Raw genomic sequence first — 53,657 nt, 5'->3', positions numbered from 1 at the left:
AGATAACCCCTTTTTCGCATTCAGCATTAATGAAATAGCCAAAAACCATTGCGGCAAAGGAAGTTTGGTGCCCTCGAAAACAGTGCCGACCAAAACGCTATAGCTGCGGTTACAGCTATTGCAAATATGCCGTTGGCTTTCCTGGCGCTTGCTGCTCCGTTTGCTGTTGCAATACGGGCATTCTGGCAATCCTTGCCATCTTAATCCTTCAAGATAGTCTATGCAACTGGACTGATCTGGAAAACGCTTAATCGTCTCTATGATATTCATTATCATAAATATACAAATTATTCCTGCCTTTTCATGGGCTATTACTCTTTAGGGGGCCGGGGGGCTAAAAAGCCATCCTTGCCATCGGGGCAACGTCCTGCCCTATAAACTCGCCTTTAAGGTATTTATGATAGCCTGCTATGGCAATCATGGCGGCGTTATCAGTACAGTATTCCATTTTAGGGATAAAGCTGTTCCACCCATTTTGTTCGGCCATGGCCTGCAGTCCTAACCTTAAGCCTGTATTGGCCGATACGCCACCCGCCAAAGCTATATCTTTAATGCCATATGCCTGCGCCGCTTTTTGCAGTTTGTTAAGCAAGATGGTAGCGATCCGTTTTTCTACAGATGCGCAAATATCGGCCATGTTCTGGCTAACAAAATCAGGGTTTTGAGCTACGTTATCGCGGATAAAATACAGAATGGAAGTTTTCAGGCCACTAAAGCTAAAATCATACCCCGGGATCTGCGGCTCTGGGAACTTATAAGCATCAGGGTTCCCCTGGCGTGCATATTTATCAATGAGCGGTCCGCCGGGATAAGGCAGGCCTAAAATTTTACTGGTCTTATCCATGGCTTCGCCGGCGGCATCGTCAAGGGTTTGCCCTATGATCTCCATATCAAAATAATCTTTCACCAGCACAATTTGCGTATGGCCGCCGGATACGGTGAGGCAAAGGAAAGGGAACGACGGGTTTTTATCGCCGATAAAATGGGCCAGAATATGGGCCTGCATGTGGTTAATATCAATAAGCGGGATGCCTTTTGCCAGTGCGAAAGCTTTGGCAAATGATACGCCCACTAAAAGAGAACCTAAAAGTCCGGGACCGCGTGTAAAAGCTACCGCATCAATATCATTTTTGCTTACTTTTGCGTTTAATAATGCCTGCTGAACAGCCGGAACAATATTTTGCTGATGAACCCTTGAGGCTAACTCCGGGACTACGCCTCCATAGGCCTCATGTATGGTTTGATTGGCAATAACATTGCTCATGATCACACCATCAACACAAACCGAAGCTGAGGTTTCATCACATGATGATTCGATTCCTAAAATTACGGGCACGTGTTTATTAATTATTGATTTACTGATTTAGTGAATTAGTGATTTATTAATGAGAAGCAAACCAATCCCTCTTACTAATTGTATAGGGATAGAGGAAAATTCACCAACTCATTATTTCGCTAACTCACTAATTAAAGGTGCAAAGTTATTAAAAAAGTACTCAAAATATTCCTGGGCCTGGTATTGTTCATTTTATTGACATTGAGCATACTTTTGCTCACATTTCAGTTTAAGCCGGTACAAACCTGGGCTGCCAAAAAAGCAGCAGCTTACCTTGCCGGCGAATTGAAAACCAAGGTTGGGATTAAAAGCCTTTACCTCAGGCCATTTCGCTCGGTGGTAATTGAGGGGCTTTATATTTTGGATAAAAAGCGGGATACCTTACTAAGCACACCCCGATTAGCTGTTGATATTGAGGATTTTTATCTTTTCAGCAGTATTAAACGCCGCACCATCAACTTTTCCAATATCGAACTGGATAATGGCTCCTTCTATCTCAAAAAACAAAAAGACAGTACTACCAACCTGCAATTTGTTATAGATTATTTTAATTCGGCGGATACCACCAAAAAAAACCAAAACCAACCCTGGACGCTAAATTTTGGAACCATTGCTATCAATAACTTTCATTTCAGGTACAAGAACAGCCTGCGCGATACGGTAATAGCCGGGGTTAACTTTAACGACCTGGATGTTCAGCATTTCAGCACGTTGATACAGGGTATGGATTTAAAGAACCACCTGTTTAAAGCCAATATAAAAAGCCTAAGCCTGCATGAAAAAAGCGGGTTCACCGTAAAACACTTCGCATCGGATGCTACAATAGATACCAATCAAATTTTACTAAGGCACCTGGCCATTCAAACACCCCGATCAGACCTGAAGGATTATTTCAGGATGAAGTTTAAATCGTTTGATGATTTTGATGATTTTGAAAACAAGGTGCACATGGATGCCAGCTTTAAATCGTCACGCATTTCGTCATCAGATATTTCCTACTTTACCAGTTCATTAGAAAAAGTGAGTTTTGATTTGGGTATTGACGGGCAGGCCAAGGGCTATGTGAACAACCTCAAAGCAAAAAAAGTGACCATTACCGGCGGGCAGGCCACTTTTGTTAAAGGCGATTTTAACCTGCACAACCTTACTGATTGGGATAATGCATTCCTGGAGCTAAAATTTGACCAGGTTGCCTCCAACAAAAAAGACCTTGATTACCTGATCAGCCATTTTTCGGGAACGCCTACAGAAAAGGCCCCAGCCATACTTTCCAAATTCGGCAACTTTAATTTTACCGGCAGGTTTACCGGCTCGCAGAATGATTTTGTTGCCTATGGTGTTTTTAAAACTGCGCTCGGTCGTTTTGATTCAGACATCAACCTTAAAATTGATAAAAATGGCCGTCCAAGCTACAGCGGCAGGGTTAACGCCTATGCTTTTGACCTGGGCACCCTGCTTGATCAAAGCGATTTGGGCAGGGCCACCTTTACTTCAAACATACAGGGCAGCGGCGACGCGCTGAAAAGCCTTACTGAAAAAGTGGATGCAAAAATCGCATCCATCACTTATAATAACTACACCTATAACAGGCTTACGCTTAACGGCAGTTTTATAAACAGGCTGGCCAACGCTCATATTACCATAAACGACAGGAACGTAAAGCTTGATCTTAAAGGCAAGGTTAACCTTAACCCCGCTTTGCCAACTTATGATTTGACTGCCGATATCAGGGACGCTAACCTGAACAAGCTTGGTTTTACCAAAGATACTTTAACTGTAAGCACGCTGCTTAAAACCCAGTTTAAAGGCGATGACCTGGCCAATTTGCAGGGGAACATCCTGTTTTCGCCGGCAAGGGTGGTCAATCCGCGAAATAATTATGCCGTTGACTCTTTGTATCTATCAGCCGACGGCATAGGTAATAACCGCACCATCGCTTTAAAATCTGACTTTGCCGATGGCAGCATCAAGGGCAAATATGATCTTGCAACCCTGCCTTCGTATTTTAAAACCATCGTTAAAAAGTATATCCCTTCCATAAAAACAACTATAGTGCCGCCTAAGCCTGAGGAGTTTGATTTTTCGCTGAACCTTAAAAACCTCGATCCGCTTACAGCGATTTTCCTGCCCGATCTGAAAATCCCTGAGCAAGGAACTTTTGTTGGGCAGTTTAACTCGGAAAAGAAAACAGCTACGCTATCGGGCTATATCAAAACGCTTAAATACGGCAAAACCGTTTTCCATGATTTTATTATTGACGAAAACACTACCGATAGCTTGCTGGGCCTTAACGTATCGCTGAGGCGGGTTGACTTAACGGACAGTCTTTTTATCAAGGATATCAACATTACCAACTTCCTGAAAAACGACAGCCTTAACTTTAACGTTAAGCTCTCGGATAAAAACGCTGTTAACCAGCTGGATCTTTATGGCCTGGTTGAATTTGGCCGCGATACTACGGCCAAACTTAAACTGCTGCCATCAGACATCATACTGGAAAAAGAGAAATGGAAGATCCAGGAGCAGGTGCGCATCCGTTTACTGGACGGCAAAACACAGGTATCGGGCTTTGAACTTTCAAACGGGCCGCAAAAAGTATTTATCGATGGTTTTATATCCGATAACCCCGCCGATCAGTTAAAGCTCTCGTTCCAGAAATTTAACATGCGTACGTTTAACCAGCTCACGCGCACTTCGGGGGTAAACTTAAAAGGCTACCTGGATGGCGACGTTAAACTGACCTCGGTGCTCAAATCCCCGGGGATTGATTCGCATTTAACTGTTGATTCGCTTGTCATGAACAAGACATTGGTGGGCAATGTAAAACTGGTTACCACACTTGGTAACGACCGCAAGCAAGCCGATGTTAATATGAATATCATTAACCGCGGCCTGGAAACCATGAACATTGGCGGCACCTACTCGTTTGGCAAAGAGACTGATGATAACCTTGATTTTGATATCAAGATGAACCAAACCGAAGCTATTATATTTGAGCCTTTTGTTAAAGACCTTGTTTCGGATATAAAAGGCCATGTTTCAACCGACCTCAAACTTACCGGCAAGCCCTCAAACCCGCAACTTAACGGCACAGTTACACTTGTTAACACCGGCCTTACCGTTAATTATTTAAAAACAGCTTATACGGTTAATAACAAGCTGGATGTCAACAACAGCATTATCAGCATTAAGGATATGGTTTTGAAAGACATTCACAAAGGTACCGGAACCGCCAATGGAACCGTAAACCTCAATAACCTATCCAACCCGGATATTAATGTAAGCCTTAAAGCCGATAACCTGATGGCCCTGAATACCACATTTAAAGATAACCACCTTTATTATGGTACGGCTTATGGTACAGGCACATTTAACTTCAACGGCCCGGTTGATAACATGAAGATTGATATTACCGCCAGCACCAATGCAGGTACCGTTTTCAATATCCCCCTTAATACCTCGTCAACCGCCAATGATTACGATTTCATTAAATTTGTAAGCCATAGTGACACCGCTAAAGTTGTTGCCAAAGAGCGTGCTTTTAACGGTGTTACCCTAAACTTTGATTTAAGCGCCGATGAAAAAACTATTGTAAAAATAGCTACTGATTATGGCCAGCTGGAAGGCAGCGGCGTTGCCCGTAATTTAAAATTGAATATTAACAGCCTGGGCGATTTTGAGATGTACGGTGACTTTTTAATATCATCAGGTAAGTTTGAATTTACTGCCAAAAACTTTATCAGTAAAAACTTTACTGTAAGCCAGGGTGGTACCATAAGGTGGACGGGCAACCCTTCAAACGCGGAAATAAACCTTAAAGCCTTGTATGAAGTCCGTACCAGTAAAGCGCCGCTGTATACTGCCGCAGGCCTGCAAACTCCTACCTCGGGGCAGCAAACTTTGGTACAGGCCGAACTGATCCTGACCAAATCACTGTTACAACCTAATATTGATTTCGACTTTAACTTTCCTACCGATCCATCTGTTAAGGACGACTTGGCGACTTACCTCGCTGATGCCAATAACCGGAGCCAGCAGGCTATCAGTATTATTGTTCGCCGTAACTTTACCTCAAACAGTAATAACTTAACCAACCAGGTGCTGGGTACAGCCGGCGAGGCGGTGAGCGAATTTGCATTTAACAAGCTTAACAGCCTGATTTCGCAATCGAACATTAAATATTTTGATTTGAACATTCGCTCATTAAATGAAGCAAGTGCATCGTTTAGGTTTTATGGCGACAGACTTACATTTAACGGAAGCTTATTTAGTAATAATGGCTCAAATGATATTTTTAATAATAACAACAGTAACCTGTTTAACCAACGGTTTAACAGCCTTACCAAAGACTTTGAGGCCTTATACAAAATACGCCGAGATGGCAACCTAACGGCGCGATACTCTTACAGGGCGTTAAACAACGTAACACTAAGCAGCCTTACAGATGTGTTGGCACCACAGTATGTAAACGGATTAGGTTTGGTTTACCAGCGTGACTTTGATACCTTCGGCGAGTTTATCCGGAACATATTCAGACAGGGCCGCCGCAAAAACGCACCGGTTAACCCCGCTCCTATCCCATCATCAATTACTACACCGGCAACCAGGCCCGATGAAGATGAGGACCAGTAGAGCTGAAGGCTTAAAGCCAAAAGCTTTTCTGCACAAATACATTGAATAGTAAAAGGCTTAAAGCAGATCGCTTTCAGCCTTTCGCTTTTAGCTTATAACGATCAATGATCCCGCATAATGGCATGGTCCATCTTGTCGCGTTTGGTGCGCAGGTAAGCTTCGTTATGAGGGTTTGACGCTATTTCGATAGGTACGTTTTCAACAACTTCCAAACCGTAGCCGATAAGGCCTGCACGTTTTTTGGGGTTGTTGCTCATTAAACGCATTTTGGTAATACCCAGGCTGCGCAGGATCTGCGCACCGATACCATAATCGCGCTGATCCATTTTAAAACCCAGTTTAAGGTTGGCATCAACAGTATCATAACCGTTTTCCTGCAAATGATAGGCCCTTAATTTATTGATCAGGCCAATGCCGCGGCCTTCCTGGTTCATGTAAACAATAGCGCCCTTACCTTCCCTGCTGATCATCTCCATCGCTTTATGCAACTGCGGACCGCAATCGCAACGGCATGAACCAAAAATATCTCCGGTCATACATGAGCTATGCACGCGGACTAAAATAGGCTCACCGGGCTCCCAGGTTCCTTTTACCAGGGCAAGATGATTTTCGCCGGTATCAACCTGGGTATAAGCTATCATATCAAAATCGCCCCATTCGGTAGGCATTTTAACAGCAACTTCACGCTTTACCATCGACTCATGCTCCAGGCGATAAGCGATCAAATCTCTGATAGATACTATTTTAAGGTTAAATTCTTTGGCTATCTCCAGCAAATCGGGCAGGCGGGCCATATCGCCGTCTTCCTTCATAATTTCGCAGATAACGCCGGCAGGCTCAAAACCGGCTAAAACTGCCAGGTCAATAGCAGCCTCTGTATGCCCGGTGCGGCGCAGTACACCGCCATCCTTGGCTATCAGCGGGAAAATATGCCCCGGGCGACCAAGATCTTCGGGTTTAGTAGCCGGATCGATCAGCGCAAGTGTGGTTTTTGACCTGTCGCTCGCAGAAATGCCTGTAGTGCAGCCATGCCCAAGTAAATCGACAGAAACCGTAAAATTAGTTTCGTGCGATGTGGTGTTATGGCTTACCATAGGCATCAAGTCAAGTTCGCGCGCCCTTTGCGCCGTAATTGGGGCGCAAACCAGGCCGCGGCCATGGCGTACCATAAAATTAATTGTTTCGGGGGTGGCATTGCGGGCGGCCGTTAAAAAGTCGCCCTCGTTTTCACGATCTTCGTCATCAACTACGATAATTGTTTTACCTGCTTTGATTTCTTCAATCGCTTCCTGTATGGTGTTTAACATTCTATACTTACTTGTTGGGTAGCGCCTAAACGCTTGTTTAATCTAAATCAAATTTAACGCATATTACCATGACTTGGGTCGGCCTTGTGTAAAATGATAATGCTTTTATAATATGGCGTTTATTAAATATACCGTTAATGACCGTGGCGGGTTGCCTTGGGCTTAAACTTTGCTGCCACGCGGTTTACAAAGCGTTTATAAATCTCCATATCAAACAAGGCGGAGTCTGTAGCCGCTTTATAAGAAAGGAACAAACCGATAGGCAGCAGCGTGATAATAGAAATCCACATGCCCAAATACTTGTTAATATCGCCGCCCTTAACCGATTTTTCGCCAATAGTGGTAATGATATAGTAGATGAGAAAAAATACCACCGAAACTACAACCGGCAGGCCCAAACCACCTTTGCGGATGATGGAGCCCAGCGGCGCACCGATTAAAAACAATACCAAACAAGCTACCGAAAGGTTATATTTTTTTTGATATTCTACAAAATACCTGCGGATACCTTCCGAGTCACCTTTATACCTGTCGCTCCGGTTTTTGATCACATCCTTGATCGACCTTATTTCGGAAGCCGCACTGTTGAGGCTCATTTGCTGTTCGGATAAGGTAAGGCCCTGAAAAACATCTTTTTTAGGATCAAACTCTTTATATTTTTTAATAACCTTTGATTGCGCAGGTATTGAATAGTATTTAATGTATGGTGTAACCAGTTTATAATTCACCATCACATTGCTATCTACTGAACGCTGCGACGAATCGAGATAATGCCTCAGCTGTTTAATGTTCATCATTTGAGATGCCGATTTAAATTCGCTTTCACTGGTGCGGGTGAGCTTAAATGCCGACAGATCAAACTTGGTTTCGGTTTCCTTAAAACGCTCCCGCAGCAGGCGCTGCCTCGTATTATATGTGGCATTTTCGGAAGCGGTTTCTTCATATGTCACCCCATCCTTTAAACGTAATACCAGGTATTTATCGCCCATGGTACGAAACATGGTGCCCTCGCGGGCCAGGATCACCGAATTGTTGTTATCACCTTTCTCACTTTTTTTATAGATCATGATATCGTACAACCGCTGTCCGTCCGGATCCTTACGTTTTACTCGGATTGTGTAGCCAGGAAAACTGGTACTGAACACCCCCTCGGGCAGCAAATCGGCCGATTTTTGTTTCCGGGCATCATACAACAGTGAATAATATTTAAGGTTGGCCACCGGCAGCATATAATCAGAAAAAAAGAACGCTGCGATACTAAGTATGGAAATGATCACGATCATTGGGTACATGGCCCGGCGCAACGAAATGCCTGCCGCTTTGATGGCAACGAGCTCGTAATTTTCGCCAAGGGAGCCATAGGTCATGATGGTAGAGAGCAGGATGGATAACGGGAGGGCCATTTGAACATTGGTGGCCGAATTATACATCATGAGCTCCAGGATGGTGTACCAGGCAAAGCCCTTGCCAATAAGGTCGTCAATGTATTTAAACAAAAACAACATTAGCAACACAAACATCACGATGAAAAGCGTAACCAAAAAAGGCCTTATAAATGATTTAAGGAGTAAAAGGTGGATCTTCTTCATCAGTGCTATTTGCAATTAACAGGGGCAAAACCAGTTAGCCGCACAGTTAAAACCCTTTAACGTGCAAAACCAGTTCAGCGTACAAAATTAGCTAAAATAAAGTTTTATCAGGCGCCCAATACACTTATGAGGTAATCGATAGAGTTATCCCAGATCTGCTTTCGTTCTGTAATGGCATCTTCCGTTGCAAAATCAGTAATGGCCAGGGCTACATCATTGGTAAGCTCATCCTGCATTATTTCCATTTCAAAATAATACTGGGCATCATCATCGAGCCATTTAAAACGTACAGACCTGTTTTCCTTAACTGAACAAAGTTTGGCTTTTTGCGATTCGTCATCCCATGTAAAAGTATAAACATGGTCACGAATATTAACCTCATCGGCAAACCATTGAGACAAGCCATTAGGCTCGCTTAAGAAGCTGAACAGGATACGCGGAGATGACTTAATCTCGTACTCAATGGTAAATTTTTTCTTTTCGGACATTCGGTTTACACTTAAAAAAACAGAAACAAAAGTAAATGTGAAACATTTTTTCTAAAGAAAACGAATTTCTACTATATTTGCAAACCTTTTTAGGAACGGCCACTTGTTTTAACGCAAGGCCACTCTTTTTATTAACCAGAAAAAGAGCCATAAAAATAAAAACGGCGGGGTAGCTCAGATGGTTAGAGCGTAGGATTCATAACCCTAAGGTCGGCAGTTCGATCCTGCTCCCCGCTACTTGAAGATGAAGCAGTTACAGTAAAACGTAGCTGCTTTCGTTTTTTCTGGTCATACAATGTTCATGCCACCCCTTAATAATGGAGTTAACGCAATGAATTTACCTGCTTGGGCGAAAACCCGAAATGCCGTGAAAAACTTGCTGAAAAACTTGCCGGGCTGCTGAAACCTACCTGGTAAGCTACTTCGGCAATGGTGGCTGTGCGGCGCGCCAGGAGATCGTGTGCATGTTGTAACCGTATTTCGCGTACCAGTTCGCCAGGGGCCCGGCCAGTTATTGCCTTTAATTTTCGATGCAGTTGAATTCTGCTCATACCAATATCTCCAGCCATCTGATCAGTCCCATAGCTGTTGTCATCCAGGTTATTTTCAACCGCGGCTTTTATCTTATTTAAAAAAGCCTGCTCTATCGTCGGCATATTGGGCAACTCTATCAGCCATCTCTTGTGCATTGCAACATGTTGTTTCAAAATATTGCGCGTCCCGATCAGGTTTCCGATCAGGGCCAGCAGTTCGCGCTTCTCAAAAGGTTTGGCAAGATAAGCATCAGCTCCTGTTTGAATACCTTTTACACGGCTATCTACGTCAGCCTTTGCTGTCAGCATGATGACCGGGATATGGCTTGTCCGTTCGTCTTTTTTCAATGTCCCGCACAACTCATAACCATCTGTATCGGGCATCATCACATCGGTAATAATGAGTGCCGGAATTTGTTCTATACCCATTGTGATTCCTGCCTTGCCGTCCGAAGCGGTAATTACCCGGTATTGCTCCGCAAGCTGGCGTTCAATAAAGTCACGGAGCTCCCGGTGATCCTCTACCAGCAAAATCAAGTCCATATCGGCCTCTGTTTTATCAGGTTTTGCTTCTTCGCTTTCAGCGGCTGCTTTCATAGCCTTAAACTCCACTACACCCTCATGAGCGCCCGCCGCTTCGTCTAAAGGCAACTGGATCACCACCTCGGTAAATGCCCCCTCCCAGCTATTTGCAGCGATACTGCCGCCCATTAGCTCAATCAGTTCTTTACAAAGTGCCAAACCGATACCGCTTCCTTCTGCAGCCTGGCTGCCCGGCGAATTGGCCTGGTAAAAACGACTGAAAATATAGGGAAGCTTTGATCTGGGTATCCCTTTACCTGTATCGCGAACGCGAACTACATATTGATTCCCGGGCATCCCATCATCGTGATAAAGAAAAATCTCCACCCTGCCTATCGCCGTGAATTTTACCGCATTCCCGATAACGTTCAGCATGACCTTGTCCAATTTATCCCGGTCTGCCATTACCCAAAGTTCGCGATAGCTTGACCGAAAATGCAGTGTGATGCCCTTTTGCAATGCAAGCGGCTCAAAACTTTGGACATGGCCTAATAATAATGCGTTTAAATCGAGCGGTTCGTACAACAATTCCATTAATCCCTGCTCCAGTTTACTCAGATCAAGCAACTGGTTGATGAGCCTCAGCAAGCGCTCAGCATTATTCAGGATCATCCTGTAATCCCGCAGCAATGATGGATCGGTGGTCTGGCCGGCAAGTTCCTTAACCGGATTGAGGATGAGCGTTAACGGCGTCCGGAATTCGTGCGCAATATTGCCGAAAAACCTTGATTTAACAGCGTCCAGTTCACGCAGCTTATCCGCCTTTTCTTCTAGTTCGGCTGTGCGTTGCTGTACAATAGCTTCTAATTTTCGAGCTTCGGCCGCAACCTGTTCGGTTCTTTCAGCTTCTTTTAACAGTGCAGAAGCCGACAATGCTTCAACCTCGGCCAGTTGCGCGGCCAATTGCTGGTTTGTGCCGGCATAATCGAGCGCGAGATAAAGGGACAGGCACACGGGTAAAACAAGTTCGCCCGCGCTCATCACAAATACCCGCATTGAATTATAACCGTAAGGCCATACGCCGAACGTATCATCCCAGCAAAAAATATAAACCAGGAAAACTGCCATTACACCCGTTGTAACTAACCACGCCTTGCGCCTGCCTTTACGTATAAGGTGATATACACAGATAAAGCCATCCACATTGCAAACAAGGAACACTAACGAAAAAAAATCAGGAAAATCAGTTTCTTTTAAAATATAAAATTTATAAAAGTAAAAAAGTAAATAGGCTGAGCATACGCACGCCAGGGTAACCTGGCGCCATCGATGTACCTGGCCATAATCTAACTTATACAGCAAAATGAGGCCCCACCACAACAGCAACACCTTCAGGTTATAGGTCATGTAATGAGCAATATATTGTAGCTGCGGATGGGCGGTTAAATAAAAAAGGTATATACCCCCGCTGGTGATGCCTGTTAGCATAACAAACAATGCGTAATAAAAATTCAGCTTCTGCTTCGGATAAAACAGAAAAAGCAAAAAGTGCAGCAAGCCAAGAATGAACGCAGCGGCGGCACACATTGGCACAAAATTATATAGCGTCCGGGCGCGCATTATCCGCTTGCTATACAAATCGTAATTGGTAAGTAACACTTCAAAGCCTACAAAATTACGGTATACACCAAAAGGGTTGGCGTAGTGAATAGTTACCAGATGCGGCGCATTGTCCTTTAACCAAAAAGGTATCATCTCTAATGGTGCCCGGTTGGCTTCCGTTGCTTCAACCGGATGGCCTATTTTGCCATAGCCGCCTATTGGCTCACCATCAATAAATATTTCTGACGCGCCGTCATGATTAATGCGCAGGCCAAATTTTTGGCCCGCCACATCCTTACCTGCTTTTACCCAAATATTAAACCAGCCAATACCTTTCCACCCGGCGGGTAGCTTATCTGTGCCAAATGCCGTGTACTGTACAGCCTCCCAGCCGCCGGAACGGGCATCAGGCGGTGTATTTGCGTTATTTATTTCAGGATGAAAGAACCAGTGTTTATCACGCAGCGATATTTCATTGTAGGCGCCGAAATCTTTGTGATGCAGGGTTACCGTGTCCTGTGCATCGGCCGCACCATACAAACCCAATAGCAAAAGCAGTAAAACAATGGAGCATTTAGCCAGATGCATAATATGTAGATTATGTTTGCGTAAAATCGCAGGGCCTTTTATAATCAAAAATAATATTTTATTTATTATAATATACAGATACTACAGGGCTTTATTCATCACCAGAGCGGCTTTAATATTAGTTAATGCCTTTTTCCAGCCTGGCGTTTTGACCCGCAAATATCTTCCATTCACCGTCCCGTTTTACCACGACGATCATCCGGCGAAACTCAAACGTTTGACCCGGATATCGTTCGTCGCCGGCAAGGCCTGTTCGTACATGTACAACCGCAAGGTCCTGATTCAGATAGGTAATATCTTCAACAGCCCGGGTATAGTACCGGGTGTTTTTAAAATAAGTATTATGAACCTGCTTATAATGCCTAAAAATATCATCCCGACCTTTATAGTAGGCGCCAAACCAGTTTACCCAGGTAGCATCAGAGGTGTAGTTGGCCGCCAGTTTTTCGGGGCTATGGCTATTCCATGCATCTTCATAATTTTTGATCATCTGCCGTATAGCAGCGTTATTCGATGCTGTGTCAGGCTGCTGGGCCAGTACGCTGGCACTGCATAGCCATATCAGAAGTATCAGGCTTGTTATCTTTTTCATGGGTATTTTATACAGGTGGACAAACATCCATAGCGGATACTACAAATAAAGGTGATACTTCATGATGTTACTTATGTTTATGTTACAAATCCTTTATCTTTTGTTACATAAAGCTAAACCTGCACTATTCATGAAACGATTTTTTACGGCATGAATATTGAAATTAACAGCGTTATGAAATACACACACGTTATTTTAGGAGGAACCGGCCATATCGGTGCCGCGCTTTCGACCTCTTTGCTGCAAAGCCAGCAAAAGGTCATGATCATTGGCCACGATCCGGCTAAAGCTGCCGAATGGACTGTTAAGGGGGCAGCCTATGAGGTTGCAGACATCCGGGACACAGCCCGTTTAAAAGAACTGTTCGGACAGGCGGAACGCCTGTTTGTGCTGAACCCGAATGCGGCTCCCGATAAAGATATCGATGCGGTGGAAAGGGAACAGATCGGCAGTATCCTAAACGCGCTTGAAGGGACGAAACTGAAAAAGATCGTCGCCGCTTCTACCTATGGCGCACAGCCCGGAGATCATATTTTTGACCTCGGTGCACTGTATGAATTAGAGCAGGGCTTAGCCAAATTGAACATCCCGCTGGCAGTGATCCGCAGCGCTTATTACATGAGCAATTTTGACCAGGCAATACCAGCCGTCCGGGAAAAGGGAGAATTGACCACTTTGTTTCCGGCGGACTTTAAGTTGCCCATGGTTGCGCCGGCAGATATCGGTGCGTTCGCAGCCAAATTAATGCTGGACGACCGGACCGGGCTGTTCTTCCTGGAAGGGCCTGAAACCTATTCTAATCAGGATGTGGCCGAAACATTCGGTAAGCTATTGCACAAAACGGTAAACGTGGTGACTGTGCCGGAAGCTGGATGGAAAGACTTTATGATAAAGGGCGGCTTTTCCGAAAAAGCGGCGGCATCTTTCGCTAATATGACGAAACTTACCATTAGCCAGCAATCGGAAATACCAACCGCCCAACACGGGCCTACTACCTTGTTTCACTACCTGGAAAAGCAATTGCAGGTTAATGATGCTTAAAATACTGTATCTCTTTTTCGTGTTTCATCGCGGCTTCTTGTTTTACCGCAAGGTCAATCTTTTTACTAACCACAAAAAGAGCTATAAAAATAAAAAGCCTAAGGTCGGCGGTTCGATTCTGCTCCCGCTACTAAATGCGCAATTGAGGCATATTTACAGAAAGGGTTCGCTGATTGTGCGTTTCTCGAACCACTTATTGACAGGGACTGATCGATGAATTATTTAGTGAAAGAACTCCAATGCTTAGTCCAATAACGGCCTAAATCAAAATCGATATGCGGCCCTGTTGTAACCGGCGTATCACCATTTATGCGCACGTTCCATTTTTTTAGCAATATCTTTTTACCATTAAGTTTAAAAAAAGATAGTCCGTAACCATCCCGATATTTAATGTGCCCAATATTAATAATTTTCGAGTCAGCAATATAAAAGAGGTTACTACTCCAATTTCTTCCCATGCAACAATCTTCATATGAATAATAATATTTTGTCCTGGGTATTTCTCGAGCATTCGAACAATTGCCAGCTAACTTAAACCGTTTTGATTTTGGGTCATAAATAATCAGGTCTTGCTGGCCAGAATCCACAGCTATTAATTCTAATACTATATCCTTATATCCATCACTATTAAAATCCAGGAATTTAAAGCTTACAACTCCGCCATCTTTATAGGTGTAAACAATTTTACCGCTCTCATCTTTTATATAGAATTTAACTCCCCAATTGTCAATAATATTAACGGCAGTATATTTATTGCCATCTATAATTTCCGTTCCACGTTGTAAAACTGAATCTTTCTTTAAAACAGCTGAATTAAGGCTTTCCTCAGTTTTTGCACAGAGTTGTTGATAAGAATAATTTAGAGGTAAAGACAATAGCAAAAATTTACAGAGAAAGTTCATTAATGCAATTTAATCTAAAAGATCGGGGCATGACAGATATGAGCAAAAAAACCTCAATATTATTAATTACTACGGGAGTTCATTTGTCACAATAGACTAAACTTTTAAGAATCTCAAGGAACCAGTTCAAAAATTGCCCGGTAAAAGCTACTAAAGCCGCCATTTGTATACCAATGGCGGCTTTTTACTGATTTTCTTTGAAGGGTCTGGGCAGAACTTTAGATCGCACAGGCCTTTACTCCAATTCGTAGTTGTTTCCTTATTGTTTCTCCACGTGATTAAAAAATTCAGCCATTTGCGCCAAACCAGTTTTTGAAAACATTCTCTCCGAATTTTCCAGCGTGTCTTTTGTGGCTTTAGCTCCTCTTTCAACCATTTCTTTTTCAAAATGGGCAATCGCTTCTTTGATATCAGTAAATTGATTCCCGGTTAAACATTCGGCCAGTTCAAACGAATCCTGCAATGCCACATTAGCACCTTCGCCTGCATATGGTGGCATCCGGTGCGCGGCATCCCCAATCATTGTAAGGCTCTCATCCGTTTCCCAGCTTTGATTTAATGGAAAATAATATTGCGGGCGGGGAATGAAACAAACTGCATCATTTGTAAAAAACTCATGCCATTCATCGCTCCAGCTGGCAAAATCTTTCTTAAACCATTCAAAAACTTCCTCTCTGTTATTGAAATTAATGCCGCTTTGTTCCAGCCAGTTTTCGGGCGTTTTAAAATTCACCACAAACATAATTGAGCCATCAGCTTTTGTGCCATAACCTACAAATTGTCCGTCATCAAACGCCATTACTTTACCTCCCCTTGCAAAGGAAAAAAGTTTTGGGGTGTATTTTTCAGCATTGTAAATATTGCCTTCAATCAGCGTGATACCTGAGTAAACCGGTTCAACATCACTTAAATAAGGCCGCACTTTTGAATTGGCCCCGTCAGCCGCAATTACCAGATCGGCATAGGCATTCGATCCGTTTTTAAAAAACAAACGCCAGCCTTTTCTTTCTCTTTCCATTGAAATGAAATGGCTGTCCCATACCACGGTATCCTGCCGCAATGAGTTCAATAAAATATCCCGCAAAGGCGCACGGTCTATTTCGGGGCGGGTTTCTGCGGTAATAGTCGCAAAGTTGTGGTCATCAAAAGCAATATCGAGCATTCTGTCTACAAGCAGCATCTTACTTGCTACAGGACGGTGGTATTTATAAAATTTATCCAGCAAACCGCTCCGTTTCAGCGCTTCCAGTCCTGTGCCTTCGTGCAGGTCGAGCGTGGCACCCTGCACCCGTACATTTCTGTCTATATCCCGTTCATATACTTTTACATCTGCACCTTTAAGTTGTAAAAGCCTTGCTAAGGCCAACCCCGCCGGTCCGCCACCTACTATGGCAACCTGTTTATTATCTAATAACATAATTTTTCATCGTTTAATTACGATGCAAAATTATTTCTGCCTTATGGCTGATAATAGTATAAATCGGTCGTTTTTGTTTTTAGATAATTCTTTGGGCACAACGCCCGAAAACTTCTTCACTTCTTTGATAAAGTGGTTCTGGTCAAAAAAGTTCTCCTCCGGAAACAGCCGGCCGTCTGCAATATGCTCCAACGAGGCGCGGAAACGAAGAATATTGCAATAGGCTTTAAGTGAGATCCCGAATTGCTGATTAAAGTAGCGATTTATCTGCCTGCTGCTCCAAAACACTTTTCCGGAAAGCTCTTTAACCGTGATCGTCCCTTTCGTTACATAAATCAGTTCAAACAATTTCCGTTTACGTTCATCTATATCTTCCGGCATGAGCGATTTGATTTTTTGCGTTGCTTTTTCTACAAAGCAGTCAAAATCCAGCAGGTCGTTTTCGGTAAACCCCCAATAGCCATCTGGTAAGAACCTGCCACCGTTTACTATATTGGCAATGGCCTCTCCAAAAATATACTCAACGGCAAGCAATTTGAAGCTAATGCAGAATATTACGCTATTGGCCGAAACTTTGGCCTGTTCAAACTGGGTTAACCCTCCAAGCTGTGCAATACTAAAAGGCTGTGTAGCGGATTTAAAAAGCAATATATCAATAAGTCCGTCGGGTAACCCTGTTGTATCTTTATCGGCGTCAGATAGGTTACGTAAAAACCAAAAGCTATCAACAAAATCCGAAAGTGGTTTACCGGGCCTAACAATTCTGTATTCCAGGTTATTGCTCATAGCTTTTGTTAATTTGCTTTGTTGTATTGTAAATCCGCAGTTGATCAGTGATTTACCGGCGGTTTAACTATTAAGCAGCAGGTAAACTTAAATAAAATGTGGTTCCTGTACCCATAGTTGTTTCAAACCAAATTTTGCCGTTGGCATTTTCAATAGAGTTTTTGATGAATGCAAGGCCTAAACCCGTTCCGGAGCTTTTGGTGGTAAAGTTTGGCTCAAAGATCTTTTCACGCATCTCTTCCGGAATCCCGTTACCGTTATCTTTGATGGTAAGCAGGATGTTTTTGCTGGTTACCAGGTAATTGATATCTATGATGCACTTCCTGTCTTGAGGGGTGGCTTCAATAGCATTTTTCAACAGGTTATTAAAACAGCGCAATAGCTGGTCGCGATCGGCATTAATAATGAATGCACTTTCTGGTTGCAGATAGGTGATCTGCACGTTATCCATCTGTTTAAAAATGGTAACTGCCTGGTTTAACATATCAAAAATATTGATCTGCTCAATACGGGTATCCGGCATCTTGGCAAATGCCGAAAACTCCGACGCTATCGACGACAGGCTTTCAATCTGCTCTACAAATGACTTGCTGAAACGTTCAAATTTTTGATCAAACCTGGGATCTTTGTCCTTCCATGATTTATCAAGCAGTTGTAAGCCCAGTTTTAGCGGCGTTAGCGGGTTTTTGATTTCATGCGCAACCTGCTTGGCCATTTCGCGCCAGGCACTTTCGCGTTCGGATTGTGCCAGCCGCTGGGCACTGTTTTCAAGGGCCGATATCATTTTGTTATACTCCTTAACCAATGCGCCGATCTCGTCATCGCGCGACCATTTGATATGTTCGTTCTTTTTACCGTAGATGGTTTTGCTGAGGCTTTGTTGTATAAAGTTTAAGGGCGCGGTTATTTGCCTTGCTATAATAATGGCAAATAAGCCAATTGCTATAAAAACTATGGCGTAAACGTTTATCATCACATTAAGCAATGAGCTTATTCGCTCTCGGTAATCGGCTTCATTACTAAAATAAGGCAGCTGAATATAGGCAACCGTTTTGTTTGATGCAGTAAGGGTTACCGGGGCATAGGCCGCTTTATAGCTCAGTTCGCCAATTTTTTCATCGTTTACAAACTCGGTTTTTTGCAATTTGCTCAAAAAGATGAATGCACGGGCGTTCATCCGTTTTGCCACGAGGCCGTTTTCATAAATTTTAGGCTGAGTGGTTAATAAGGGAACACCATTGGTATCAAACAAAGTGAGATCGGTTGCGTAAGTATTGGCCAATTCATTGAAATGAACCTGGCTCTCCTCATTGAGATGCTCAACATACTGGGTAAAAAGGCCGTTTTCAAATGCCGATGCTATACGGGTTATTTTATCCCTGATCATTTTTTCCTGCTGGGTATAGTACTGGTTACTGATGGATAAAAAAGTAATAAAACCAACAAGCACCAAGGTAACCACTACGGCCAATATCATCGAGATCTGGATGCGGGTTTTATACAATACCTTATCAAAATTTATCCTGAAGTTTATCTTCAGTCCGTCTTCTGCTATGTTAAAGATTTTGATGCGGGCCCACGACCATTTTAAAGTGATGATAACCGCGCTGAATATCAGTATAACCACCAAAAAGAAGGTGAGCGAAGTAACCGCATAGTAAAGTGAGTTTTCCTCCCTGCTAACAACAATCAGGTTTCTTTCGCTGGGCCTGTATATCAGGTGATTGTATGTTGTAAAGCTTTCGTACCAGGCAGTGCTGCGGTTTTTCGTGGTTTTTTCGGTGTATTTTTTCAGGTCGCCTTTAAACTCCCTGTTATCAAGCGAGTAAACATAGGTGCCGCGCTGGCTCAGCAATTTGTTATCGCTATAAAAGGCGTATGAATAATCTTTAAAGTCATTTTCCGGGCTTATGTTGCCGTCAATCAATAACTCAGGGAAAGCACCTGATAATTGCAGCGGTTTTGATTTAAGTTCAATTACAATAGTGCCCAATTGCTTATTACTGGTATTTACAGGCAGTATGGCAAAGTAATTCTGATATCCGAATGATTCGTTTTCGCGGTAAAAATAGTCGGATACCTTAAATGAGCTATATAGTACGAGGTCTTTAAACACACTCAGCGAGTAGTTTTTATCTGCCGAGGTAGGTTCTTCATTGGCATCAAATTCATGAACTTTAAACTCGTACTTTGACAGGTAGCCATCAAAATACAGTTTTTGGAAACGGGTTTTAAGATAATCGCCGTTGTGCAGGCCGTTGGTAAAATAGCGTACTATGGCCGTATCCGTTATAATTTGGTTTTCTATCCTTTTAAAAATATAATCGGCCGTAGCATCATCCGGGATCTCCAGTTTTTGTACCAGGGCCCTCCGGGTTTCGTGCTCTTTCTGATCTTCAAAATGATTAAGCTTAATTGCTGCTATCAGGGCACAAACAAACACGATACCTAAAAACGATGTGGCAAAAAGCTGCTCTTTATAGTAAATAAAATTATAAGCCCTTATCAGTACCAACAGTGCCCACAATATGTAAAACAAAGTAAATTCATTATAATAGGTAAACACGGCGGTAGCTATGATAATTCCAGTCAAAAACAGGAATAACTGGTGCGTTCGGGGTACGTTAAGCTTCAGACATATAGTTAAAATGATTTCATTGAGCAGGTAAAATATCAAAAAGCTAAAACAGAGCATTAATACCCCCAATATGCTGAACCCCGTTAAGCTGAGTACATTGTTTACATCAAAATTGATTTTTGAGTTGATAACCAGGCCATGAAACAAACGCAATAATGATGTTGACACCCCTACAAGTGTTAAAATAGCAATAACCACAATAACATAGCCGGCAGTTTTGCTTTGCACATTGGTTAAAAACCTGCGGCGCTGCCTGTACACAAAGGCTACGAACCAAAAAATGACCAGAATATTGATACAAAAATCGCCCAGCGAAGGATAAACCAGGCTTGAGCCATAAAATGCCGGATTGAAAATGCTAAGCTTATAAGTAAAATCGGGCAGGTTATAATGCAGGTTAACAAACCTGAACAGCACAATATATAAAGCAAGGAATATGATAGATAATACCACATACCCTTTTGATGCCACGTAATTGCAAATATTATGCATCAGTACACAAAGCGTAATGGCGGTGAGTATCCAAAATGAAAGTTCATAGTAAACAAAATCATTATTGGCGTCATTATTTTTAAGCTTTACCGAAAACAGGTAATCATTATCGCTGCTATGAACTTCATAAACGTTGACATCTGTAAAATCGGCTATGTCAATATTATCATCGTCGAGCAGATCCCTGGCAAATTTGTTTTGAAGGTATTTATTCTGGAACGCATAATTGATCTTAACCGGAATAAAGAAGATAACCGAAAAATTCCCTTCCGTTTTCCGGAACGTTTCATAATACCCATTGGGCTGCTTAATAAAGGAATAACCATCTTTAATGGTATTGGTACTATCCGGCAATACCTTTATGCCGCTCCAAAAGCTTAATTTATTATTGGTTAAGGTTATAAACCAAATGCTGTTTTGGGTGGTGAAATTTTCAATAGCATTAATAGCGTCCTGCTCATTATTGCGCAGGTTCATCATCTTTTTAAAACGTTCGGTGCCGTTAAGCTGCTTATTTATAAACGCTTCTTTGTTATGGAGATTGTCTTCAAGTATCCGGGCAGACTGCACAAGGCTATTTACGGGCGTATATGTTTTTTGAACAATAACGGCCGTAAGCAGCAAACTAAGCCCTAAAAGGGCAAGCAATAGGCGTATTTTTCCGGAAGTAGTCAAGATGTTGCTATACTATGGATTTTTTGTTTAATACAAGCCTATAACAAAAATAAAAGCCACATGTTGTATGTGGCTTTTAAAAATTATTGCGGTAACGCGGCGCTTGCAGTTTCAACGGTTTTATCAACCTTTTTAACAAGGCCCTGCAGTACGTTACCCGGCCCTACTTCGGTAAATGAAGTGGCACCATCTTCAAGCATATGCATTACGGTTTGTGTCCACCTAACGGCACCGGTAAGCTGAGCTATCAGGTTGTGTTTAATCCGTTCAGGATCGGTATATGGCTTGGCATCTATGTTTTGATAGATGGGGCAAATGGGGGCTTTGATCTCGGTAGCCACAATCGCGGCCTCCAGTTCAACCCTCGCGGCCTCCATTAACGGCGAATGGAACGCTCCGCCTACTTTGAGCTTCAGGGCACGTTTTGCACCGGCTTCGGTCATCTTAATACAAGCCTCGTCAATACCGGCAATGGAGCCCGATATCACCAGCTGGCCAGGGCAGTTGTAATTTGCAGGCACAACAACCTCGCTTATGCGCTGGCAAATATCTTCTACAGTAAAATCATCCAGGCCTAAAATAGCGGCCATGGTTGATGGTTGTATTTCACAAGCTTTTTGCATAGCGTTGGCACGTGCTGCTACCAAACGCAAGCCATCTTCAAATGATAAAGCGCCTGCGGCTACCAGGGCCGAAAATTCACCCAGTGAGTGGCCCGCAACCATTTCGGGCTTAAAATCATCACCCAAAACTGTGGCCAAAATGGTTGAATGTAAGTAAATAGCAGGCTGGGTAACGTTGGTTTGCACCAGGTCATCGGCTGTGCCTTCAAACATTACATCAGTAATGCGGAAACCCAGGATTTCGTTGGCTTTTTCAAACAGCTCACGTGCTTTTTCTGATTGATTGTACAGGTCCTTGCCCATACCCGGAAACTGGGCGCCCTGGCCCGGGAAAATATATGCTTTCATTTTAGAGATTAGAGGTTAGTTAATTAGAGATTGGTTGTATACGATTAAAGGCGGGAATCTGATTAGGTTTTTAAAAACTAATCTCTGATCTCCAACCTCTAATCTCTCCCCAACGGGGCTTAACTTAACTTCGAACTTATCAAATTCAAAAACTCAGTCCTGGTTTTTTCTTTCAGGAACTCGCCGGTAAAGGCCGACGTGGTGGTTACCGAGTTTTGTTTTTGTACGCCGCGCATGCTCATGCACAGGTGGCGGCATTCAATTACCACACCAACGCCTACAGGGTTCAGTGTTTGCTGAATACAATCGCGGATCTCGTTTGTTAAACGTTCCTGCACCTGCAAACGGCGGGCGAAAACATCAACCACGCGTGGGATCTTGCTTAAACCAACCACATGTCCGTTAGGAATGTAGGCTACGTGCGCCTTGCCAAAAAAGGGTAGCATATGGTGCTCGCACATCGAATAAACTTCAATGTCTTTTACTACCACCATCTGGCTGTAATCTTCCTTGAATTTGGCCGAGTTCAGGATTTCTTCGGCATTAAGCTCGTAACCGTGGGTTAAATAAAGCATGGCTTTTGCAACGCGTTCGGGGGTTTTTAACAAACCCTCGCGTGCGGCATCTTCGCCTAATTGCTTTAGTACGTCTCGGTAGTTATCTTTCAAACTATCAATCCGGTCCTGGTTATAACGATCTATTTTAATGTATCCGCCGAAATCGTCATCGTCGGTATCCTGGCTAAATTGTGAGTCGCTCATTTTATAAAATTAACCGCCAAAATACTCGGCAGAATTATTTTCAGTTTCGTAAAGCTTAACCGAATGTAAAAACACACCCTCATAAGCTTCTATAGGTCCTTTTAACTGGTTAAAGATCTCAATGCAGAGCAACTCGGTCGATGCCATTTTGCCCGCCATAAAATCAACATCCTTGTTGATGTTTTTATGGTCAAGTTTTTCAATAACATACTCGTTGATTATAATTTTAAGCTCTTTTAAATCGATAAGATAACCGGTAGCGTGCGTGACTTCGCCCTTTACAGTTACAAACAGGTTGTAATTGTGACCATGCCAGTTGGGGTTGGCGCATTTGCCAAACACCTCAAAGTTTTTTTCAGCGCTCCATTCCTCACGGTACATCCGGTGAGCGGCATTAAAATGTTCCTTGCGCGTTATATGTATCATCATAACAAAAGTGGGTGCAAATATACAAAACAAAAACAGGGTAGTTGTTTTATATTAGCCGTCAAAATAATGCAATATGCTTATACTCATTGTTGCAGCTACCAAATTTGAGGTTGCCCCCCTCGTAAATCAATTGGGCAATAAGGTTGATGTACTGATAACCGGTGCAGGCATGGTACCAACAGCCTTTGGCATGGCCCGGCAATTAAGCAACCATACCTATGATCTTGTACTCAATCTTGGCATAGCAGGCAGTTTCGACCGTAATTTCAATTTAGGCGATGTGCTGGAAGTAACCGAAGATACCTTTGCTGAGCTTGGCGCACAGGATGACGAAGCTTTTATCCCCATTGATACGCTTGGCTTTGGCGAGAGTGTTTTTTTGCCCACAACATCGCTTGAGCAGGTTTATCCAAACTTTTTTCTGAAAAAGGCAAAGGCTATAACCGTTAATACGGTGCACGGCCACGAGCCATCCATCCAAAAAGTACAGCAACGGTTACACCCGCAATTGGAAAGTATGGAAGGTGCGGCTTTTTTTTACGCCTGCCGGCAGATGAACGTACCTGGCATGCAAATCAGGGCAGTGTCAAATTATGTTGAGAAACGTAATCGTGAGGCCTGGAACATTGGGCTGGCCATTAAAAATCTGAATACATTTGCCATCGACCTGGTGAACCAGATCATTAACAGTTAATACTACCCGCATGAAACTAACGCTCGGATTTTCGCCCTGCCCTAACGATACATTTATTTTTGATGCCCTCATCCATCATAAAATTGACACCGAAGGCCTGGAGTTTGAAGTATTTTATGATGATGTGGAAACGCTTAACCAAAAAGCCTTTCGCGGCGAATTGGACATTACCAAACTGAGCTATCACGCTTTTGCTTATGTAACTGACAAGTATGTACTGCTTGACTCGGGCAGCGCGCTGGGTTTTGGGGTTGGGCCTATGCTTATTTTCAACCCACCGGTAACGCGCTTTGTAAATGATGAGGATAAAGAAATATTTAAGGGAGAATCGGGCACAAGTGAAAAAGTTGATTTAGCGCCTATTGTTTCTAAATCCAAAATTGGGATCCCTGGAAAATATACAACCGCCAATTTCTTACTAAGCCTCGCGTTTCCGGAAGCAAATAACAAAACAGAAATTGTTTTTTCTGAAATAGAAAATTCTGTACTAAACGGAACCATTGATTTTGGATTGATCATCCACGAAAACAGGTTTACTTATCAGGACAGGGGACTGGCTAAATTAATCGACCTTGGCGATTACTGGGAAAAACGTACGGGTTGCGCTATACCGCTTGGGGGCATTGTAGCTAACCGTAATTTACCGCTGGATGTTCAGCATAAAATTAACCGGGTACTGCGTAAATCGGTTGAGTTTGCTTTTGCCAATCCAAAATCAGGCCTGGAGTTCATTAAACAACACGCCCAGGAAATGAGTGAAGAAGTGATGTACAAGCATATTGAACTTTATGTAAATCAATACTCAGTTGAGCTGGGGGAAGAAGGGCGTAAAGCTATTAACCTGATGTTTGATACCGCATTGGAGAAGGGCATTATACCGGAGGTGAAGCAGGGTATATTTTTGACTGATTAGTCTAACTGCATTGCTTCCAAAAACAAAAGAGGGACTCACCAAAAAGTGCGTCCCTCTTTTGTTTATATTATTTTCAACCAATTATCAATACAACAAAGCGTCATACGGATACCTTTCAGTATGTATAGCCTTCACTTCTTTATAAAGTAAGGCCCTAAACTCCTCCACATTTTCCTTTTTAGTTGCGGAGATAAATATGGCAGGAGCATTGTTTTTGGCCATCCAGCTTTGTTTAAAGTCTTCCAGTGTCAATGGTTCTTCCTGTTGCGGTAACTGGTGATCTTCGGGTTTAAAGGCATCTATCTTGTTAAATACAGTAATAATGCGTTTATCGATCGCACCTATATCTTTCAGGGTTTCGTTAACGGTACGGATCTGGTCTTCAAAATTGGGATGCGAAATATCCACTACATGGATCAGGATATCCGCCTCGCGGGTTTCATCAAGTGTTGATTTAAAACACTCAACCAAATGGTGCGGCAATTTGCGGATAAACCCTACCGTATCCGACATCAGGAAAGGCAGGTTCTCGATCACAACTTTCCTCACCGTAGTATCCAGTGTGGCAAACAGCTTATTCTCCGCAAACACTTCCGATTTAGCTATCATATTCATGATAGTTGATTTACCTACGTTGGTATAACCAACCAATGCTGTACGTACAAGTTGATGGCGATTTTTGCGCTGGGTCTCGTTCTGCTTGTCTATCTGCTTCAGTTTATCCTTAAGCAGCGAGATTTTATTCAGGATCAAACGACGGTCGGTTTCAATTTGCGACTCACCCGGGCCGCGCATACCAATACCACCTTTCTGGCGCTCCAGGTGGGTCCAGAGGCGGGTAAGGCGGGGCAGCAGGTATTGCAATTGCGCCAGTTCAACCTGGGTTTTGGCCTGCGCTGTTTGGGCACGGCTTGCAAAAATATCCAGGATGAGGTTATTCCGATCGAGGATCTTTACCTGCAGTTCGTTCTCAATATTACGCAATTGCGATGGCGAAAGGCCATCATCAAAAATAACTATATCAATTTCTTCTTCTTTAACGTAGGCTTTAATATCTTCCAGCTTACCTGAGCCAACAAAAGTTGCCCTGTCCGGGCGCTGTAGTTTTTGAGTGAAATGGCTCACCGTTAACGCTCCCGCGGTGCTGGCCAAAAACTCGAGCTCTTCCAGGTGCTCTTTCTCAATCTCGTCGGTTTCATTGGGGGTTATTACACCCACAAGTACCGCTTTTTCCTGCTTCACAGCAGTATCATAAAATTTTTGCTTCATTAATTACAGTATATCAATCAAAGTGCCAATTAAATAAATGTACGTAAACGGGGCTATGAAATAAAATTTTAATGTCAAAATAACATAAGCGGGAATAAATTCATGACACGAGCTTTTATTAAAAAATTAAATTAAAATGACTAAAAAAATTTGCTTTTAAATATTCCAACAATTGCTATTTTTGATTTGATTAAACCTCATCACGATGAACAGGCTCTTACTGCTGCTTGGAGCAGCCCTATTTGCGTTACCGGTAAACGCTCAAAAAACCGAAACCCCTTCTAAAGTTTTACCCTTTGGCAAAATTGAAATCGCGGACCTTGAGATGACCAAATGCGATTTTGAGCCCGATGCAAATGCCGAAGTCCTTTTTAACAAAGGCGATGTTTATTACGATAGTTCGTTTGACATTAGCGGCGAGTATCACAAAAGGATCAAGATTTTTAACGATAATGGTAAAGATGAAGCCAACATCCGTATTGAATATTACGGCGGTAACCGGCTGGAATATATTAACGATGTGCAAGCCGAAACCATTAACCTGGTTAACGGAAAGCCCGAAATAACCAAGCTGGATAAAAAACTTATCTATACCCAAGCCATTGATAAAGTACGCAGCGCTATTGTATTTTCAATGCCAAACGTTAAGGCAGGGTCAGTAATTGAATACAAGTATAAATATCATACTGTTTCGATAAGCAATTTCCCGTCGTGGGATTTTCAGCAAAAAATACCGGTGCGGTACAGCGAGTTGGATACGTCTATTCCCGATCTGTTGTATTTCCGCACGGTGAACCACGTTTGGATGCCTTATTCAAAAGCAACCCATGATTCAGAAGCCCGCACCATGCCCGGCACAAATCCTTTATCATATAATGATGAAAAAGATTTTAGGGTTATGGAAAACATCCCTTCGCTGCATGATGAGCCTTACATGCGCTCATATACCGACAATATCATGTCGTTACAGTTTAACCTTACTTCTGTAAAATCAAGCTATGGCTTTTACAAGTCATATTCAGATACCTGGGCTAAAGTGGGCGGTCTTATTGCCGATGATGAAGATTTTGGCGGCCAGTTAAAACGTAAATTAAAAGACGAAGAGCCCATTATCACCAAAGCCAAAACCTTTAAAACTGATGATGAAAAAATAGCTTACGTTTTTAACCAGGTAAAAACCCTCATGAAATGGGATGGAGTTGACCGCTGGTATACCAACGATGGTACTTACCGGGCATGGGAAAAGAAAACGGGCAATTCGGCCGAGGTTAATATTATTTTATACCACCTGCTTAAACAATCGGGCATTAAGGAAATCTACCCAATGATTGTGAGCACCCGCGAACACGGAAAAGTGAACCGCTTCAACACCTCGCTTTCGCAGTTTAACCGTGCAGTGGTTTATATTCCTGTTGATAGCACAAAAGAGTACATACTTGATGCTACAAACAAATACAATTTATATAATGAAACACCCGATATGCTATTGAATTCATCGGGTTTGTATATCGATAAGCAGGCCAACGCTTACGATATGCTTTATATTACAAAAGCAGCTCCGGCCAGGCAGGTGGTTATGATCAATGCCGACATTAAGGCGGATAGCAAAATGACCGGAACTGCAGATATCAGCAGCTTCAGCTACCACAAAATAAGCAGTGTTGAACGCTATAAAACCGATGGTGAAAAAAAATATATCGACTACATAAAGGCCAACGACAATAACCTTAAAATATCGTCATTAAAAATGAAGGATATGGAGTCAGATACCCTGCCACTGGTACAAAATATAGCTTTTGACCTGGAGCTCACCGGTTCCGACGGAACATATATATATTTTAACCCCAACCTTTTTACCCCTATACGTACCAACCCTTTCCTGAGCGAAAAGCGCGCTACTGATATTGATTTTGGGCATCGTAACAGGTATGAGATAAACGGTACCTACAAAATTCCGGCAGGTTATAAAGTTGATGCGCTGCCAAAAAGCATACGCATGGTTATGCCCGATCAAAGTATAAGCCTTAAACGTTTTATTGCCGAACAGGGCGGAATGATTGTAGTGCGATATGTTATATCATACGAAAAGGCTTTTTACGAAAAAGAAAGTTATCCTGAGCTGAGAGAGTTCTACAAACAAATGCAGGATATGCTTACTGAGCAGATAGTACTTAAAAAAGCCTGATCGAAAACATGAGCACTACATATTTTTACAGGCTGCTAACTATTGCAGGCATTGTCATTTTATCAATCAAAAGCTACGGACAGGATAAAAATCTCCCGAAAGAATTTTATATAGCATCAACCATCCCCGATTCATTAAAGGGAGAAGCAAATTCGGTTGTGCGGTATTCTTCAGACGAGGTTACCGTAAAAGCAGCTGGTAAAATGACGCTAAAGCATCACGCCATCATTACTGTTTTAAATGAAAAAGGTGATGCCGCTGCTCAACTTGGCCTGGGTTACGATAAAAAATTCAGCAGTGTTGATAACGTGCAAATGCTGGTTTACAACGCTGATGGAACGATGATAAAAAAATATCACAAGAGCGATTTTTATGATTATGCCGCTACCGATGGGATCTCGATTGTAACGGACGACCGGATGCTGGCCATAAAACATCCGATATCTGCATATCCAACTACTATAGAGGTAATTTTTGAGGAGGATATGAACAGCTTTCTTGATCTTGGTGAATGGGATATCCAACGATCTGAAAGGTCCGTCCAAAACGCGGAGTATACTGTCCTGGTCAATCCTTCGGTAGGCTTCAGGTACATGAATAAGAATACTACCATCAAGCCCGAAAAAACACCTGCCGGCGAATTTGAAAAGTACACCTGGCATGTAAAAAATTTAAAAGCTGTAAAGCCCGAAGACGATGCTGAATCATGGCAGGTTATGCCGCGGATCATGTTTGCAGCAAACTCATTCCAGTTTGGTGGTATTCCCGGCGACATCAGCACCTGGCAAAATTTTGGCAAATGGCTGCAGGCCCTCAATGCAGACGTATGCTCGCTTAGTCCGGAGCGGATAGCCGAGGTTAAAAAAATGACGGCCGACTTTAAAACAGACAAAGAGAAAGCCAGATTTTTATACCAATACATGCAGCAAAACATGCGTTATGTAAGTATCCAGCTCGGCATTGGAGGTTTAAAGCCATTCCCGGCTACATTTGTCGACCAGAAAAAGTATGGCGATTGCAAGGCATTATCAAACTACATGTATGCCTTATTAAAGGCAGCTGATATTCCATCGTATTATGCCATAATAAACGCAGGTTCAAACGAAGAGCCCGCTGATCCTGCATTTCCAAGCGATCCCTTTAATCACATTATTTTATGTGTACCTTTTAAAGGCGATACTACCTGGCTTGAGTGTACCAATATGCAAAAGCCATTTGGTAAGCTTGGCCCATTTACCGAAAACAGGTATGCATTGCTGGTTACCGAAGATGGGGGCAAACTGGTTAAAACGCCACGCAGTACAGATATTGATAACCAATTTAATAGCGAGGCGCATGTGGTACTTGACGCGGATGGCGGCGCAAAGGCAACACTTAAAATTTTAAGCACAGGCGAATATCGCGATGATTACCTGGGTATAGCAGCTTTAAAAACCGACGAGCAAAAACAGGTATTGATTAAGATGCTGAACATGAAGCAGCCATCAGTTTTTGAGTTCAAGCCATCAACAGATAAAGACGGCATAAAAGAACTGGACATTGAGCTGGAGTACGATAAATTTTGCGATGTATCGGCGGGCAACAAGCAGTTTTACAAACCCCGTGTTTTTGATCTGTGGAAAACAACCGTACCCATACTTGAAAAACGAAAAAGCGATTTTTTCTTTGAAATTCCCATGTTAAAAACATGCGTTACCACCATTGATTTGCCTGCCGGCTTTGAAATTGATGCTTTGCCTGCCGATCAAAGCCTTAAATTTACTTACGGCACTTATGATGTTAGGTATGTTTATGACGCAACTAAAAACCAGGTGGTAAGCACTACCAAATTCAACTTAAAAAACCATGTAATCCCCGCCGCCAAATACACCGAATTGCAGGTTTATCTGGATGCGATAGCCAAAGCCCAAAATAAAAAGCTGGTGATCCGCCGTAAAGCATAAATTTGCGCCTGATGATATTCAGGCTCGACGAACGTTTAATATTTCCAAAGCCCGATCTGGCCGAACCAGACGGGCTTTTGGCTGTTGGCGGCGATTTGAGTACCAAACGGTTATTGCTGGCCTATCAAAACGGCATTTTTCCGTGGTATAGCGATGATACACCTATTCTGTGGTATTCGCCGCACGAGCGGTTTGTTTTATTTCCTGATGAGTTGAAAGTATCCAAATCCATGCGGCAGGTGTTACGCTCCGGCAAACTGAACATTACTGTTGACACCTGCTTTAACGATGTTATAACAGCCTGTTCAACCGCTCCGCGCGAAGGGCAGGATGGCACCTGGATTGTGCCCGATATGATAGCTGCATACAATCGCCTGCATTTGGAAGGCTATGCCCATTCGGTTGAGGTATGGCAGGATGACAAGCTGGTCGGTGGCCTGTACGGCGTACACGTAGATAATGTTTTTTGCGGTGAGAGCATGTTTAGCCGCGTTAGCAACGCTTCAAAAACAGCGCTCATCTATCTGTGCAATACAGGGCTGTACAAGCTTATCGATTGCCAGGTGCACACCGGTCATCTCGAATCGCTTGGAGCAAGGATGATAAGCCGGGAGCAATATATGGATGTATTGCTAAATAATTTAGTTTGATTAGTTACCTTTGAGCCATATGCAGCAGGTGATAAATTTAAAGGAAAGGATCATTTTAGGTATCGACCCCGGCACAGCTGTTATGGGTTACGGACTGCTAAAGGAAACCGGCCCTAAAATTGAGCTACTTGCTATGGGCGTAGTAAAAATGCCCGTTACCGACGATCATATGCTTAAGCTGCAGCGCATCTTTGAAAAAACCGTTGCCCTCATTGATAACTACCACCCTGATTGTCTCGCTATAGAAGCCCCCTTTTATGGCAAAAACATACAGGTGATGCTGAAACTCGGTCGCGCCCAGGGAATGGCCATAGCTGCTGCATTATCGCGCAATGTAGAGATCACCGAATATGCCCCCCGTAAAATAAAACAATCCATAACGGGTAATGGTAATGCAACCAAAGAACAGGTAGCAGCCATGCTGCAAAGCTTGCTGAAATTTAAAGAAACCCCCGATTTTTTGGATGCTACCGATGGTTTGGCTGTAGCTGTTTGTCATTCATTTCAGCGTATCCCTACGGGTTCGGGTTCTGGAAAATCGGGCTCTAAAAAATCATATTCAGGTTGGGATACTTTTGTGAAGGATAATGCTAAGCGGGTTGTGAAGTGAGATTATCCATCAAATGTAGAGACGCATAATTGCGTCTCCCACATTCAAATTACAATAGACCATCATACAGCATGTCCTACGGGAGACGCAATTATGCGTCTCTACATTAATGTTATATTTTAATATCTTACGGCTTCACCACACTTTTCACATACTTATCCACACGCCCATCTTTAATAACCCCTTTCCAGTTTAAGCCGAAACCAAAATCATATTTATTGCCCTGTTCATCAACATAGCATTTCATATCGTGAGGAACATCCTCAAACTGCGCTTCAACGGCTTTCATATCCACCGGCATTTGCAGCGGTAACAATGCAGATGGCTCTGCTTTACCTGTCATGATATCAAGCGAGGCCTGGCCTTGCACGCCGAAATCAACAATGATAGCATTGGCATCCTTTTCAAATTCAGCAAATACCATCGGATTGCTCATATTAACAGATACAATAACCGGCTTCCCTTTCATTTTGGCATAAGTATCGGTAACCATAGCCAAATCGGTAACATTAATAGCAGTACTTGATTTACCCTTGTAAGTACGATTGGTAAATTTCTCCAGCGGGTCGCCACCTGCTATACTGGTTGCACGGGCATCGGCAGCAGTGTATGTTCCGTATTGCAGGTTCACCGGCACATAACCTGTTCCGCCGTTTTTGGCGTCGGCGCTGTTATAACCGCCGCCACTGTTGGGGCTGGCAATAAACACTAATGCATAATCGGCTTCATCAGGGTTATCAGTCACTTTAAAATACTTTTTAACAGTTTCCATATTTACCGGGTATTCCAATTTTTCAGGTGTCTCCATTCCCAAAAAATTCCTGCCGGCCGGGGTGAATTTTTTAGGAACATATACCGTTTTGCCGCTTTGCAAAGGCAGAATATTAGCCTTATTTTTAAGCATCACTATTGATTTAAGCTGCGCCTGGTAACCGGCATCCATAAACTCGGGCTTGCCAACAACTTGTTTAGAAACTTCGGGTTCCAGGTAAGGGTTTTCAAATAATCCCGTCCTGAAAATATTGCGCAATAACCTCACTGCCGATTGCTCAAACCTTGCCCGCATAAACGCTTCGCCATGTTCTTTTATGCCTATTTGGTATGCTTCAACAACCGGGGCAACCTCGTTATTGCCGCCAAACTGATCAACACCCGCCATCAGCACCTTGTAATGGCGCTGCGCTATAGATAGGCCTTCTACGCCCCATGATTTGCCCGAAAGGAAGGAATCAACCGTAGTTTCATCGCCGGTAACCAGCCAGTCGGTACAAACTACGCCATCGTATTTGTATCTTTTACGGAGGAGGTCGTTGATAATGTAGGAGTTATAGTTGTTGGCCACGTTTTCGTGGTTTTTGATATCCTGGTTGTATGAGATGGTATAATAGGGCATTACGGCCGCAGCCATGCCTGTTTTACCCTGCAGCTTAAATGCGCCCTCGGTAAAAGGGATCAAATGCTGCTTAAAATTGTTGCCCGGATAAACCGCATACTTGCCATAGGCATAATGCGCATCCCTGCCACCCTCTCCTGCACCGCCGCCTGGCCAGTGTTTAACCATAGCGTTTACGCTGTTATAACCCCAGCCATTTTTAATTTCCTTTTCGGCAGCCGAAGTCTGGAAGCCATCGATATACGCACGGGCCATATCGGCAGCTAATTGAGGGTCTTCGCCAAAAGTACCGCTCACACGCGCCCATCGCGGATCGGTAGCGATATCTACCTGCGGCGAAAGCGCCGTTGAAATACCCAAGGCCCGATATTCCTGCGCAGCTATATGCCCAAAGTTTTTTATCACTTCAGGATCAAAGGTAGCAGCCAGCCCAAGCGATCCAGGCCACATGGAAATAGCCCCTCCTGCCCCGGCATTGTATTCGGCTGTTGCCACGGTGCCATGCCGGGGATCGGAACTGTTATTGTTCGGGATACCCAAACCCTGGCCTTCCACAAATGCCTGCGCGTTATTATTCCATTGCGCGGCTATTTCAGGACTTTGTACAGAGGTTACCAGCACATGCCTTACATTATCCTTAGCCAAAAACTGCTTCTGCTGATCAGACAGGTCTGATGGCTTGGCTCCACTTTCAGCAAAAACCTTGTTGTTATAAGTCCCCGCAAACGGCCCTCCCGCCGCCGCCGGGATTGGTTGATGACGGCTGTACAACATCAATCCCGCAATTTGCTCAACGCTCATTTTTGAGGCGAGGTCTTTAGCGCGTTCATCAACAGGCAAGCGCCAGTCTTCGTACTTATCCAGCTTGCCATTCTTGTTCAGATCTTTAAAAGCAAAGCCATCAACAGTCAATATTTTCACACCCGATGTGGTGGCATAACCCAGGTTTTGCCCGCCTGTGTTAGTAACAAAAGCAATATCGCCCGCTTTTCTTTCTGTCCATTTGTTTTGTGCTATAACAGCGGTTGCCGGCAGCAGGGCCAGCAGGGTTATCAGTTTAATAGGTTTGGCCATGATCATTCATGATTCAGGTTAAAGAAAAAAGCCCCTGCAAAAAATATTGCAGAGGCCGGGGTTGGTTTTACTTTAGTTTTAGTTCGTTTATGGTTTGTTCGGGCAGCAGCGCCTTGTTTACTTTTTCAACAGTGATATCTTTGGCGAGGCTGAAAGATGCCGTTTCCTCTATTTTGCGCGATGATGAACCTATTTTCACTTTATAGTCTCCTTCATCAGCTATCCAGGCCTGCCTGTCGGTATAAAACGAAGCCAGGTCGGCCGCTTTGATAGTAAACGTTAAGGTTTGAGATTGGCCCGGTGCCAGCAGTTTGGTTTTACCAAAAGCCTTCAGTTCATCTTCCGGTTTATCCAGGTCCTTTTTAGGAGCCGCGAGATATAGCTGAACCACCTCTTTACCTGCTACATCGCCGGTATTTTTAACAGTAACCGAGGCAGTGATCATGTTTTTGAAAACCTTCGAACTTAATTTCAGATCGCTGAATTTAAAGTTGGTGTATGACAATCCGTAGCCAAACTCATAGGCCGGGGTAACTTTAGCGGCATCGTAATAACGGTATCCCACGTAAATACCTTCCTCATAGATAACCTGTGTTGGTTTACCTTCGGGCGTACCGGGGAAGTTATTAGCCGATGGCACATCTTTATAGTCGGCAGGGAAAGTAGTTGCCAGTTTGCCCGATGGGTTTACTTTACCGCTTAACACATCGGCAATGGCGTTACCGGCTTCCAGGCCTGGCTGCCAAGCTAATAAAATCCCGTCAACCTTATCGCGCCAGGCGGTAACATCAACAACACCACCTACGTTAAGTACAACAATTACCTTTTTACCTTTAGCATGAAACGCGCTGGCAACACCATTGATCAATCCTTTTTCGGCATCGTTTAGATAATAATCGCTTTCCAATTTTCGGTCAGCACCTTCACCTGCGTTACGGCCTATCGTAATCAGCGCTTCATCAGCACCGTTAGCTTCCTCGCCCACAATTGCGTTTACATCCATTTCGGGGATAGGTGCGGGGTGGTCAAAAAAGTTTTTAGGTTTCGGTTGTTTGGCCTTCATATCAGCCAGGTAGGCCTTATAATTATTGGAAAGCGTTTCCTGCAGCTTAAAATTGGCATTGGCCAAACCTTGCATCAATGAAATAGTATATGCTTTGTTTACATCGCCACTGCCGGTACCGCCTGCAATAATATCATATGAGGTATTGCCGAAAACAGCAATCCTTTTACCTGTACCAAATGGCAATGCGTGATCATCATTTTTCAAAAGCACCATACCCTGCGCGGCTGCCTCACGGGCTACAGCAGCATGACCGGCCAGATCAGGGGCATCAGAATATTTATATTTTTTAAACGTAGGCGATTGAACTATCACATTCAGGATGCGCTCAACGTTGGCATCAAGTTGCTGAGCGCTAAGCTTCCCGCTTTTTACAGCAGCCACTATGTCATCAGATTGGGTTGGGTTACCCGGCATCAGCAGGTCGTTGCCTGCTTTCATCTGCGCTACGGCATCTTTACCGCCAAACCAATCGGTCATGACAAAACCTTTAAAGCCCCACTCCTTTTTAAGGATTGTAGTGAGCAGGTCGCGCCTTTCGGATGTAAAAGTGCCGTTCAGTTTGTTATATGACGACATCACCGTCCATGGCTGCGCTTTTTTTACCGCAATCTCAAAACCGCGCAGGTACAACTCACGCATAGCACGTTCGCTTACTATGGTGTTGATGGAGTTACGGTTGGTTTCCTGGTTGTTAGCCGCATAATGTTTAATAGAAGTACCTACCCCGTTTGATTCGATACCGTTAACAACGGCAGCGGTCATACTGCCGGCAACTAAAGGATCTTCAGAATAGTACTCAAAATTTCGGCCGCCGAGCGGGTTGCGGTGAATGTTGAGGCCCGGCGCCAGCAAAATATCCACACCGTATTCGCGCACTTCGTTACCAAAGGCAACGCCTACTTTATTTACCAATTGTGTATCCCAGGTTGAGGCCAGCAAGGTGGCAACCGGGAACGCCGTAGCATAATACGTTTTTGATTTATCGCCATTGCGGATAGGCTCGATCCTCAACCCTGCCGGACCATCAGATACCGTGATAGACGGGATACCTAAACGTGGAATAGCATGCGTGCGACCGGCAGCCCCGGGAACTTTTTCGGGGATATTGTAAGCATCCGGATCAGAGGGTGGCAATTTAAAACCACCTATATCAATAGCTTCGGGCTTTTTACCCTTTACCGGCGGCGGTACACCCGGCATTTTAAAACCCATTCCCACAACAAGCTTCGATTTTTCTTCGAGTGTCATGGCAGCAACAATCTGCTTTACGTTTGTTGCGCTTAATTGTGGGGCAGGGCTTTTGCTTTGGGCTTGTACTGCCTGGTGAATACCACCGGCAAATAAAACGCATGCTAAAGCAACGTGTAGTTTGTAGCTCGTTCTCATTTTTTAAAATTAAATAGGTTAAAGGGGCTAATTGGCGATAATAACAGCAAGAAAAATATACTCTTTGTGTCATTATTACACAATAGTAAAAATTAAGTTTTACAATAGCAAGTTTTATCGATGAATAGATGAAGAATACGGATGGAAAGGAGGAGTTGAGACGATGAAGTTGAAAATAAAAGCAAAGAAATATGACATTATTGCATTAAGCGTATACAATCAAATCATGATAGATAATGAATATGGCTTTTAATTCATAACACCATTATTTACCTTTGAAATTGACCGAATTGATTTGTTTATGAAACTTTTTACTGTTGATCGAGCGCAAACGCTAAACGAGGGTTTAACAATCTCACTAACAAAAGAAGACCCGCATAATATCAAATTATGGGGAGTAGAAAATCTTTTAGATGAAGAATCATTGAAAAAACATATTCAAAGACTTTACCCTGAAGGAATGTCTAATCATGGATGGTATTATCTTAATCAACGTCATACCTTTGGAACCTATCCAAATTTCACACACCATATTCATATTATCACAGAAGCTAATGTTGAACACGTTCGACAGGCCTATTTCAGCTCGTTTACGTCAAGGTTTCAATCATTGTTTGCTTGCGGCTCCATACAAGACGCGCTGAAGTTGAGAACGCAATTTAAGAGTGAAGACAGCCCAATATTTGAACTCGAAACCAACTTTTTTAGAAAACTGGATATGAACTGGCTTTTCTTTGGAACTCAAAACATAACAAGCCCCTATTTAGCCCATCAGTATTGGGAAGGTAAAGAAAGTCTAAATCCTTTTTGGGAATATTGTGTAGAGTTGCCCGTAACCATTGGGCAAAGAGTAGCTTGATTCTCATTCAGGCAAGAAATTCAGTAAATGCGATTTGTCAAAGTAAAAGAACATCGATACCATTCAATAAATAGAACAATAATCCTACGCCAACACCTCTTCCAGCACATCGGCCGATTTGATATTGCCGAAGCCTTCAATATGCATGGCGTAATATTCAAGCAGTTTATTTACCAGGTAGCGGCGTTCATCATTGTTTAGTTTAAGCAGGTGCATGTCTTCAAAACCGGTTTGCAGCACTAATCGAAAATTATCGGTATACGGGGGCGACAGGTATGAAACACTATCGGGTTTAAAACGGGTGAATTGCCCGTTTTTGATATCGAAGTAATCGGCATTACCGGCCATATAGCGGTCGGGGTAAAAACCGAGGTAACGGGTTAGGCGGGTTAAAAATACCAGGTGAAAGTTGGCAACACTTTCTGTTTGATGATCGAGCCATTCAATAGCGCTGAAAATAAAGTCGAACAGGTTCTCATCCGGCGATTGCTGTTTTATCGCTTTGTACAACACTTCGTTCAAAAATATGGCTATACAGCTCTTAATCACATCGTAAGGGATACTGAGCAGTACCGGCGCATTCTTTAATTCGGAAATGCGCTGCACGCTGCCTGTATTTTTGTGATAAACCACCAGGTCGAGCAAATGCAGGGGTTGCAGCATGTTTCGACTTATTTTTGCCTTGGGCTTTTTAGCTCCGTTGATGATATACGATTGCAGCCCAAATTTCTCGGTAAAGATCTGTACGATCACACTGCTTTCACCGTAATCGGTAGCCCTGAATATGATACCCCGGGTTTTATGCAGCATGCCTTATCAATAAAATGATCTTCGGTAAAAAAATAACTATCCCGGTTATCAGCGCGAACAATGCAGCCACAACAACAGCGCCGGCAGCTATATCTTTTACATGCCCCGCTTTTTCGTTATAAGTAGGCGAAACCAGGTCGGTCAGTGTTTCGAGCGAAGTATTGAGTAATTCGGTAATAAGCACTACTGCAATGCAGGCCGTAAGCCAAAGCCACTCGGCAGTTGAGATCTGAAAAAGTAAGCCCAGGATTACTGCAATCGTTCCGGCCACCAAATGAAACCTGAAATTAGGCTGGGTTTTAGCAGCATACCCCAAACCCTTAAACGCAAAACCAAAACTGCGTATCAACCTTTTCATGCTCAAAAATACAAAGTTTAGGTGCAAAAGCCGATAGCGCATTTACAGCGCTCCTGCCATAGGTAATAGCACCAATAGCAAAGGGCATAATACAAGTGTTCAACTTTTAAAAAAACCGGTGTTCAACTTTTTCTTTTACCAAAACACAAACCCCTGATTATCAACACAAAGTTGTTCAAATATCTAAAAACAGCCAATCCAACAAAACATAACTCGCTGATTATCAAGGTCAATATTTTATAAAACAACAACAAGTGTTCAGCCCTAAAAAAGTTGAACACTAAACGCAGCAAATAAATCAACTAATGGCATATAACCCGTTACCCGTTAACTCATTGTCACATTATCACTATCATTAATAGGCAGATAACGCATTTTTTGTAGTTTTGCGCCTCTCTCTTATATATTGTTAATAATGTTCTGGAAACATATAGCTTCTGCAATTCTTAAAAACAGGCTGATAATTTTTATTTGCGTTTTAGCGCTGAGTGCCTTTATGGGCTATGAAGCGTCGAAGGTAAAAATCACCTTCAATGGCGGCAAAGTGCTTCCGGTTACTGATTCGGCGTTTATCCGCTACGCCGAGTTTAAGAAAACCTTCGGGCAGGACGCTTCATCAATGGTTATTGGCATTAAATCGCCCAATATTTTTGATAAAGATGTTTTTAACGACTGGTACCAGATTGGCGAACAGTTAAAGAAAATAAAAGGGATCAAAGCTGTGATCTCGGCGGCTAATATCTACAACCTGCAAAAGGACACCCTGCAGCATAAATTTGTATTGAAGCCTTTGGTTTCCGGTCTGCTGCAAACCGCCGCGGCTGTTGATAGTGTAAAACAACAACTTGCTTCCATGCCATTTTATAAGGGGCTGATTGTAAGTAACGATGGCCAGAGCACCCTGATGGCCATCACTTTTGATGATAAGATCATTAATACGCCATTCCGCGTGCCCATTATTAAAAAGATAAATCAGCTTGGGCAGGCATTTGAAAACAAGCATAATATCAAAGTACACTATTCGGGTTTACCGCTTATCCGCACCGTAGTAGGCGATTTGGTAGCCCATGAGTTTTCGTTGTTCCTGAGCCTTTCGGTAGTTATTACCGCGCTGATCCTGTTACTGTTTTTCCGTTCGGTATTCCCGGTTATTTTCCCGGTGCTGATCGTGATATTGGGTGTAATATTCAGCCTCGGCGTATTGCAAATGATGCATTATGAGATGACACTTTTAACCGGTATCATCCCGCCGCTTATTGTGGTTATCGGGATCCCCAACTGTGTATTTATCCTCAATAAGTATTTTCACGAATACGGCATCAGCGGCAATAAAATGGCTGCTTTGGAGGTTGCCGTTGAGCGAGCAGGTATCACCACCTTTATAGCCAACGTAACTACGGCTATTGGCTTTGGTGTGTTATGCTTTACCAATAGCGAATTGCTTACCCAATTTGGTTTAATAGCCTCAATTGGTATCATGGGAACTTTTGCCTTAAGCCTTATTTTAGTGCCTATTATCTTCAGCTTTCTGCCTGCACCCAGGGCAAGCCAAACGGGGATTAAAGACAGCAAGCTGATGGACGGCCTGTTGGCCACTTTAGATAAGCTGGTGCATACCAAACGTAAAACTATTTATTTAACCACCGCCCTATTGGTTATCATCGCCATTGTTGGTATGGTCAGGATTAATATCAATGGATATGTGGTTGACGACCTGCCCCAAAGCAATAATACCTTGCACGATCTTAAATTTTTCGAATCGAATTTTAACGGGGTGCTTCCTTTAGAGGTTAGTATCGATACTAAACGCAAAAACGGGGTAATGAATTTAGCTACTATCCGCAAGGTAGAGAAACTGGAAAAACTGATTTCCTCCTACCCTGAATTTAGTCGCTCGGTATCATTGATCCAGGTGTTGAAATTCAGCACACAGGCATTTTACGGCGGCAGTCCTGAATATTACCGCCTGCCCGATGGATTGGAACAAAATTTTATCCTTAACTATGCCGGCAACTCAGGCAAAGGTACAAGCGGTTTGCTAAAAACCTATCTGGACAGTACTCACCGCGTTACCCGTGTTACCTTTGAAATGGTTGATGCCGGTTCAAAAAAAATGAATACCGTACTGGCCGAATTGCAACCACGCATCGATTCGATCTTTAACCCGAAGAAGTTTCATGTTGAGCTGACTGGGTCGAGTATCATATTTATAAAGGGCACCAACTACCTGTTGAAAAACCTATATGAAAGCCTGGCCTGGGCTATTGTACTTATCGCGGGCGTAATGTGGATCCTTTTCCGGGGTATAAGAATGATTGCCATATCACTGGTGCCAAACCTTATTCCTCTTATTATTACGGCAGGTATTATGGGCTTTTTTGGCATCCCGCTTAAACCGTCAACTATATTGATTTTCAGTATTGCCATGGGTATCTCGTCCGACCAGACCATTTACTTCATTACCCGTTACCGTCATGAATTACGCCACAGCAAAAAGAGCATCTCGCAAATAGTCTCAGATACCATTCGCGAAACCGGGGTCAGCATGATCTTCATTGCTACGGTGCTGTTTTTTGGGTTCGGTATTTTCGCGATATCAAATTTTGGTGGCACCGTTGCCCTTGGCGTATTATTATCTATAACCCTGCTGGTGGCTATGATCAGCAACCTTACGTTGCTTCCTGCGTTTTTGTTATCACTTGAAGGTGGCGTTGATCGTAACAAGATCAAGGGGCCGGATATTGATGAAGCTTAAGCCAGAGCTTTCATGGATTGGTATTGCCTGTTACCTTAATTTTACCATAAGTATAGCCAACACTGCCATCCATATTAGTACCTTCTAAAATATAGGTGTAAGTTGATGGCTTATCAGCGGTATAAAATGATATGGTTGCTTTGCCATCGGCGCCTGTTGTTACATTGGGCTCCCAATGTATGGTTGAACGCAAATCCGGAGTATGTTTATTGGTATTATCAGGTAGATAACGCGGGCGATAAAAGCGGGAGGGAACACTTAATGCTAATGGTTTATATAAATAAGCCCCGGGGGTATGCCCTATCGCGGGCCCTTTACCGCTGCGTGTGGTAATCTCAACAAAAGCTATCTGAGCTGGATTTAAAGAATGCTTCCAATCCTCAAGAATATATCTCCAGAAATACTCCCAGCTATACTTGCTCGAACTATTAACCTCAATCCCCTTAACATCTTCAGCAGTATTTGATTCAAGATAGCTCTTAATATCATTTCCATTTGGCTCGTTAAGTGACATTACCTTGATTACGCTTCCAAAGGAAATCCCGTCAACTATCAACATCATGGGTTTGTTATCTATCAAATACCACGGAATGGTAGGTGTAGGAGGTATAGGAACAAATTGAAATATCGCGCTAATTTCATCCTTTGACTTATCCTGCAAAGCAAACCTTAAATTATATTGTTTGGTTAAAGTCCCCCATTTCAGGTTTGGAACATGTTGCTCTAAAAAATTCAGCAGGCTCTTTTTACCCGCTTTCACCATGTCGCCCTCGTCAAAGGCCAAATCAGCATTGCCCGCACCATTCAAATTTTGTGAGCCTTTAACTATTTTCTTTGCTGTAATTTTTACCTCTTTTAACGCTTTCGTGTCAGCAGGCAGGTTGTCGGCCAGGTTTTGCCGTATCCGGTTATTTTTTAAACTGTTGAACAAAGTAGTGTCATTGCTTACATACCAGGGCATTGGTGTGGGGCCGGCAGATGCCAGCAGCACTGGTGGCGGCGCATCATCCATTACAATGCCAACATTAAAATTTTTAGCGGTTTTAATAAAATAAGCTGGGGTATCTGCAAGTGGGAGATTACGAAACGCGAACCTGCCATCCTTATCAGTAAGCGTATCAGTTACAACTACGGGCGATTTTGAAAACAGCTGCACTTTAGTTTGTTTAACAGGTTTGTTAAAAACGTTAATTACACGGCCCTTAACTGCTGTCTCAGTTTCGGCAGCGTAACCAGGGTTATCCTTACCATCGGGCCAGTTGTAACTTACCCAGCCCTGTGTAAGCAACAGGTTATCAAGTGCCTCTTTGGCTTGCGAATTGTTGGCGATGAGATAATAGTTGGGTTGCTCCACAAAGCCTTTCAATTCGGATGTAAGCAGCATGCGGGTAACAATATTCTCGTTGCTCAGGCTATCCTGATGTACTTGCGCGTCATCGGTAACCGCCATCGAAAAATTGCCCCTGAGTGGATTACCCAGGGCATCCTGTGCGCTAATGTGTAATGCTATACTATCGCGCAGGTTATAAGCCATTTTATCTGCGTTAATGTTTAAATGCAGGTTGTCATGCCGGTTAATGAAAATCAACCGCTCATTTAACGGCTTGTTGTTTTTATCAAGCAGCAAAAAATGAGTGATGCCGGAAGGGAAAAGCTTTTTGTTGATTTTTTGGCTAATGGATGTCCCGTTTTTAAAATCAACCATTGCACCATAACAAATAATTTCGCGGGCTTTACCAATCAGGAAATAGCTTTCACCCGACCGGGCAATTTTATCAGTTGCGGAAAGCAGGACTTTTACAGAATCTTCATTGGGGGGATTGATCACATTCAGACCGATCCCTTCCTTTTTAACATCGGGCAAGGTAAACTCACGTATTGCGCCACCCGGTAGGGTTACTTTAGCAGTATAATTTTCGCCGGTATTAACAACGGGCAGGTTAAAACTCCCCATGCCTAAATGCTCCGATTCAAAATTAGCAACAACCTGTTTTTCATGATCCAGAACTGCGCCTGAAACATTGATGCCCTTACCGTCCAAACCTATCGCTTTAAAACCAACATGTGCCGGTAAACCTGCTATCAGCTCGCCCCCTTCTGGCATAAACTGAACATCGGCATCTTGGGGGCGATTAAAGTTTAGTGGGATATTTACATGGTTACCTGCACCATCTCCGGCAACAATGCGAATATCTCCCGGTTTGGCCGGTAGCTTAAAAGTAATATCTATAAGCCCTTTTTCATCTGTTTGAATTGCTTGCCGATATAGTTGTCTCCGGCCTTTCAATACCGATAATTGAACAGGCTTACCCGCTACGTTGGCTTTATAGATATCACTCAGCAGTAGCTTAACATGTGCCTGCTCCTTGTTATCAGCCATCACACTTGAGCAGGTATAATTAGCCAGCCAATTGCAGCCTGTGTCATCGGCAACGGTAAATTGTTTACGAAAAAAACAATCCTGGCTAAAGTTTTGAAGCCATTGGGTATAGGCAATGAGCGTGTAAGTGCCGGCAGGTATATCTTTCAGGCTGATGTTGCCCCAGCTAAGCCCTTTCTCAACAGGCAATCGCTGCTTTTTTACCATTACATTGCTATCGGTAACAATGCTCACATACATGATACCGCTTTTGGCCGACAGGTTAAGTGTAGGCGCGTTAAACAGATAAGCCTTAAACCACAGGGTATCGCCAGGGGTATAAATGCTTTTATCCAGTTGAACATAGATCTTTTCGGCAGGGTTTTGGAGGGTAAGGCTATCCTGTGCCGATTTCATTTCACGCAACTGCGAAGCAGGGTCTTTTTCTTGGGCATAGCCCTCAACTCCTAAAAACAAAAAGCAGGCTAAAAATATGAGGCAGGCGATAAAACTCCGCATTACTTTTATCAAATAAATAAATACCGGTTTGGCGGAGCCGAGAATTTTCAATTTGGATATATTTAGGTTTATAATTGGGTGATATAAAGTTAATTATTATTACCAATAAATAAAAGATTGTACATTTATAATATGCCGAAAGATGAGGTTACCGATCTGCTTTTCTTTATGAGGACTTTTCCTTCCGAAGTGCGGGAACGAGCCTTATGGCTGCGCGATTTTGTATGGGATTTGTACCCGCAGGCCAATGAGCTTATTTATGATAATTATAATGCTTTGGCCGTGGGCTGGTCTCCTACCGAAAAAATGAGCCATATCTTTTGCTCGTTTGCCATATACCGTGGCGTTAATTACAATACTCATTTCGGCTTTTACTGGGGCTCCGAACTTTCCGATCCGCAAAAAATACTTATCGGCGAAGGCAAGCAGTACCGCTATTTGCTGGTGAATGATATTGAAGCATTTCCACAACAGGAAGTAAAAAAACTGGTTGACGAAGCCTGGCAAAATTCACTGGCAAAAGTTAAAGATGCCAAACAGCTAATCCATGGCAAAACCATTGTAAAAATGGTATCCGATAATAAGAGAGAGAAGAAACTTAAAGCATCTAAGAAGTAACGCCGTTAAAGTCTATAAATCACTATGAGTATAAGCTATAACACTCTTGGCTCTTGCATCTAAAAGCCTTGCATCTTTTCTTCATTCATCCCCTAAATACCTGCACTCATGTACTTTATCTTTTAACTGTATAATAGTTTTTGTTGCTTTGGTAAAACAATTCGGCAACAAGTAATTGAAACAACAGGTAACTATATCGCTTTATTGGAAATGTCAGCTCATTGGCTGGTCGGTTGCGGCGCTTTACTGGGGGTATACGGGCTACAATCAGCCAGGCTTTAACTGGTGGTTAAGCATTCTTCAATTTACTACCGATGTTGCTCTTTATATCCTCATTACTCACTTATATCGTTGCCTTGCCTTAAAATTGGGCTGGCAAAACCTGGGATTAAACAAATTATTACCACGATTGGTACTCGCTGTTTTTATATTGGGGTTGGTTTACCTGTTTGTAACTGCTTCGAAGGTTTACCTTTTCAGGGTTTGGTTTAAACCGGGGTTTTCGGAACCGTTCGGCGATTTTTTTGATTTCTATCGCGATAGCATTTTTGTGGCCGGGGTACGATTGATGTCGATCTGGCTACTGGCTTATCATCTATACCACTACGCAAAACGCGAAATCAATATAGCCCAAGAAAATGCCCGGCTGGCGGTTACTACCCGCGATGCACAGCTTAGCAATCTTTCGGCACAACTTAACCCTCATTTTTTGTTCAACTCTTTAAATAATATCAAAGCTTTAGTTATTGATGATCCCAAATCGGCAAGGCGGGCAATCGACCTGCTGGCCGACCTACTGCGGAACTCCCTTTACAGCGGCGACAAACAAATGATCTCCATAAAAGAAGAGCTGGAACTTGTTAAAGATTATCTCGAACTGGAAGAACTCCGGCTTGAAGAGCGGTTGCAGTATCACATTGAAGCGGGCGATGAGTATCATAGTATACTTATTCCCCGCTTGTGTATTCAAACGCTTGTTGAAAATGCTATAAAGCATGGCATCAGTCAGCAAAAACAAGGTGGGCTCATTCGGGTACAACTTATTAATGATCATGACAATTTGATAATATCCGTAAGTAATCCCGGCCGGTTAAATCCGACGGACGATAGCAGCGGGCTTGGCCTTAAAAACCTAACCGAACGCTTAGAATTACAATACAAAGACTTTGCCCATTTTACCCTCAGCGAAACAAATGATATAGTAACAGCAACCATTAAAATTCCTGTTTTATGACAAAGATAAGGGCCTTGATTGTTGATGATGAACGTGCTGCCAGAAATGAAATAACGCGTCTGCTTGCCGGTTACCCTGATTTTGAAATCATGGGAGAAGCCACCAATGCCGACGATGCCCTGAAAATGATAGGCGAGGAAACCCCCGACCTCCTTTTCTTAGACATTCAGATGCCCGAAAAATCAGGCTTTGATTTGCTTGAATCGTTAGATCAGGTACCACCGGTGATATTTACAACGGCTTATGACCAATATGCGGTTAAAGCTTTCGAAGTAAGTGCGCTTGATTACCTTGTAAAACCTATCCGCGAAGAAAGATTTGAGAAAGCCATAGCGCAGTCAAGGCAGCGCCTGGGTAAAACAGACCCTGCCGGACAGATCTTTGTGAAAGACCGTCAGCAATATCATTTCATTCAGTGGAGCTCTGTACACCTTATTGAATCGATGGATAATTATGCAAGGATCTTTTTGGGCGATAAAACGGTGTTCCTGAAAAGCTCTCTTAACCAGTTGGAGGATAAATTGACCAGCAATATCTTTTTCAGGATCAATCGTGCGCAAATTGTTAATAGGCAATACATCCAAACCATAACAACGGTGGATGGCCGTTTAAAAATAACGCTTAGTACCGGTGCTCAACTGGAGATTTCCGAACGACAGTCTGGCAAATTCAGGCAATGGATAGCAAGTAAGTAAATCAACCAACACATATATAAACAATAAAAAATGATGAGAAAATTATTCTCCCTGCTATTGCTATGCTTTGTTTTTGGCAGCATGGCATCGGCACAAAGCAAAAAAGCTACGGGATCTTACCTTCAGGATAGCGTATTGCTAAAAACACGTGACGGCGTATTTGTTACCGTGATGGTGGCCCGCAAAAAAGGCGTAACCGAAAAGCTGCCAGCTATTTTCCAGTTTACCATTTATGCCCGACGAACAGATTCGTTAAAAATTCAGGAAGCTGCAGACAGAGGTTATGTTGGTGTATTTGCCTATACCCGCGGCAAATGGAGCAGTCCCGGTGAGCCGCTGGCTTATGAAACCGATGGCCGCGATGCATACGATGTGATTGACTGGATCAGTAAACAATCCTGGAGTGATGGCCGGGTTGGCATGTACGGTGGAAGTTATAACGGCTTTACCCAATGGGCAGCTGCCAAAAAGCTTCACCCGGCGCTTAAAACCATTGTACCATCGGCCGCGGTAGCACCAGGGCTTGATGTACCCATGACCAATAATGTGCAAATGAGCTTCGTTTTTTCGTGGACTTATTACACCAGCAACAATAAATTCCTGGATGAAAAAGATTACAACAGTCCGCAATGGAACCAGTTGTACTGGAAATGGTATAATGCAGGGTTAGCATATCACACGCTCGACAGCCTAACCGGCAGAGGGGCCAACAACATGTTCAGGCATTGGGTAGCACACCCAACCTATGATCAATACTGGCAGAACATGATCCCTTATAAAAAAGACTTTGCAGATATCAATATACCCGTGTTAACAACCACCGGCTATTACGATGGCGGGCAAATTGGCGGCATGTATTACTATCGCGAACATCTGAAATATAATGCCAATCCTAATCATTATGTAATTATCGGGCCATACGGACATTTCGGCTCACAGGGGCATCCTGATTCCGTTTTCAACGGTTACAAAATTGATGATGCAGCGCGGATCAACATCCACGAAATTATTTATCAATGGTTTGATTATATCTTCAAAAACAAACCCAAACCTGCTTTTCTGAAGGATAAATTCAACTTTGAAGTTATGGGCAGCAACGAGTGGAAACATGTGCCTTCATTAAAGCAAATGAGTAACGATACCCTGAAATTTTACCTGGATAACTCCCGGTTAAACCCTGTTAAGCCATTGAAGAAGCACTTCACCTCACAACGTGTAGATTTTGCCAACCGGGATAGTATCAGCAGTTATTATTTTTTAAATCAGCTTATTTACGACACGCTGAATACCGGCAGCAGCCTTGTTTTTAAAAGTGATCCGCTCGAAAAGCCTTTAACTATAAGCGGAGCTTTTTCGGGCGTTTTAAAAACCATCATCAATAAAAAAGATATGGACTACCACGTGGTGATGTTTGAAGAAATGCCCGACGGGAAATACTTTTACCTCACCTACTTTATGGGGAGGGCGAGTTATGCCGGCAACCCGGAGGAAAGACATTTATTAAAACCGGGACAAATGGAAAACATTCCCTTTACTAACAGCTATATCACCAGCAAGCAATTTAGCAGAAGCAGCCGTATTGTGATCCTGCTCAATATCAACAAAAGCCCTTTTGAGCAGGTCAACTATGGAACGGGCAAAAATGTAAGCGATGAAACTATCAGTGATGCTAAAGTGCCGCTGCAAATAAAATGGTTTAATGATAGTTATATTAATATTCCGGTGCTCAGGTGAGGAAAGACGCAAGACGCCAGGAAACAAGGGACAGGAAGATAAAATATATCGTCACGGTGTAGAATCCAGACTTACGAAGTTTTTGAAACTTCGTAAGTCTTCACACGTCAAATTTTCTACCTCACAACAATGACGATTCGTTATGAACAAGCCTTATAACTTCTTAATCTCAATATTCCTGTACCACACATCCGCACCATGATCCTGCAGCACGATGTGGCCGGTTTTAAACGTACCGAAGTCTGGCCATTCCTTGAATTTGCTGCCTGCTACCAGTTTTTTCCAGTTATCGTCCCACAGGGTGGTTGACAATACATGCTCTCCGTTAATGGTAAAATCAAGCTTGCTGTTGTTGCAAACAATCTCTACCTGGTTCCACTCGCCGGCAGGTTTAACTACTTCTTTTGATATCGAGATCAGGTCATACAGATCACCTGCACGGTGTTTGATGAGTTTGCCGTCTTCGTTCTCCTTGTTATCAACAACCTGGCATTCGGGGCCGGTAAAGTAGCTGTATTTGTATTTAGTAGTATCTTCCTTAACATGAAACAGGATCCCGCTGTTACCGCCTTTGGAAATTTTCCACTCCAGCTTCAGGTCAAAATTTTCATATTCACCATTGCTAACCATGTCGCCGCCGTTTTTGCTTTGCCAGTCGCCTTTTTGCGATGCGTCAAGATGCAGTACGCCATCTTCTGCTTTCCAGGACAAACCCGGTGCCGGTTTACCGTATGCATGCCAGCCGTCGGTAGTTTTACCATCAAATAATGGCTCAAATCCAGTAGTTGTGACCGCCGTTTTTTTGTTGGTATTGGCAACAACGGTGCTGTCATTATTATAGTTTTTTGGGGTGGATGAATGGCAGCCGCTTATGACGATGGCTGTTAACGCTATTAAAAATACCTTGTTCATTGGTGTTATGTTTAATTAGTAAGTTTTAAAGATTTCCCTTTTTAAATTCGCCCACCGCATAAGTAGCAGCACGGGCAGTTAAAGCCATATACAAAATTGAAGGACTTTGGTTTCCGGTAGTCGCCATACAAGCGCCATCGGTCACAAACACGTTTTTGCACAAGTGGAGTTGGTTCCATTGGTTAAGCAGCGATGTCTTTGGATCTTTCCCCATGCGCACCCCTCCCATTTCATGGATATCGAGGCCCGGCGCCTGTTTGTTTTCGTGCTTTTGAATATTGGTACAGCCGGCTTTCTCAAACATATCGGCGGTTTGGGTTAAAAAGTCCTGGATCATGCGCTCATCATTATCATCATACTCAACCGAGGTGATCAGCAGCGGGATGCCCCATTGATCTTTCTGCTCTTTACTTAAACGCACATGATTCCTTTCCTTGGGTATGGTTTCGCCCTGTAGGTACATGTAAGCACTCCATCCGCCCGGTTCTGTAAGCGAATCTTTGTAAGCTCCTCCTACCTCGCCTTCGGCAGTTTCTTTTGGTCCCCGGTTACGATATGCGCCCATAAACGTAGTGAAGCCACCTTTATAATCGGTTTCCTGTTTGTGCAGGTTACGATAATTGGCGAGGATTAGCTCGGTTGGGTTTCGGCCGAAGTAATAGCGGTTTAAAAAGCCATCCATATCTGCCGTTACCGATGCCCGGTAATTTTGAAAAGCGATGTATTTACCCAGCAGGCCATTATCATTGCCAAGCCCGTTCGGGAACCTTTCTGATTTTGAATTGAGCAGGATGAGGTTAGTATTCAATGCCGAAGCATTCATAAAAATGATCCGGGCCTTATACACGAACTCAGCTTTAGTATTGGTATCGATAACTTTTACCCCGGTAGCTTTGCCAAGCTTTTCGTCATAAATAATTGAATGCACCACCGAAAAGGGACGTATAGTGAGGTTACCCGTTTTTTTGGCCCAGGGCAGCGTTGAACTTACCGAACTAAAATAACCACCGAAGGGGCAGCCGCGCATACACAGGTTCCGTGCCATACATTTAACGCGCCCCTGATCTATGTGGATCTGCTTCGGCTCAGTAATATGCGCCCAGCGGGCATGTACCAGGTGCCTGTCGGGATAGTTTTCTTTTATCTTTTTGCTGATATGTTCCTGCACTGCGTTCATATCAAAAGGAGGCAAAAACTCGCCATCGGGCATGGCTTCAATGCCGTCTTTATTACCGCAAACGCCTATGAATTTTTCTACATGTGAGTACCATGGCGCTACATCATCGTAACTAATAGGCCATTCAATGCCGTAACCAAAACGGGCTGGGTTTTCAAACTCAAACTTGCTCCATCGCTGGCAAGCCCTGCCCCAGGTAAGCGACTTACCACCAACCTGGTAACCTCGGATCCAGTCGAACGGTTTTTCCTGTATGTAAGGATGATCTTTATCTTTTACGAAGAAGTGGGCATCGTCCTCACCATAACCGGCAGCCCTGCTGATCAGTGGGTTTTCTTTCAAAAAATCCTTCGTCATTTCGCCGCGGTGCTTGAACTCCCAGGGATCCATAGTTGCTGTTGGATAATCCTTGATATGTTGCACATCCCTGCCCCGTTCAAGCACCAAGGTTTTTAAACCCTGTTCGCAAAGCTCCTTCGCTGCCCATCCTCCGCTAATACCCGAGCCTATCACTATAGCATCATAGGTTAACTGATCTTTAGCATTTTGGGGTTCTTGAGGCATAGTTACAATTGGTTATGATTAATAAACTGTTTAATTGTCAATAGGTTTTATAAAGCTGAAAGTAGAAGGCCGAAAGCTGAAAGCTTTAAATTTTTGCCTTCGGCTTTCAGTCTTTAGCTTTAAGCTTCCAGTTGTGCGGCCGCGGCATCATCTATAAATATCTGCGCATTTTGCAGCGTTTTAAATATTGATGCCGGTACATCGTTGGTAACACAGCCTTGCAATGCCTCAGCAATAATTGGTGCTTTTTTACTTCCGCTGGCTATCAGCACCGGTACAGCAGCTTCGGCTAAATGCCGTAAGCCAAGGGTAATGCCCTCGGTTAAAACTGTATCAGTAGTAAAGTATTTTTGAGCAACTTCTACAGTAATAGCTGCTAAAGGCGAATGATGCGCATAAGAATGAAAATCGGAGCCGGGTTCATTAAGGCCGATATGACCATTAAGCCCTACTCCAACCACCATCATATCCAATCCGCCATGGTTATCAATATGTTTATTCATGGCCTGGCATTCGGCATCCAGGTCATCAGCAACAGCGTTAAAGAACTTTACTTTTCCGGGCGAAATATTAAGCGGCGTAAAAAAGTGCTTTTCGAGGAAATAAGTGCAGCTGCCATCATTAGTACGGTCGAGGCCAACCCATTCATCCAGTCCCACAAAGTTGGTTTGGCTAAAATCGACCTGTCCGTTATTTGCATACTGAACCAGGTAACTGAACATACCGGTTGGCGAATCGCCTGAAGGGAAACAGATCAGTGAATCGGGCTTTTGGTTAATCAGGGTAACTACCAGGTCGGCCACTGCTTTCGACATGGTATTATAATCAGGATATGTATGTAGTTTCATTTGTTATTTATTATCGAGCCAAAGATTTACAGGTTTATCAATCTTTGCCGAAAATGGCAGCTCAATTTTTTTGCCGGCACCTGCCGAGGCATAAGCTGCGTAGATAAGTTCGAGCACAGCTCTGCCGTCTTCCCCGGTTACAAGCGGGGTTTTGTTGTTCTGTACACAATCAATAAAATGTTTGAGCTCATGCGGATAACCCTGGTTAAAAGCTTCTTCAAAAATGGTGAAGCTCCAGCCTTGTGTGGTATCTGATTTTTCCATGGCGTAGCCGTATCCATCACGGCTATAGGTTACTGCGGCATTGCCCATAAACAAATCGGCGTAAATAACGCCGCCAAGTCCGTGAATTTCGCAACGATCATCCATGCCGCCATGTTTGGCCCAGCTGTTTTCGGCAACAGCGGTTACCCCGTTTTCAAACTCAATAATAATAACCGAATTATCTTCGCCTTTGGTACGCCCTTTATGTAGCACCGTGCTCATACTGGCATAAACACTTTTAGGTTTAGCATTGTCCAGCATCCACCTAAACCAGCCCAATGCATGGCAACCCATATCCATAATTACACCGCCTCCTGAAAAGTTGATATCATAAAACCAGTCCGAATGCGGCCCCGAATGTTTTTCGCCTTGTTTTAGCATATAGATGTCGCCAATAGCTCCTTCCTTTACCAAATGCCTTGCCCGCTCATATTTTGGCGCGAAGCAAAGCTCTTCGGCATACATTAGTTTTACATTGTTGGCCTTGCATACGGCTATCATTTCATCAGCTTCTTCAATGGTTACAGCCAGCGGCTTTTCGATGATAACATGTTTGCCTGCTTTCGCGGCTTTGATGGTAGCTTCGGCATGCAGGTAATTAGGCAGGCAGATGTCTACCACCTCACAGCCCGATTCGGCAAGCAGTTTATCAATATCATCAAACCATTGGGTTATGTGATATTTTTCGGCAAAGGCTTTGGCTTTTTCGGGCTTGCGGGCATAGCAGGCCACCACGTCGGCTTCGGGGATAAAACGATGGTATGATTCCATGTGGATATCGGTAATAAAACCGGCACCCAGTATGGCTACTTTAGTTTTGTTCATAAAACGTATATATAATAAAGCGCCGATAATTGGAACAGCGCACAGGATTTACCTGGTTCAGAATACCGTTCAAGATTAATGAATAATATTTAGAAATTGAAAATTTTTAGAAGATGTATAAAGGCAACTTAGCATGATTTTATAATATACTTCGTTTATCCTATGGAGGATAAAATTGCTGTCATGTTGAACTTGTTTCAACACCTCATTTGCATAGCCGCGTGCTAATCAAAGCGCCTACCTTTCTTGTGGGGGTGCTGAAACAAGTTACCCACGACATGTTAAAAAAAGTCTGTCATTCTGAGTGTTTAAATCCGTGGCCTCTGAAGGTGAAATGACATAGATTTGCTGAACCGTGCAGTGTGGCCGACCGAGTTATAGTGCTTATTGCCTGTTGCTGAGTATGGTTCCGAAGCAAGAGTCTGAAGGTATGGTACGATCCCTTGTGTGGGTGATTTGTCCGATGGGTAGCCTGTCTTTTCTTTAAACTCCTTCGGGCACGGTTTAAAAAGCGTTATAAGTATGGAAAAGATGCATTTTCATGCGGCAGGTATAGATATTGGAGCCCGCAAGGTATTTGTGGGTCTTGAAGGCCAGCCGGTTCGTTCGTTTGAGACTTTCACCAGTGATCTGGTATCACTT

The 53,657-nt window shown here is 43.3% G+C and carries 38 protein-coding genes and 1 tRNA gene; 15 read left to right on the top strand and 24 right to left on the bottom strand.

Annotated elements, in window-relative coordinates; genetic code table 11:
• Together BLS28_RS28875 and tsaD are read right to left on the bottom strand one after the other, a co-directional pair.
• Nucleotides 1-270: transposase (locus BLS28_RS28875; protein ID WP_176844536.1), on the bottom strand; the 270-nt coding region annotated here is incomplete at its 3' end.
• 64 nt (nucleotides 271-334) lie between these two features.
• Nucleotides 335-1,336 carry a tRNA (adenosine(37)-N6)-threonylcarbamoyltransferase complex transferase subunit TsaD gene (gene tsaD, locus BLS28_RS28870; RefSeq protein WP_091175954.1) on the bottom strand — a complete coding sequence of 334 codons (1,002 nt, stop codon included), beginning with the start codon at nucleotides 1,334-1,336 and terminating at the stop codon, nucleotides 335-337.
• Nucleotides 1,337-1,537: 201 nt separating this feature from the next.
• Between tsaD and BLS28_RS28865 the strand changes: the two genes are divergently transcribed.
• Complete coding sequence (locus BLS28_RS28865) at nucleotides 1,538-5,968, top strand: translocation/assembly module TamB domain-containing protein (protein ID WP_091175951.1); 4,431 nt, start codon at nucleotides 1,538-1,540, stop codon at nucleotides 5,966-5,968.
• A gap of 101 nt (nucleotides 5,969-6,069) precedes the next feature.
• Here BLS28_RS28865 and BLS28_RS28860 read toward each other — a convergent pair whose 3' ends face one another.
• The 3 genes from BLS28_RS28860 to BLS28_RS28850 form a co-directional block, all read right to left on the bottom strand.
• A complete protein-coding gene (locus BLS28_RS28860; protein ID WP_091175949.1) occupies nucleotides 6,070-7,275 on the bottom strand; it encodes a bifunctional 3,4-dihydroxy-2-butanone-4-phosphate synthase/GTP cyclohydrolase II in 1,206 nt (401 codons plus the stop codon).
• Between the two features lie 134 nt (nucleotides 7,276-7,409).
• Nucleotides 7,410-8,864: an LptF/LptG family permease gene (locus BLS28_RS28855; protein ID WP_091175945.1), complete on the bottom strand. Its 1,455-nt coding sequence runs from the start codon at nucleotides 8,862-8,864 to the stop codon at nucleotides 7,410-7,412.
• Nucleotides 8,865-8,971: 107 nt separating this feature from the next.
• Nucleotides 8,972-9,352, bottom strand: a complete 381-nt coding sequence (locus tag BLS28_RS28850) for an START-like domain-containing protein (RefSeq protein WP_090534561.1) — start codon at nucleotides 9,350-9,352, stop codon at nucleotides 8,972-8,974.
• Between the two features lie 163 nt (nucleotides 9,353-9,515).
• On the opposite strand from BLS28_RS28850, the gene BLS28_RS28845 reads away from it, so the two are divergent.
• Nucleotides 9,516-9,589 (top strand) — tRNA-Met (locus BLS28_RS28845).
• A gap of 86 nt (nucleotides 9,590-9,675) precedes the next feature.
• Here BLS28_RS28845 and BLS28_RS28840 read toward each other — a convergent pair.
• Both BLS28_RS28840 and BLS28_RS28835 read right to left on the bottom strand, forming a co-directional pair.
• Nucleotides 9,676-12,597: a response regulator gene (locus BLS28_RS28840; RefSeq protein WP_091175941.1), complete on the bottom strand. Its 2,922-nt coding sequence runs from the start codon at nucleotides 12,595-12,597 to the stop codon at nucleotides 9,676-9,678.
• A 118-nt stretch (nucleotides 12,598-12,715) separates the two neighbouring features.
• Nucleotides 12,716-13,189 (bottom strand): SgcJ/EcaC family oxidoreductase, encoded by a 474-nt coding sequence (locus tag BLS28_RS28835; protein ID WP_176844589.1) that lies wholly within the window; start codon nucleotides 13,187-13,189, stop codon nucleotides 12,716-12,718.
• Between the two features lie 174 nt (nucleotides 13,190-13,363).
• On the opposite strand from BLS28_RS28835, the gene BLS28_RS28830 reads away from it, so the two are divergent.
• On the top strand, nucleotides 13,364-14,230 hold the full coding sequence (locus tag BLS28_RS28830; RefSeq protein ID WP_176844588.1) for an NmrA family NAD(P)-binding protein: 867 nt from the start codon (nucleotides 13,364-13,366) through the stop codon (nucleotides 14,228-14,230).
• Nucleotides 14,231-14,448: 218 nt separating this feature from the next.
• Here BLS28_RS28830 and BLS28_RS28820 read toward each other — a convergent pair whose 3' ends face one another.
• The 7 genes from BLS28_RS28820 to BLS28_RS28790 form a co-directional block, all read right to left on the bottom strand.
• Nucleotides 14,449-15,132 (bottom strand): hypothetical protein, encoded by a 684-nt coding sequence (locus BLS28_RS28820; RefSeq protein WP_091175929.1) that lies wholly within the window; start codon nucleotides 15,130-15,132, stop codon nucleotides 14,449-14,451.
• A 259-nt stretch (nucleotides 15,133-15,391) separates the two neighbouring features.
• Nucleotides 15,392-16,549 carry an FAD-dependent oxidoreductase gene (locus tag BLS28_RS28815; protein ID WP_091175926.1) on the bottom strand — a complete coding sequence of 386 codons (1,158 nt, stop codon included), beginning with the start codon at nucleotides 16,547-16,549 and terminating at the stop codon, nucleotides 15,392-15,394.
• Between the two features lie 30 nt (nucleotides 16,550-16,579).
• Nucleotides 16,580-17,335, bottom strand: coding sequence for a helix-turn-helix domain-containing protein (locus BLS28_RS28810; protein ID WP_091175924.1), 756 nt, complete (start codon nucleotides 17,333-17,335; stop codon nucleotides 16,580-16,582).
• 70 nt (nucleotides 17,336-17,405) lie between these two features.
• The gene (locus BLS28_RS28805; protein ID WP_091175922.1) at nucleotides 17,406-21,140 is read right to left on the bottom strand and encodes an ATP-binding protein; all 3,735 of its coding nucleotides are present in this window, start codon (nucleotides 21,138-21,140) and stop codon (nucleotides 17,406-17,408) included.
• Nucleotides 21,141-21,223: 83 nt separating this feature from the next.
• On the bottom strand, nucleotides 21,224-22,111 hold the full coding sequence (gene fabD / locus BLS28_RS28800; protein ID WP_091175920.1) for an ACP S-malonyltransferase: 888 nt from the start codon (nucleotides 22,109-22,111) through the stop codon (nucleotides 21,224-21,226).
• A gap of 119 nt (nucleotides 22,112-22,230) precedes the next feature.
• Complete coding sequence (folE, locus tag BLS28_RS28795; RefSeq protein ID WP_091175918.1) at nucleotides 22,231-22,872, bottom strand: GTP cyclohydrolase I FolE; 642 nt, start codon at nucleotides 22,870-22,872, stop codon at nucleotides 22,231-22,233.
• Between the two features lie 9 nt (nucleotides 22,873-22,881).
• Nucleotides 22,882-23,298, bottom strand: a complete 417-nt coding sequence (locus tag BLS28_RS28790) for a 6-pyruvoyl trahydropterin synthase family protein (RefSeq protein WP_090534603.1) — start codon at nucleotides 23,296-23,298, stop codon at nucleotides 22,882-22,884.
• A gap of 76 nt (nucleotides 23,299-23,374) precedes the next feature.
• Here BLS28_RS28790 and mqnB point away from each other — a divergent pair, with 76 nt between their 5' ends.
• Together mqnB and BLS28_RS28780 are read left to right on the top strand one after the other, a co-directional pair.
• Nucleotides 23,375-23,995, top strand: coding sequence for a futalosine hydrolase (gene mqnB, locus BLS28_RS28785; protein ID WP_091175916.1), 621 nt, complete (start codon nucleotides 23,375-23,377; stop codon nucleotides 23,993-23,995).
• Between the two features lie 10 nt (nucleotides 23,996-24,005).
• Nucleotides 24,006-24,908, top strand: a complete 903-nt coding sequence (locus tag BLS28_RS28780) for a menaquinone biosynthesis family protein (RefSeq protein ID WP_091175913.1) — start codon at nucleotides 24,006-24,008, stop codon at nucleotides 24,906-24,908.
• Nucleotides 24,909-24,992: 84 nt separating this feature from the next.
• On the opposite strand, the gene hflX is transcribed toward BLS28_RS28780, so the two are convergent.
• Nucleotides 24,993-26,177 carry a GTPase HflX gene (hflX, locus tag BLS28_RS28775; RefSeq protein WP_091175910.1) on the bottom strand — a complete coding sequence of 395 codons (1,185 nt, stop codon included), beginning with the start codon at nucleotides 26,175-26,177 and terminating at the stop codon, nucleotides 24,993-24,995.
• Nucleotides 26,178-26,382: 205 nt separating this feature from the next.
• On the opposite strand from hflX, the gene BLS28_RS28770 reads away from it, so the two are divergent.
• From BLS28_RS28770 to ruvC, 4 genes are read left to right on the top strand one after another with little or no spacing between them, the layout of a single operon-like run.
• Nucleotides 26,383-28,362 (top strand): DUF3858 domain-containing protein, encoded by a 1,980-nt coding sequence (locus BLS28_RS28770; RefSeq protein ID WP_091175908.1) that lies wholly within the window; start codon nucleotides 26,383-26,385, stop codon nucleotides 28,360-28,362.
• Nucleotides 28,363-28,370: 8 nt separating this feature from the next.
• Complete coding sequence (locus tag BLS28_RS28765; RefSeq protein WP_091175906.1) at nucleotides 28,371-30,305, top strand: DUF3857 domain-containing transglutaminase family protein; 1,935 nt, start codon at nucleotides 28,371-28,373, stop codon at nucleotides 30,303-30,305.
• 11 nt (nucleotides 30,306-30,316) lie between these two features.
• Complete coding sequence (aat, locus tag BLS28_RS28760) at nucleotides 30,317-30,955, top strand: leucyl/phenylalanyl-tRNA--protein transferase (RefSeq protein WP_091175904.1); 639 nt, start codon at nucleotides 30,317-30,319, stop codon at nucleotides 30,953-30,955.
• Between the two features lie 19 nt (nucleotides 30,956-30,974).
• Nucleotides 30,975-31,565 carry a crossover junction endodeoxyribonuclease RuvC gene (gene ruvC, locus BLS28_RS28755; RefSeq protein WP_091175902.1) on the top strand — a complete coding sequence of 197 codons (591 nt, stop codon included), beginning with the start codon at nucleotides 30,975-30,977 and terminating at the stop codon, nucleotides 31,563-31,565.
• 127 nt (nucleotides 31,566-31,692) lie between these two features.
• Here the strand turns inward: ruvC and BLS28_RS28750 are convergent, their stop codons facing one another.
• Together BLS28_RS28750 and BLS28_RS28745 are read right to left on the bottom strand one after the other, a co-directional pair.
• A complete protein-coding gene (locus tag BLS28_RS28750; RefSeq protein ID WP_218134523.1) occupies nucleotides 31,693-34,038 on the bottom strand; it encodes a glycoside hydrolase family 3 protein in 2,346 nt (781 codons plus the stop codon).
• A gap of 61 nt (nucleotides 34,039-34,099) precedes the next feature.
• Complete coding sequence (locus BLS28_RS28745) at nucleotides 34,100-36,484, bottom strand: glycoside hydrolase family 3 C-terminal domain-containing protein (protein ID WP_091175899.1); 2,385 nt, start codon at nucleotides 36,482-36,484, stop codon at nucleotides 34,100-34,102.
• A gap of 301 nt (nucleotides 36,485-36,785) precedes the next feature.
• On the opposite strand from BLS28_RS28745, the gene BLS28_RS28740 reads away from it, so the two are divergent.
• Nucleotides 36,786-37,343 carry a DUF2441 domain-containing protein gene (locus tag BLS28_RS28740; RefSeq protein WP_091175897.1) on the top strand — a complete coding sequence of 186 codons (558 nt, stop codon included), beginning with the start codon at nucleotides 36,786-36,788 and terminating at the stop codon, nucleotides 37,341-37,343.
• Between the two features lie 84 nt (nucleotides 37,344-37,427).
• Here the strand turns inward: BLS28_RS28740 and recO are convergent, their stop codons facing one another.
• Entirely contained in the window at nucleotides 37,428-38,153 is a 726-nt protein-coding gene (recO, locus tag BLS28_RS28735; protein WP_091175895.1) for a DNA repair protein RecO, read from the bottom strand.
• Nucleotides 38,143-38,511: a diacylglycerol kinase family protein gene (locus BLS28_RS28730; protein WP_091175957.1), complete on the bottom strand. Its 369-nt coding sequence runs from the start codon at nucleotides 38,509-38,511 to the stop codon at nucleotides 38,143-38,145. The genes recO and BLS28_RS28730 overlap by 11 nt, the downstream gene beginning before the upstream one ends.
• Before the next feature lie 415 nt (nucleotides 38,512-38,926).
• Between BLS28_RS28730 and BLS28_RS28725 the strand changes: the two genes are divergently transcribed.
• Nucleotides 38,927-41,266 (top strand): efflux RND transporter permease subunit, encoded by a 2,340-nt coding sequence (locus BLS28_RS28725; protein WP_091175892.1) that lies wholly within the window; start codon nucleotides 38,927-38,929, stop codon nucleotides 41,264-41,266.
• A gap of 10 nt (nucleotides 41,267-41,276) precedes the next feature.
• Here the strand turns inward: BLS28_RS28725 and BLS28_RS28720 are convergent, their stop codons facing one another.
• Entirely contained in the window at nucleotides 41,277-44,144 is a 2,868-nt protein-coding gene (locus BLS28_RS28720; protein WP_143020903.1) for a hypothetical protein, read from the bottom strand.
• Between the two features lie 132 nt (nucleotides 44,145-44,276).
• On the opposite strand from BLS28_RS28720, the gene BLS28_RS28715 reads away from it, so the two are divergent.
• From BLS28_RS28715 to BLS28_RS28700, 4 genes are all read left to right on the top strand, one after another.
• A complete protein-coding gene (locus BLS28_RS28715; protein ID WP_091175887.1) occupies nucleotides 44,277-44,762 on the top strand; it encodes a hypothetical protein in 486 nt (161 codons plus the stop codon).
• Nucleotides 44,763-44,937: 175 nt separating this feature from the next.
• Nucleotides 44,938-45,996 carry a sensor histidine kinase gene (locus BLS28_RS28710; protein WP_091175885.1) on the top strand — a complete coding sequence of 353 codons (1,059 nt, stop codon included), beginning with the start codon at nucleotides 44,938-44,940 and terminating at the stop codon, nucleotides 45,994-45,996.
• Nucleotides 45,993-46,691: a LytR/AlgR family response regulator transcription factor gene (locus BLS28_RS28705; protein WP_091175883.1), complete on the top strand. Its 699-nt coding sequence runs from the start codon at nucleotides 45,993-45,995 to the stop codon at nucleotides 46,689-46,691. The genes BLS28_RS28710 and BLS28_RS28705 overlap by 4 nt, the downstream gene beginning before the upstream one ends.
• A gap of 30 nt (nucleotides 46,692-46,721) precedes the next feature.
• Nucleotides 46,722-48,425, top strand: coding sequence for a CocE/NonD family hydrolase (locus tag BLS28_RS28700; protein ID WP_218134522.1), 1,704 nt, complete (start codon nucleotides 46,722-46,724; stop codon nucleotides 48,423-48,425).
• Between the two features lie 153 nt (nucleotides 48,426-48,578).
• Here BLS28_RS28700 and BLS28_RS28695 read toward each other — a convergent pair whose 3' ends face one another.
• The 4 genes from BLS28_RS28695 to BLS28_RS28680 all read right to left on the bottom strand — a co-directional run bounded on the left by BLS28_RS28695 (nucleotide 48,579) and on the right by BLS28_RS28680 (nucleotide 53,015).
• Nucleotides 48,579-49,337: a 3-keto-disaccharide hydrolase gene (locus tag BLS28_RS28695; RefSeq protein ID WP_091175879.1), complete on the bottom strand. Its 759-nt coding sequence runs from the start codon at nucleotides 49,335-49,337 to the stop codon at nucleotides 48,579-48,581.
• Nucleotides 49,338-49,362: 25 nt separating this feature from the next.
• Complete coding sequence (locus BLS28_RS28690; RefSeq protein WP_091175877.1) at nucleotides 49,363-51,078, bottom strand: GMC oxidoreductase; 1,716 nt, start codon at nucleotides 51,076-51,078, stop codon at nucleotides 49,363-49,365.
• Nucleotides 51,079-51,197: 119 nt separating this feature from the next.
• Nucleotides 51,198-51,926, bottom strand: a complete 729-nt coding sequence (locus tag BLS28_RS28685; protein WP_091175874.1) for a glucosamine-6-phosphate deaminase — start codon at nucleotides 51,924-51,926, stop codon at nucleotides 51,198-51,200.
• Between the two features lie 3 nt (nucleotides 51,927-51,929).
• Entirely contained in the window at nucleotides 51,930-53,015 is a 1,086-nt protein-coding gene (locus tag BLS28_RS28680) for a Gfo/Idh/MocA family protein (RefSeq protein WP_091175872.1), read from the bottom strand.
• Between the last annotated feature and the right edge of the window lie 642 nt (nucleotides 53,016-53,657).

Source organism: Mucilaginibacter gossypii, assembly GCF_900100945.1.
Lineage (GTDB): Bacteria > Bacteroidota > Bacteroidia > Sphingobacteriales > Sphingobacteriaceae > Mucilaginibacter > Mucilaginibacter gossypii.
This window is presented reverse-complemented; position numbering and strand designations above follow the sequence as displayed.

What these genes read in the sequence shown, in the direction of transcription:
- BLS28_RS28860 (WP_091175949.1), bottom strand. Translation starts at nt 7,275, where the DNA reads ATGTTAAACACCATACAGGAAGCGATTGAAGAAATCAAAGCAGGTAAA.
- BLS28_RS28855 (WP_091175945.1), bottom strand. Translation starts at nt 8,864, where the DNA reads ATGAAGAAGATCCACCTTTTACTCCTTAAATCATTTATAAGGCCTTTT.
- BLS28_RS28850 (WP_090534561.1), bottom strand. Translation starts at nt 9,352, where the DNA reads ATGTCCGAAAAGAAAAAATTTACCATTGAGTACGAGATTAAGTCATCT.
- BLS28_RS28840 (WP_091175941.1), bottom strand. Translation starts at nt 12,597, where the DNA reads ATGCATCTGGCTAAATGCTCCATTGTTTTACTGCTTTTGCTATTGGGT.
- BLS28_RS28835 (WP_176844589.1), bottom strand. Translation starts at nt 13,189, where the DNA reads ATGAAAAAGATAACAAGCCTGATACTTCTGATATGGCTATGCAGTGCC.
- BLS28_RS28830 (WP_176844588.1), top strand. Translation starts at nt 13,364, where the DNA reads ATGAAATACACACACGTTATTTTAGGAGGAACCGGCCATATCGGTGCC.
- BLS28_RS28820 (WP_091175929.1), bottom strand. Translation starts at nt 15,132, where the DNA reads ATGAACTTTCTCTGTAAATTTTTGCTATTGTCTTTACCTCTAAATTAT.
- BLS28_RS28815 (WP_091175926.1), bottom strand. Translation starts at nt 16,549, where the DNA reads ATGTTATTAGATAATAAACAGGTTGCCATAGTAGGTGGCGGACCGGCG.
- BLS28_RS28810 (WP_091175924.1), bottom strand. Translation starts at nt 17,335, where the DNA reads ATGAGCAATAACCTGGAATACAGAATTGTTAGGCCCGGTAAACCACTT.
- fabD (WP_091175920.1), bottom strand. Translation starts at nt 22,111, where the DNA reads ATGAAAGCATATATTTTCCCGGGCCAGGGCGCCCAGTTTCCGGGTATG.
- folE (WP_091175918.1), bottom strand. Translation starts at nt 22,872, where the DNA reads ATGAGCGACTCACAATTTAGCCAGGATACCGACGATGACGATTTCGGC.
- BLS28_RS28790 (WP_090534603.1), bottom strand. Translation starts at nt 23,298, where the DNA reads ATGATACATATAACGCGCAAGGAACATTTTAATGCCGCTCACCGGATG.
- mqnB (WP_091175916.1), top strand. Translation starts at nt 23,375, where the DNA reads ATGCTTATACTCATTGTTGCAGCTACCAAATTTGAGGTTGCCCCCCTC.
- BLS28_RS28780 (WP_091175913.1), top strand. Translation starts at nt 24,006, where the DNA reads ATGAAACTAACGCTCGGATTTTCGCCCTGCCCTAACGATACATTTATT.
- hflX (WP_091175910.1), bottom strand. Translation starts at nt 26,177, where the DNA reads ATGAAGCAAAAATTTTATGATACTGCTGTGAAGCAGGAAAAAGCGGTA.
- BLS28_RS28770 (WP_091175908.1), top strand. Translation starts at nt 26,383, where the DNA reads ATGAACAGGCTCTTACTGCTGCTTGGAGCAGCCCTATTTGCGTTACCG.
- BLS28_RS28765 (WP_091175906.1), top strand. Translation starts at nt 28,371, where the DNA reads ATGAGCACTACATATTTTTACAGGCTGCTAACTATTGCAGGCATTGTC.
- aat (WP_091175904.1), top strand. Translation starts at nt 30,317, where the DNA reads ATGATATTCAGGCTCGACGAACGTTTAATATTTCCAAAGCCCGATCTG.
- ruvC (WP_091175902.1), top strand. Translation starts at nt 30,975, where the DNA reads ATGCAGCAGGTGATAAATTTAAAGGAAAGGATCATTTTAGGTATCGAC.
- BLS28_RS28750 (WP_218134523.1), bottom strand. Translation starts at nt 34,038, where the DNA reads ATGATCATGGCCAAACCTATTAAACTGATAACCCTGCTGGCCCTGCTG.
- BLS28_RS28745 (WP_091175899.1), bottom strand. Translation starts at nt 36,484, where the DNA reads ATGAGAACGAGCTACAAACTACACGTTGCTTTAGCATGCGTTTTATTT.
- BLS28_RS28740 (WP_091175897.1), top strand. Translation starts at nt 36,786, where the DNA reads ATGAAACTTTTTACTGTTGATCGAGCGCAAACGCTAAACGAGGGTTTA.
- recO (WP_091175895.1), bottom strand. Translation starts at nt 38,153, where the DNA reads ATGCTGCATAAAACCCGGGGTATCATATTCAGGGCTACCGATTACGGT.
- BLS28_RS28730 (WP_091175957.1), bottom strand. Translation starts at nt 38,511, where the DNA reads ATGAAAAGGTTGATACGCAGTTTTGGTTTTGCGTTTAAGGGTTTGGGG.
- BLS28_RS28725 (WP_091175892.1), top strand. Translation starts at nt 38,927, where the DNA reads ATGTTCTGGAAACATATAGCTTCTGCAATTCTTAAAAACAGGCTGATA.
- BLS28_RS28720 (WP_143020903.1), bottom strand. Translation starts at nt 44,144, where the DNA reads ATGCGGAGTTTTATCGCCTGCCTCATATTTTTAGCCTGCTTTTTGTTT.
- BLS28_RS28715 (WP_091175887.1), top strand. Translation starts at nt 44,277, where the DNA reads ATGCCGAAAGATGAGGTTACCGATCTGCTTTTCTTTATGAGGACTTTT.
- BLS28_RS28705 (WP_091175883.1), top strand. Translation starts at nt 45,993, where the DNA reads ATGACAAAGATAAGGGCCTTGATTGTTGATGATGAACGTGCTGCCAGA.
- BLS28_RS28700 (WP_218134522.1), top strand. Translation starts at nt 46,722, where the DNA reads ATGATGAGAAAATTATTCTCCCTGCTATTGCTATGCTTTGTTTTTGGC.
- BLS28_RS28695 (WP_091175879.1), bottom strand. Translation starts at nt 49,337, where the DNA reads ATGAACAAGGTATTTTTAATAGCGTTAACAGCCATCGTCATAAGCGGC.
- BLS28_RS28690 (WP_091175877.1), bottom strand. Translation starts at nt 51,078, where the DNA reads ATGCCTCAAGAACCCCAAAATGCTAAAGATCAGTTAACCTATGATGCT.
- BLS28_RS28685 (WP_091175874.1), bottom strand. Translation starts at nt 51,926, where the DNA reads ATGAAACTACATACATATCCTGATTATAATACCATGTCGAAAGCAGTG.
- BLS28_RS28680 (WP_091175872.1), bottom strand. Translation starts at nt 53,015, where the DNA reads ATGAACAAAACTAAAGTAGCCATACTGGGTGCCGGTTTTATTACCGAT.